This window comes from Saccharopolyspora elongata (genome assembly GCF_004348985.1).
GTDB lineage: Bacteria > Actinomycetota > Actinomycetes > Mycobacteriales > Pseudonocardiaceae > Saccharopolyspora > Saccharopolyspora elongata.
This window is the reverse complement of record NZ_SMKW01000026.1, coordinates 56,750-114,044: the sequence shown is the minus strand read 5'-3', so window position 1 is coordinate 114,044 and position 57,295 is coordinate 56,750. Positions and strand designations below refer to the sequence as shown.

General features: G+C 70.5%; 56 protein-coding genes and 1 pseudogene (2 of these 57 cut by a window edge). 18 read left to right on the top strand and 39 right to left on the bottom strand.

Annotated features, from left to right (window positions below; genetic code table 11):
* Positions 1-490: the end of a transglutaminase family protein gene (locus tag E1288_RS20535; RefSeq protein WP_207954452.1), read on the top strand. 1,760 nt of this gene lie to the left of the window's left edge; 490 of the gene's 2,250 nt are visible here — the last part of the coding sequence; its start codon lies off the left edge, out of view; the stop codon is at positions 488-490.
* 284 nt (positions 491-774) lie between these two features.
* Here the strand turns inward: E1288_RS20535 and E1288_RS20530 are convergent, their stop codons facing one another.
* A complete protein-coding gene (locus tag E1288_RS20530) occupies positions 775-1,194 on the bottom strand; it encodes a DUF3040 domain-containing protein (RefSeq protein ID WP_093261617.1) in 420 nt (139 codons plus the stop codon).
* Between the two features lie 230 nt (positions 1,195-1,424).
* Positions 1,425-2,156, bottom strand: coding sequence for a class I SAM-dependent methyltransferase (locus tag E1288_RS20525; protein ID WP_132487464.1), 732 nt, complete (start codon positions 2,154-2,156; stop codon positions 1,425-1,427).
* A gap of 163 nt (positions 2,157-2,319) precedes the next feature.
* Between E1288_RS20525 and E1288_RS20520 the strand changes: the two genes are divergently transcribed.
* The 3 genes from E1288_RS20520 to E1288_RS20510 are packed head-to-tail and all read left to right on the top strand — an operon-like array spanning position 2,320 to position 4,575.
* A complete protein-coding gene (locus tag E1288_RS20520) occupies positions 2,320-3,156 on the top strand; it encodes a ParA family protein (RefSeq protein ID WP_132487462.1) in 837 nt (278 codons plus the stop codon).
* Positions 3,153-3,788, top strand: a complete 636-nt coding sequence (locus E1288_RS20515; protein ID WP_132487460.1) for a LysE family translocator — start codon at positions 3,153-3,155, stop codon at positions 3,786-3,788. The genes E1288_RS20520 and E1288_RS20515 overlap by 4 nt, the downstream gene beginning before the upstream one ends.
* 7 nt (positions 3,789-3,795) lie before the next feature.
* On the top strand, positions 3,796-4,575 hold the full coding sequence (locus tag E1288_RS20510; protein WP_132487458.1) for an Fpg/Nei family DNA glycosylase: 780 nt from the start codon (positions 3,796-3,798) through the stop codon (positions 4,573-4,575).
* 265 nt (positions 4,576-4,840) lie between these two features.
* On the opposite strand, the gene E1288_RS20505 is transcribed toward E1288_RS20510, so the two are convergent.
* From E1288_RS20505 to rimO, 7 genes are all read right to left on the bottom strand, one after another.
* The gene (locus E1288_RS20505; protein ID WP_132487490.1) at positions 4,841-6,118 is read right to left on the bottom strand and encodes a uracil-xanthine permease family protein; all 1,278 of its coding nucleotides are present in this window, start codon (positions 6,116-6,118) and stop codon (positions 4,841-4,843) included.
* A 157-nt stretch (positions 6,119-6,275) separates the two neighbouring features.
* Positions 6,276-7,121 (bottom strand): phage shock envelope stress response protein PspM, encoded by an 846-nt coding sequence (pspM, locus tag E1288_RS20500; protein WP_132487456.1) that lies wholly within the window; start codon positions 7,119-7,121, stop codon positions 6,276-6,278.
* Between the two features lie 11 nt (positions 7,122-7,132).
* The gene (locus E1288_RS20495; RefSeq protein WP_132487454.1) at positions 7,133-7,969 is read right to left on the bottom strand and encodes a PspA/IM30 family protein; all 837 of its coding nucleotides are present in this window, start codon (positions 7,967-7,969) and stop codon (positions 7,133-7,135) included.
* A gap of 459 nt (positions 7,970-8,428) precedes the next feature.
* Positions 8,429-8,902 (bottom strand): helix-turn-helix domain-containing protein, encoded by a 474-nt coding sequence (locus E1288_RS20490; RefSeq protein ID WP_132487453.1) that lies wholly within the window; start codon positions 8,900-8,902, stop codon positions 8,429-8,431.
* Positions 8,903-9,072: 170 nt separating this feature from the next.
* Positions 9,073-9,564, bottom strand: coding sequence for a CinA family protein (locus E1288_RS20485; protein WP_132487452.1), 492 nt, complete (start codon positions 9,562-9,564; stop codon positions 9,073-9,075).
* Positions 9,561-10,190, bottom strand: coding sequence for a CDP-diacylglycerol--glycerol-3-phosphate 3-phosphatidyltransferase (pgsA, locus tag E1288_RS20480; protein WP_132487450.1), 630 nt, complete (start codon positions 10,188-10,190; stop codon positions 9,561-9,563). The genes E1288_RS20485 and pgsA overlap by 4 nt, the downstream gene beginning before the upstream one ends.
* Entirely contained in the window at positions 10,187-11,623 is a 1,437-nt protein-coding gene (gene rimO / locus E1288_RS20475) for a 30S ribosomal protein S12 methylthiotransferase RimO (protein ID WP_132487448.1), read from the bottom strand. Before rimO ends, pgsA begins: the two co-directional genes overlap by 4 nt.
* Before the next feature lie 127 nt (positions 11,624-11,750).
* Between rimO and E1288_RS20470 the strand changes: the two genes are divergently transcribed.
* The 4 genes from E1288_RS20470 to E1288_RS20455 all read left to right on the top strand — a co-directional run bounded on the left by E1288_RS20470 (position 11,751) and on the right by E1288_RS20455 (position 14,879).
* Positions 11,751-12,257 (top strand): amino-acid N-acetyltransferase, encoded by a 507-nt coding sequence (locus tag E1288_RS20470; RefSeq protein WP_132487446.1) that lies wholly within the window; start codon positions 11,751-11,753, stop codon positions 12,255-12,257.
* 51 nt (positions 12,258-12,308) lie between these two features.
* Positions 12,309-12,842 (top strand): amino-acid N-acetyltransferase, encoded by a 534-nt coding sequence (locus tag E1288_RS20465; protein ID WP_132487444.1) that lies wholly within the window; start codon positions 12,309-12,311, stop codon positions 12,840-12,842.
* A 121-nt stretch (positions 12,843-12,963) separates the two neighbouring features.
* A complete protein-coding gene (locus E1288_RS20460; protein WP_132487442.1) occupies positions 12,964-13,533 on the top strand; it encodes a phospholipase in 570 nt (189 codons plus the stop codon).
* Positions 13,534-13,664: 131 nt separating this feature from the next.
* Positions 13,665-14,879 carry an alpha-hydroxy acid oxidase gene (locus tag E1288_RS20455; protein ID WP_132487440.1) on the top strand — a complete coding sequence of 405 codons (1,215 nt, stop codon included), beginning with the start codon at positions 13,665-13,667 and terminating at the stop codon, positions 14,877-14,879.
* A 127-nt stretch (positions 14,880-15,006) separates the two neighbouring features.
* On the opposite strand, the gene E1288_RS20450 is transcribed toward E1288_RS20455, so the two are convergent.
* A complete protein-coding gene (locus E1288_RS20450) occupies positions 15,007-16,287 on the bottom strand; it encodes a sialidase family protein (RefSeq protein ID WP_132487438.1) in 1,281 nt (426 codons plus the stop codon).
* A gap of 218 nt (positions 16,288-16,505) precedes the next feature.
* Positions 16,506-19,001: an FtsK/SpoIIIE family DNA translocase gene (locus E1288_RS20445; RefSeq protein WP_207954451.1), complete on the bottom strand. Its 2,496-nt coding sequence runs from the start codon at positions 18,999-19,001 to the stop codon at positions 16,506-16,508.
* A gap of 119 nt (positions 19,002-19,120) precedes the next feature.
* Here E1288_RS20445 and E1288_RS20440 point away from each other — a divergent pair, with 119 nt between their 5' ends.
* Together E1288_RS20440 and E1288_RS20435 are read left to right on the top strand one after the other, a co-directional pair.
* Entirely contained in the window at positions 19,121-19,957 is an 837-nt protein-coding gene (locus E1288_RS20440; protein ID WP_235883689.1) for a lysophospholipid acyltransferase family protein, read from the top strand.
* A 235-nt stretch (positions 19,958-20,192) separates the two neighbouring features.
* Positions 20,193-21,773 carry an alpha/beta hydrolase gene (locus E1288_RS20435; protein WP_165968189.1) on the top strand — a complete coding sequence of 527 codons (1,581 nt, stop codon included), beginning with the start codon at positions 20,193-20,195 and terminating at the stop codon, positions 21,771-21,773.
* Between the two features lie 124 nt (positions 21,774-21,897).
* On the opposite strand, the gene E1288_RS20430 is transcribed toward E1288_RS20435, so the two are convergent.
* From E1288_RS20430 to thyX, 6 genes are all read right to left on the bottom strand, one after another.
* The gene (locus tag E1288_RS20430) at positions 21,898-22,137 is read right to left on the bottom strand and encodes a hypothetical protein (protein ID WP_235883688.1); all 240 of its coding nucleotides are present in this window, start codon (positions 22,135-22,137) and stop codon (positions 21,898-21,900) included.
* Positions 22,138-22,351: 214 nt separating this feature from the next.
* Positions 22,352-24,076, bottom strand: a complete 1,725-nt coding sequence (locus E1288_RS20425) for a ribonuclease J (RefSeq protein WP_132487436.1) — start codon at positions 24,074-24,076, stop codon at positions 22,352-22,354.
* Positions 24,077-24,083: 7 nt separating this feature from the next.
* Entirely contained in the window at positions 24,084-25,016 is a 933-nt protein-coding gene (gene dapA, locus E1288_RS20420) for a 4-hydroxy-tetrahydrodipicolinate synthase (protein ID WP_132487434.1), read from the bottom strand.
* Positions 25,017-25,164: 148 nt separating this feature from the next.
* Entirely contained in the window at positions 25,165-25,791 is a 627-nt protein-coding gene (locus E1288_RS20415) for a TIGR03085 family metal-binding protein (RefSeq protein WP_132487432.1), read from the bottom strand.
* A 44-nt stretch (positions 25,792-25,835) separates the two neighbouring features.
* Positions 25,836-27,281 carry a serine/threonine-protein kinase gene (locus E1288_RS20410; protein WP_132487430.1) on the bottom strand — a complete coding sequence of 482 codons (1,446 nt, stop codon included), beginning with the start codon at positions 27,279-27,281 and terminating at the stop codon, positions 25,836-25,838.
* Between the two features lie 247 nt (positions 27,282-27,528).
* A complete protein-coding gene (thyX, locus tag E1288_RS20405) occupies positions 27,529-28,281 on the bottom strand; it encodes an FAD-dependent thymidylate synthase (protein ID WP_132487428.1) in 753 nt (250 codons plus the stop codon).
* Positions 28,282-28,444: 163 nt separating this feature from the next.
* Between thyX and E1288_RS20400 the strand changes: the two genes are divergently transcribed.
* Both E1288_RS20400 and E1288_RS20395 read left to right on the top strand, forming a co-directional pair.
* Positions 28,445-29,008: a toxin-antitoxin system HicB family antitoxin gene (locus E1288_RS20400; RefSeq protein WP_132487426.1), complete on the top strand. Its 564-nt coding sequence runs from the start codon at positions 28,445-28,447 to the stop codon at positions 29,006-29,008.
* Positions 29,009-29,023: 15 nt separating this feature from the next.
* Complete coding sequence (locus E1288_RS20395; RefSeq protein ID WP_132487424.1) at positions 29,024-30,025, top strand: DUF4097 family beta strand repeat-containing protein; 1,002 nt, start codon at positions 29,024-29,026, stop codon at positions 30,023-30,025.
* A gap of 96 nt (positions 30,026-30,121) precedes the next feature.
* On the opposite strand, the gene E1288_RS20390 is transcribed toward E1288_RS20395, so the two are convergent.
* Entirely contained in the window at positions 30,122-30,814 is a 693-nt protein-coding gene (locus E1288_RS20390; protein ID WP_408013653.1) for an NADPH-dependent F420 reductase, read from the bottom strand.
* Positions 30,815-30,902: 88 nt separating this feature from the next.
* On the opposite strand from E1288_RS20390, the gene E1288_RS20385 reads away from it, so the two are divergent.
* Positions 30,903-31,298, top strand: a complete 396-nt coding sequence (locus E1288_RS20385) for a winged helix-turn-helix transcriptional regulator (protein WP_235883687.1) — start codon at positions 30,903-30,905, stop codon at positions 31,296-31,298.
* Positions 31,299-31,343: 45 nt separating this feature from the next.
* Here E1288_RS20385 and E1288_RS20380 read toward each other — a convergent pair whose 3' ends face one another.
* Entirely contained in the window at positions 31,344-32,561 is a 1,218-nt protein-coding gene (locus tag E1288_RS20380; RefSeq protein WP_132487420.1) for a winged helix-turn-helix domain-containing protein, read from the bottom strand.
* 151 nt (positions 32,562-32,712) lie between these two features.
* Here E1288_RS20380 and E1288_RS20375 point away from each other — a divergent pair, with 151 nt between their 5' ends.
* Positions 32,713-33,276, top strand: coding sequence for a GNAT family N-acetyltransferase (locus tag E1288_RS20375; protein WP_132487418.1), 564 nt, complete (start codon positions 32,713-32,715; stop codon positions 33,274-33,276).
* A gap of 82 nt (positions 33,277-33,358) precedes the next feature.
* Complete coding sequence (locus E1288_RS20370) at positions 33,359-33,850, top strand: YqaA family protein (RefSeq protein WP_235883686.1); 492 nt, start codon at positions 33,359-33,361, stop codon at positions 33,848-33,850.
* A gap of 125 nt (positions 33,851-33,975) precedes the next feature.
* Here the strand turns inward: E1288_RS20370 and E1288_RS20365 are convergent, their stop codons facing one another.
* The 5 genes from E1288_RS20365 to E1288_RS20345 form a co-directional block, all read right to left on the bottom strand.
* Positions 33,976-34,209, bottom strand: a complete 234-nt coding sequence (locus tag E1288_RS20365) for a hypothetical protein (protein WP_132487416.1) — start codon at positions 34,207-34,209, stop codon at positions 33,976-33,978.
* 34 nt (positions 34,210-34,243) lie between these two features.
* Positions 34,244-34,435: a hypothetical protein gene (locus E1288_RS20360; protein ID WP_132487414.1), complete on the bottom strand. Its 192-nt coding sequence runs from the start codon at positions 34,433-34,435 to the stop codon at positions 34,244-34,246.
* A gap of 45 nt (positions 34,436-34,480) precedes the next feature.
* On the bottom strand, positions 34,481-35,716 hold the full coding sequence (locus E1288_RS20355; RefSeq protein ID WP_132487412.1) for a YeeE/YedE family protein: 1,236 nt from the start codon (positions 35,714-35,716) through the stop codon (positions 34,481-34,483).
* Between the two features lie 19 nt (positions 35,717-35,735).
* Positions 35,736-37,391 (bottom strand): hypothetical protein, encoded by a 1,656-nt coding sequence (locus tag E1288_RS20350; protein WP_235883685.1) that lies wholly within the window; start codon positions 37,389-37,391, stop codon positions 35,736-35,738.
* Between the two features lie 114 nt (positions 37,392-37,505).
* Entirely contained in the window at positions 37,506-39,326 is a 1,821-nt protein-coding gene (locus E1288_RS20345; RefSeq protein ID WP_235883684.1) for a selenium-binding family protein, read from the bottom strand.
* Between the two features lie 623 nt (positions 39,327-39,949).
* Here E1288_RS20345 and E1288_RS20340 point away from each other — a divergent pair.
* Positions 39,950-40,305 (top strand): annotated as a pseudogene (locus tag E1288_RS20340) (LuxR C-terminal-related transcriptional regulator); the annotation flags it as partial.
* An 18-nt stretch (positions 40,306-40,323) separates the two neighbouring features.
* Here the strand turns inward: E1288_RS20340 and E1288_RS20335 are convergent.
* The 10 genes from E1288_RS20335 to truB form a co-directional block, all read right to left on the bottom strand.
* Positions 40,324-40,776 (bottom strand): hypothetical protein, encoded by a 453-nt coding sequence (locus tag E1288_RS20335; protein ID WP_132487474.1) that lies wholly within the window; start codon positions 40,774-40,776, stop codon positions 40,324-40,326.
* 15 nt (positions 40,777-40,791) lie between these two features.
* On the bottom strand, positions 40,792-41,538 hold the full coding sequence (gene dapB, locus E1288_RS20330) for a 4-hydroxy-tetrahydrodipicolinate reductase (protein WP_132487408.1): 747 nt from the start codon (positions 41,536-41,538) through the stop codon (positions 40,792-40,794).
* Positions 41,539-41,712: 174 nt separating this feature from the next.
* Positions 41,713-43,050 (bottom strand): M16 family metallopeptidase, encoded by a 1,338-nt coding sequence (locus tag E1288_RS20325; protein WP_132487406.1) that lies wholly within the window; start codon positions 43,048-43,050, stop codon positions 41,713-41,715.
* A 312-nt stretch (positions 43,051-43,362) separates the two neighbouring features.
* Positions 43,363-45,609, bottom strand: coding sequence for a polyribonucleotide nucleotidyltransferase (locus E1288_RS20320; RefSeq protein WP_132487404.1), 2,247 nt, complete (start codon positions 45,607-45,609; stop codon positions 43,363-43,365).
* Positions 45,610-45,860: 251 nt separating this feature from the next.
* Positions 45,861-46,130 carry a 30S ribosomal protein S15 gene (rpsO, locus tag E1288_RS20315; protein ID WP_093261676.1) on the bottom strand — a complete coding sequence of 90 codons (270 nt, stop codon included), beginning with the start codon at positions 46,128-46,130 and terminating at the stop codon, positions 45,861-45,863.
* 332 nt (positions 46,131-46,462) lie between these two features.
* Entirely contained in the window at positions 46,463-47,032 is a 570-nt protein-coding gene (locus E1288_RS20310) for a 2'-5' RNA ligase family protein (protein WP_132487402.1), read from the bottom strand.
* A 52-nt stretch (positions 47,033-47,084) separates the two neighbouring features.
* Entirely contained in the window at positions 47,085-47,573 is a 489-nt protein-coding gene (locus tag E1288_RS20305) for a helix-turn-helix domain-containing protein (RefSeq protein ID WP_132487400.1), read from the bottom strand.
* Positions 47,574-47,741: 168 nt separating this feature from the next.
* Entirely contained in the window at positions 47,742-48,728 is a 987-nt protein-coding gene (locus tag E1288_RS20300) for a bifunctional riboflavin kinase/FAD synthetase (protein WP_132487398.1), read from the bottom strand.
* A gap of 87 nt (positions 48,729-48,815) precedes the next feature.
* Positions 48,816-49,457, bottom strand: coding sequence for a DUF4232 domain-containing protein (locus E1288_RS20295; protein ID WP_132487396.1), 642 nt, complete (start codon positions 49,455-49,457; stop codon positions 48,816-48,818).
* Between the two features lie 129 nt (positions 49,458-49,586).
* Positions 49,587-50,495, bottom strand: coding sequence for a tRNA pseudouridine(55) synthase TruB (gene truB, locus E1288_RS20290; RefSeq protein WP_132487394.1), 909 nt, complete (start codon positions 50,493-50,495; stop codon positions 49,587-49,589).
* 72 nt (positions 50,496-50,567) lie between these two features.
* Between truB and def the strand changes: the two genes are divergently transcribed.
* Positions 50,568-51,065 (top strand): peptide deformylase, encoded by a 498-nt coding sequence (gene def, locus E1288_RS20285; protein WP_132487392.1) that lies wholly within the window; start codon positions 50,568-50,570, stop codon positions 51,063-51,065.
* 16 nt (positions 51,066-51,081) lie between these two features.
* Here def and E1288_RS20280 read toward each other — a convergent pair whose 3' ends face one another.
* Complete coding sequence (locus tag E1288_RS20280; RefSeq protein ID WP_132487382.1) at positions 51,082-52,410, bottom strand: MATE family efflux transporter; 1,329 nt, start codon at positions 52,408-52,410, stop codon at positions 51,082-51,084.
* A gap of 69 nt (positions 52,411-52,479) precedes the next feature.
* Here E1288_RS20280 and E1288_RS20275 point away from each other — a divergent pair, with 69 nt between their 5' ends.
* On the top strand, positions 52,480-53,007 hold the full coding sequence (locus E1288_RS20275) for a CGNR zinc finger domain-containing protein (RefSeq protein ID WP_132487380.1): 528 nt from the start codon (positions 52,480-52,482) through the stop codon (positions 53,005-53,007).
* A 179-nt stretch (positions 53,008-53,186) separates the two neighbouring features.
* On the opposite strand, the gene E1288_RS20270 is transcribed toward E1288_RS20275, so the two are convergent.
* From E1288_RS20270 to infB, 4 genes are all read right to left on the bottom strand, one after another.
* Positions 53,187-54,143 carry a DHH family phosphoesterase gene (locus E1288_RS20270; protein ID WP_235883691.1) on the bottom strand — a complete coding sequence of 319 codons (957 nt, stop codon included), beginning with the start codon at positions 54,141-54,143 and terminating at the stop codon, positions 53,187-53,189.
* Between the two features lie 164 nt (positions 54,144-54,307).
* A complete protein-coding gene (gene rbfA / locus E1288_RS20265; RefSeq protein WP_132487376.1) occupies positions 54,308-54,808 on the bottom strand; it encodes a 30S ribosome-binding factor RbfA in 501 nt (166 codons plus the stop codon).
* Between the two features lie 116 nt (positions 54,809-54,924).
* A complete protein-coding gene (locus tag E1288_RS20260) occupies positions 54,925-55,218 on the bottom strand; it encodes a DUF503 domain-containing protein (RefSeq protein WP_132487374.1) in 294 nt (97 codons plus the stop codon).
* 73 nt (positions 55,219-55,291) lie between these two features.
* A protein-coding gene (gene infB, locus E1288_RS20255) for a translation initiation factor IF-2 (RefSeq protein WP_132487372.1) crosses the window boundary here: on the bottom strand, positions 55,292-57,295 show its 3' portion. It continues 936 nt past the right edge of the window; only the last 2,004 of its 2,940 coding nucleotides appear in the window; its start codon lies beyond the right edge, outside the window; the stop codon is at positions 55,292-55,294.

Here is a 57,295-nt window from a genome sequence, read left to right as displayed (position 1 = left end):
CGCGGACGTCGGCACCCCCCGGGCACCGCGCGAGGCGGAGAGCTCGAACCCGTGGCCGGTCGTGATCGGCGTCCTGGTGCTGGGATCGGTGCTGCTCGCGGCGCCGGCCGTGGTGCGGGAGATCCGCCGGAGGCGACGGCTGCGCGCGGTCGCCGAAGGTGCGGAGGGCGCCGCGGGGATGGCGTGGCGGGAGGTGCTGGACGAGTTCCAGGACCGGGGAACGCGGCCGGCGGCCGCCGATACGGCGCGCCGGGTCGCGACGGGGCTGATCGAGCGCCACAGCCTGGACGAGTCCGGTGCCAAGGCGATGCGAGCGCTGGTGGTGGCGGTGGAGCGGGAGTGGTACGCACCACCGGGGCAGGAGCCGGAGGCGACGCTCCCGGAGACGCTGCGCGGCGTCCTGGACAGCCTCCGCCGCACGGCACCGCTGGACTGGCGCTCGCGCCTGTTCCCCCGCTCAGTCCTGGAACTCCGCCAGGCCAACCGCTGATCCGGACCAACGTGCAGCCCGACCGGGAACCTTTGCGCTACCGCAGCGCCCGTTCGGGAAGGCATCTGCCGCTGCCGTGACGAAGCCGGTGGCGCGGGGGTGGCGATTTCGCGCGAAATCGCCAACCGGCAGGCGTGGAGAACGGCGATTTCGCGCGAAATCACCGCGAATCCCAGTGCCTGGCCCGGGATCAGGTCACGGATGAAAGCGGGCGCATAGCGGAGATCGCCGCCGGTTCCGCTCAGTGGAGCAGAACCGACGGCGATCTCCGGGTCGATCAGCCGCTATTGATCGAAGCGTTTGCGGAAACGCTCCTCCATGCGCTGCGTGAAGGAGCTGCGTCCGGGCTTGCTGCGGTCTGCGCCCCGCTTCGGCCGACCACCACCGCCGTTCTCCAGTCCCGATTCGATGTCGTCCCCGCCACCGCGCAACGCGGACAGGACGATCACTGCTCCGCCGAACATCACGAGGAAGCCGACCACGCTCAACACGGGGATGTCGGCCGGCCTGAGGGCCGGGATCACCGCACCGATTACCAGCAGGGCCAACCCCAGGACGAAGACGGCGATGCCCTGCAGCCGCCGGCGTCTGGATGGGCGATGCAGCCGTCCTCCGCGCACGGTGGAGGCGAACTTGGGGTCCTCGGCGTAGAGCGCGCGCTCGATTTGTTCGAGCTGTCGCTGCTCGTGCTCGGAGAGTGGCATGACTCCTCCTCCGGCACAGGTCTCTCAGTGGCGCCGGAGACCCGGTGGACTCTTGCCCACACAGGCTGGGGACCGGCGAACGCTTGGGGGCGTCACCCCTGAGGATACGGTTCCCGGCACGCGAGTACTACCCGGTCCCGGCACCGGAACTGTGCGAGGTTGCCGACATCATCCCCTCGGGGCAGTGATCGATCCGCGCCCCGCCGCCACGCCTGGCGGAAACGGCGACGTCAGGCCGGTCGGCGCGCGATGGCGTGTAGGCGGGTCGCGATGTCGCGCAGCGGTGCTCGGCGTGCCGCCGCCCGCTCCAGCTCGGCCATCGTGTCGGCCGCCCGGGGGTTGTTGTCCAGCGCCGAGCCGGGCACCAGGTCGCTGAGCACGCCTTGGCCCTGGATGAGCTCCACGGCCAATCCGGCACCCGTCAGGGCCTCGCGCAGGCCGTCGGTGTCGAACCGACGCTGCAGGGTGTCCGATGCCTCGTCGAGCCGCCCGTTCGGGTCCTGGATCAGCTGCAACGCCTCGGCTAGCCGGCCGGCCAGCGCCCAGCCCAGGACCGCTGCGTACCGGTTGGCGGCCAGCACCGACACCGCGCCGCCGGGTGCGGTGGCCGCGGCCAGCGCCGCCACCGCCGCTTCGACGTCGTCGACGACCTCCAGAAGCCCGTGCGCCAGCACGAGATCGGCGCCGCCTTCCGGACTGAACGCCGCCAGCGCGTCGGTGTCGCCCTGCAGCGGGGTGATCTGGTCGGCCACCCCGGCGTCGACGGCCCGGCGCTGGAGCATCGCCAGCGCGTTCGGGCTCGGATCGACCACCGTCACCGAGCAGCCCGCGGAAGCCAACGGCACGGCCCACACGCCGCTACCGCCACCGACGTCGAGCACCCGCGGCGGGCGCCCGCCGCGTCGCCGCCGCGCAGCGTCGAGTTCGGCTTCCAGCACCTGGTGGACGGCGTCGGATCTCATGGTGAGCAGCGTAATGCGGGATCGCGGGCGGGTTTCACCGGAGTGCGGATCGGCGGATCCCTGGCGGCATTCCGCAGAACCCGTTCCGCCACCCGCACCACCGACGTTGATCAAGTTTCAGGGAGCAGTTCTGGGACGGTCCCCGGTTCCGTAGGCTACGACCGTGCAGACGGTGGCAGTGCTGAGTCTCAAGGGTGGCGTGGGCAAGACGACCGTGGTGCTCGGGCTTGCCTCGGCCGCCATGCGCCGCGGGGTTCGGACGTTGGTCGTCGACCTCGATCCGCAGTGCAACGCGACCGCGTGCCTGGAGCCGGAGGAGACCACCAAGGGTCTCAGCGACGTCCTGGCCGATCCGAGCCCGGAGGTGCTGCGGGCGGCGGTGACCGGCAGTTCCTGGGGCGAAGAGGTCGACGTCCTGGTCGGTTCCGAGGACGCCGAGAGCCACAACGGCCAGCACGGCGACGGCGAACACCTGTCCCGCCTCACCACGGCACTGTCCGAATTGGACGGCCTGATCGCCGACGGCGAGCTGCCGTACCAGCTGGTGCTGCTGGACTGCCCGCCGTCGCTGGGGCGGCTGACCCGCTCCGCGTTGATCGCCGCCGATCGCGCACTGCTGGTCACCGAGCCGACGATCTTCGCGGTCTCCGGCGTGCAGCGGGCGTTCGAGGCGGTGCAGGCCGAGCGCCAGTCGACCAACCCGGACTTGCAGCCGCTCGGCGTCATCGTCAACCGGGTTCGGCCGCGCTCCCACGAGCACCAGTTCCGCATCGACGAGCTGCGGGACATCTTCGGCCCGCTGGTGCTGCCGGTCGCGCTGCCCGATCGGCTGGCCGTGCAGCAGGCGCAAGGGGCGTGCATGCCGATCCACCAGTGGGGCACGCCGGGAGCGCGGGAGGTCGCGCTGGCGTTCAACCTGGTGCTGGCCCGCACGTTGCGAGCCGGCCGTCCGCGCCGAGCCGAACCGGAGGATGACGAGTTGCTGGACGATGCCGAATGACCACGACGTTGTTCCTGACGTTCGTCTTCGTCGCGCTGATCGGCGTCCTGACGCCCGGCCTGGACACGATGCTGATCCTGCGGCATTCGCTGCTCGGCGGGCGCCGCGTCGGGGTGGCGACGTTCCTCGGCATCAACCTCGGCTGCCTGATCTGGGGAACGGCGAGCATCGCGGGCCTGACCGCGCTGCTCACCGCCTCCCAGGTGGCCTACGACATAGTGCGGGTGGCGGGCGCCGCCTACCTGCTCTGGCTGGGCGGCTCGGCGCTGTGGAAGTCGTTGCCCCGCAACAGGGTCCAGCAGGCCGACGACGTCCCGGTCGAGCCGGTGGCGCTGACCGCTTTCGGCGCGCTGCGCTCCGGGATGGTCACGAACCTGCTCAACCCCAAGGTGGGTGTGTTCTACGTCAGCCTGCTGCCGCAGTTCCTGCCGCCCGGGGCGGCGGCGTTCGCCTGGGGCCCGCTGCTCGTGGCGACGCACATCTCCATCGGGCTGCTGTGGTCCACCGCGCTGGTGTGGCTCGCCGGCCGGGCCCGCGCGCTGTTCCAGCGGCAGCGGGTTCGCGCCTGGCTGGACCGGATCACCGCGACGGTGCTGATCGGCCTGGGCCTGAAGCTGGCAGCCGAGGGGTGAGCGAGCCCTGCCCGAAGGCGACACGGTCTTCCTCACCTGCCACCGGCTGCACGAGGCGCTGGCCGGGCAGGTCCTGACCCGTGGCGAACTGCGGCACCCTCGTCTGTCCACATTGGATCTCAATGGCCGGCGGGTGCGCGAGGTGCGCCCGGCGGGCAAACACCTGCTGATCCGCTTCGACGACGGCCACACCCTGCACAACCACCTGCGCATGGACGGCGCCTGGCACCTCTACTCCCCCGGCACCAGGTGGCGGCGGCCGGCGCACCAGGCCCGGGCTGTCCTGGGCACGGCCGACCGGGTGGCGGTCGGGTTCAACCTGCACGACCTCCGCTGGCTGCCGACCTCGGCGGAATCCGAGCTGATCGGGCACCTCGGGCCGGACCTGCTCGATCCGGCGTGGGACGACGGGCACGCGGCCGAGGCGATCCGGCGGCTTACCGCCGAGCCGGACCGGGAACTCGGCCGGGCACTGCTGGACCAGACCGTGATGGCCGGGGTCGGCAACATCTACAAGACGGAAGTGTGCTTCCTGCTGGGCCGCTCGCCGTGGACGCCCGTCGCGGAGATCGACGCGGCACGCGCGGTGCGGCTGTGCCGGGAACTGCTGCTGCGCAACGCCTGGCACCCCGAGCAGTCCACCACCAAGAGCCTGCGGCGCGGCACCCAGCACTGGGTCTACGACCGGCGCACCTGCCTGCGCTGCGGCGGCCCGGTCCGCCGCGGCACCCAGGGCGACGACGTCGAAGCGCGCGTCACCTACCACTGCCCCCGCTGCCAACCCTGACAGAGGGTGTTTCCAGGCTCGTTCTGCGTGGCGGTGCGGGTAGCGGAACCTCAGAGGCCTTCTCGCTGTGGGATCCCCGACTTACGTATGACCAAATACGCCGCATCGGGGCTGTCCTCGCGAGAAGACCCCTGAGAACCCGCGGCGGTGCGAGTTGCGAGGGTGGGCTAAGCGGCTGCGCCGCTTCAAAACCCGCCCTACCGCACCCCACACCACCGCATACAAAACAGCTTCTGCAGCGCCCAAGGATTCGCGGGTTAGGGCGTCAGCTTTCGGCGGTCGCGTCGCGGGCGTCGGCGAGGCTCCGCAGGATCGGGTAGACCAGCACGATGCCGACCGAGCCCCACACCAGGCCCGTGATCCGGAGCTCCCCCACCTGCAGCGTCAGGTTGCCGACACCGGCGATCACCGCGGTGCCCATCACCACCAGGTTCACCGGATCCGCGAAGTCCACCGCGGCGTCCAGCCAGATCCGCGCCCCGACCAGCGCCAGCAGCCCGAAGAGCACCAGCGTCGCGCCACCGAGCACACCGAGCGGAATCGTGTTGATCAGGGCGCCGAGCTTGGGCGAGAACGACAGCACGATCGCGCCCACCGCGGCGACCAGGCAGGCCGCCGTCGAGTACACCCGCGTCGCGGCCATCACCCCGATGTTCGCCGCGTAGCTGCTCAGCGCCGACCCGCCCGCCGAGCCGGCCAGCGTGGTGGCCAGGCCGCCGCTGATCAGCGCGTCCCCGACGTACGGGTCGAGGTCGCGGCCGCTCATCGCGGCGACCGCCTTGAGGTGCGCGACGTGCTCGGCGACCAGCACGATCACCAGCGGCAGCACGAACGGCATCACCGAGATGTGCGCCTGCGGGGCGATCAGCTGGGGCAGCCCGAACCAGGGCGCGGCGGCCAGCTCGTCGAGCCGCTCCGGGACGAGGTCCCCGGCCAGCACGGCGTAGACCCACCCGACCAGCACCCCGATCAGCACCGCGGCCCGCCCGGCCATGCCCCGGCTGAGGACCGTGAGCAGCACGATCGTGCCGAGCGTCAGCGCCGCGGGCACGCGCTGCTCGCTGAACCAGGACACCGACTGCGGCGCGAGGCTGAGCCCGATCATCAGCACGACCGCGCCCGTCACCACGGGCGGCATCGCGGACTCCAGCAACCGCACGCCCAGCGCCTTGACCGCCACGCCGACGGCCATCACCACCAGGCCGACCGCCACGATCCCGCCGAGCAGGGCGGCCGGGCTCGCACCGGCCTCGCCCGCGGCAGCGCCCAACGGCACCACGAAGGCCACCGACGCGCCGAGGTAGGTGGGCACCCGGTTCCGGGTGAGCAGCAGGAACAGCAGGGTGCCGACGCCGGAGAGCAGCAGCGTGGTCGTCAGCGGGAAGCCGGTCAGCAGCGGCACGAGCGTCGTGGTGCCGAACATCGCCAGGAGGTGCTGCAGCCCGAATCCGATGGTCAGCGGCCAGCTGAGCCGCTCCTCGGAGGCCACCACGGCATCGCGCACCAGGCGTCGACCGTTGCCGTGCACGGTCCACAACGCCACATCGTCCTCCCCCGAGCCGCCCGGTCGGGCGAGGCCCTGCCACGGCATGTGATGACAAAGGGAAGATTACTATTTCGCATCACACAATCAAGCCAACCGCTCGGCGGATCGACGAAAACGTCGACTACCAGCAGTGATATCGGCCCGGCGTGTCGCGTCAGTCCTGGCCGGATCGGCGCTGCGGGTCCGCGCTGGGCCCGTCCGGCCCGAAGATCTCCCGCAAACCGGCGGCGAGCCCGGCCAGCCGATCGGTGGCGTCCTGCATCAGGTACTTCTGCTCCGAAGCACCGCTGGCGGCCACGGCCCGCCCCGCGGCGGCGACCAGACCGCCGTAACCGTCGAGGCCCTCGTCCAGCTCCTCGCGCAACCGCTGCACATCAGCCCGCAACGCGGCCTTCTGCGTCTCCGGCGCGTGCGGAATCGCCGCCTCCACGGCAACGATCCGCTCCGCGACGCGCCGCAGCTCCGCCGCCGCGATGTCCGCGGTGGCCCGCGCGTCGGCTGCGGCGCTGCCCGCGCCCGCCGACGTCAGCTGCGCCAACGCATGACGCAGGCTCTGCTCCGCATCGCGCAACCGCTGCATCGGAACCCGCGCCTCCGAGCCCTGCGAGGGCAGCGCCGCGGGTTCCGGCTGCGGCTCGGGCAGCGGCGTCCGCATGAGCCGCCGGTACTTCAGTCCCACCTTGACCGCGCCCACACCGCTAATGACGGCGATGCCGCCGAGGCCCGTGGTGCTCGCGTACTGCAGCAACCATCCCATGTCGCCCAGCGCGGCCCACATCTCCGGCAGGGACGCCGAGGTGACCGCTCCGGCGCCGAACACGCCGGCCGAGGCCGCGCTGCCCACGGCCGTCCGCTTCGTCCGCTTGCGCTGCCGCAGCAGCCGGGCGCGCGGATCGCGCCAGTTGGCGAACTTGCGCCGCACCTCGGAGAGGACCGGGCCGCGCAACTGTTCCAGCGCGGCCTCGCCCAACTGCGCCAGTTCCTGCTTGCGGGACTTCACGCCTCGCTCGCTCAGGCTTGGCCGGCTTGCGGATTCTGCTGTTGCTGGGGCTGGGTCGCCGGCTCACCGGCAGCCTGCGAACCGCCGGTGATCTGCTGCTGCTGTCCGCCCGTCACCTGCTGCTGCCCGGTGCCCATCGAGGCGCGCAGCTGCGCGAGCCGGCTGGCGCCGGCGGCGTCGATGGACGCCTGCTGGACCTCCAGCATCCGGCCCTGCACGCTGTTCTGCGCCAGCTCCGCCTCGCCCAGCGCGGTGGTGTACCGGCGCTCGATCTTGTCCCGGACCTCTTCCAGCGAAGGCGTGTTGCCTGGCGCGGAGATCTCGGTCATCTGCCGCATCGACGAGGAGACCTGCTCCTGCATCTTGGCCTGCTCCAGCTGGCTGAGCAGCTTGGTGCGCTCAGCGATCTTCTGCTGCAGGATCTGCGCGTTGCGCTCCACCGCCTGCTTCGCCTGCTCGGCGGCGCCCAGCGACTGGTCGTGCAGCGTCTTGAGGTCTTCGACGCCCTGCTCCGCGGTGACCAGCTGGCTGGCCAGCTGGGTGGCGGTCTCCTCGTACCTCTGCGCGGTCGCCTCGTCGCCGTTGGCGCGCGCCTGGTCGGCCATCACCAACGCCTGCTTCGCCGACGCCTGCAGCTTCTCGACCTCGCCGAGCTGCCGGTTCAGCTTCATCTCCAGCTGGCGCTGGTTGCCGATCACGGAAGCGGCCTGCTGGGAGAGGCTCTGGTGCTGCTTCTGGGCTTCCTCGATGGCCTGCTGGATCTGCACTTTCGGGTCCGCGTGCTCATCGACCTTCGACGAGAACGCCGCCATGAAGTACTTCCAGGCCTTCACGAACGGGTTGGCCATCTCCTCCGCCTGCCTTCTTCTGTGCTCGGCTGCCCCATGCCGACACGACCGCACCGGGCGTGCCCGCTGGTTCCATCGTGTCAGGTAGTCGTGTCGGCTTCCACCAAACACGGTAGTTCTCCGGGATTTACCCGGAGCTACGACCCAAGATCGAACCAGAAAGCCGCCACCGCCCGGCCACCGGGCCCCGAAAACGGTCGTGAGTGCCGAAACGGGCATATACCCGCTCCGGCACTCACGAACACAGCCTCTCGGTTCTGTCTTTGAAGCGGCGCAGCCGCTTAGCCCACCTACGCAACCGGCACCGCCGCGGGTTCTCAGGCGTCTTCTCGCGAGGACAGCCCCGACGTGGTGAATTGGCATTCATGATGTCGGGGATCCCACAGCGAGAAGACGACCGTAATTCCCGCAGGGGGGCCGCCACCCGCACCGCCACGCAACGAGTTAAGGAAACAGTCATTACGCCGCCACCACGACGCCGCCTGGCTTGCGCACCGGGGCGCTGATCCGCTGGCTGAGCATGGGCTGCAGCCGGTCCGCGCAGGCGCGCGGTTCCGCGTCCGCGCTGGCTTCGGCGCCGGCCAGCTGCTGCTTGGCCAGTTCGGCGTCGGAGAGCTCGGTGCCGATCAGGCTGGGCACCAGGCGGCCGCCGTCGATCTCCGCCGACGTGGCCTGCTCCACGACCGACGGCACCACCAGCGTCTCGTCGAGGTCGCCGGCCACGGTGACCAGGAGTTCCGGCAGCGGCAGGTCCAGGGCGCCGCAGATCGAGGCGAGCAGCTCGCTGGACGCCTCCTTGCGGCCCCGTTCCACCTCGGAGAGATATCCGAGACTCACCCGGGCAGCGCGCGAAACGTCCCGCAAGGTCCGAGACTGTGCGGTCCGGGCGCGGCGCAGTCGTTCACCGACCGCCTCCCGCAACAATACGGTCATCGCGCGCCTCCCTTCCTTCGTCGCCTACCGCGTGCACCACGCGTGAACGCCACCTACGTTACTCATCCGAGGGCCCGAACGAGAACGATCGTCCACAAGTCCGCCGAGGGCGAACGCACGGTGACCGTTCCCGGGCGCGGCCTTCTGCCAGCGCACAGCGCCCCGTTGAATCAACGCAGCAGACCCGCGAAGTGTTCCAGCGCCACCCGAACGGCCGCAGCCCGCACGGCGTGCCGATCGCCGTCGAGGCGCACCGACCGCACCGTCGTGCCATCCGGCCCGGCGAACCCGAGGTGCACAGTGCCCGGCGCCACCCCGTCCTGCGGGTCGGGCCCGGCCACGCCGGTCAGCCCGATGCCCCAGTCCGCGCCGCAGCGCCGCCGGGCGCCGTCCGCGAGCATCTCCGCGACCCGCGGGTGCACCGCGCCGTGCGCCGCGAGCAGTTCGCGATCGACCCCGGCCAGCTCCGCCTTCAGATCGGTCGCGTAGACGATCAGCCCGCCGCGGACCACGTCGCTGGCCCCGGGCACGTCGGTCAGCACGGCGGACACCAGGCCGGCCGTCAACGATTCCGCGGTCGCGACCGTCTCGCCGCGCCGCCGCAATGCCTCGAGCAAGGCCGCGACCTGCGATAACGACAACCCGATCTGATCGACGATCACGCGCCGACCTTGGCCCGGCCGGCGGCGCGCAGCCGCACCGCGCGCACGACGTAGTCGAGCCCGGTCACGACCGTGGCGACCAGCGCCGCGCCCATCACGATCCAGCGCGGCACGTCGGCCCAGGCGCCGAGCGGCAGCAGGTAGAAGCCGATGGCGAGGGCCTGCAGCAGCGTCTTGACCTTGCCGCCGCGGCTGGCCGCGATGACGCCGTGCCGGATCACCCAGAACCGCAGCAGCGTGACGGCGACCTCGCGGCCGATGATCACCCAGGTGACCCACCAGCCGAGGTCTCCGAGGAGGCTCAGCCCGACCAGCGCGGCGCCGGTCAGCGCCTTGTCCGCGATGGGGTCGGCGACCTTGCCGAAGTCGGTGACCAGGCCGCGCTTGCGGGCCAGGTCGCCGTCGATGCGGTCGGTGATGGAGGCGATCGCGAACACCGCCGTGGCGATCCACCGCCACAGCGTGTCGTGCCCGTCCCCCCAGAACAGCGCGACGAGGAAGACCGGCACCAGCGCGAGCCGGGAAACGGTCAGGATGTTGGCGATGTTGACCAGCGGCACAGGTTCGGACCGCGCCCCGGTCGGGTTCGCCGCTGCGGAGTCGGACGTCGCGCCATCGGCCGTCATGGCTGCTCCCCGGACCTGTTCTGCGCGGGCGTGCTGTCGATCGGGCGCACCACGAGGTCCACGCCTTCGCTGTCCACCACCTGGCAGAGCAGCACATCACCCACGTTGACCTCTCCAGGATCGGTGACGAGGCATTCTCCGTCCACCTCCGGTCCCTGGTGCTCGGCGCGGCCGGCGCACTCCTCGTCGCTGACGCGCTCGACGAGGACCCGCACCTCGGTGCCGATGCGGTCCTCGGCGCGCTGCGCGATCAGCTCGTCGACGAGGTCGGAGAGCTTCTCGACGCGCTCGTCGACGACGTCCGGGTCGATCTTGCCGTCGAAGCCGGCGGCCTCGGTGCCGTCCTCGTCGGAGTAGCCGAACACGCCGATGGCGTCCAGCCGCGCCCGGGTGAGGAAGTCCTGCAGCTCGGCGAAGTCTTCCTCGGTCTCGCCGGGGAAGCCGACGATGACGTTGCTGCGGATGCCCGCCCCCGGGGCGAGCTCGCGGATCTGCTCGATGAGCGCCAGGAACGACTCGGTGGAGCCGAACCGGCGCATCCGGCGCAGCACCGACTCGCTGGAGTGCTGGAACGACAGGTCGAAGTACGGCGCGACACCGGGCGTGGTGGCGATGGCCCGCACCAGGCCGGGACGGGTCTCGGCGGGCTGCAGGTAGGACACCCGCACCCGGTCGACGCCGCCGATGGCGGCGAGCTTCGGCAGCAGCACCTCCAGCGCCCGCGCGTCGGCCATGTCCTTGCCGTAGGAGGTGGAGTTCTCGCTGACCAGGAACAGTTCCTTCGCGCCGTGCTCGGCCAGCCAGGCGGCCTCGCCCAGGATCTCCTCCGGCGGCCGGGACAGGAAGGAACCGCGGAACGACGGGATGGCGCAGAACGAGCAGCGCCGGTCGCAGCCCGACGCCAGCTTCAACGCGGCGACCGGCGAGTCGTCGAGCCGGCGGCGCGCCACCGCGCGGGCGGCCGGGACCCAGCCGTGCCCGGGCACCGAGACGTCCGCGGCCGCGGCGGGCCGGGCGACCGGGGTGATCGGCAGCATCTTGCGCCGGTCCCGCGGCTGGTGCGACTGGATGGCTTGCCCGGCGACGACGTCGTCGAGCCGGTCGGCGAGCTCGGCGTAGTGGTCGAAGCCGAGCACCGCGTCGGCCTCGGGCATGTGCTCGGCGAGCTCGGCGCCGTAGCGCTCGGCCATGCAGCCGACGGCGACGACCTTCGCGCCGGTGTCGGCGGCGGCGAGCAGCGTGTCGACGGAGTCCTTCTTCGCCGATTCGACGAAGCCGCAGGTGTTGACCACCACGACGTCGGCGTCGTCGGCGTCGACGAGCTCCCAGCCGCGACCGTGCAGGTTGCCGGCGAGTTCTTCCGAATCGACCTCGTTGCGGGCGCAACCGAGCGTGACCATGGCGACTCGGCGGTGACTTTGCTCGGTTGACATGCGAGGAGCGTAACGTCCCGACCGCCGCCCCCTGCGCACGAGCCCGTCGGGCGAAAACCCGGGCCGTGGTCAAGATTACGGACGCCATTCGACTATTCGAACCCACGACTGGTTAGGCTTGCCTAACATGACAGCTCTCGTCGAGGTGCGCCCGGCCCGAGTCCGCGACGCCCGCGCGATCAAGGCGTTGATCGACCACTACGCGGGAAAAGTGGTGCTGGGCAAGGAACTCGTCACGCTCTACGAGGACATCCAGGAGTTCTGGGTCGCCGAACAGGCAGGCCGGATCGTCGGCTGCGGCGCACTGCACGTGCTCTGGGAAGACCTCGCCGAGATCCGCACCGTCGCCGTCGATCCGATGGCCAAGGGCCGCGGCATCGGCCACGCGCTCGTCGCCAGCCTGGTCACCGCCGCCGGCGAGCTGGGCCTGTCCCGGATCTTCGTGCTGACCTTCGAGACCGAGTTCTTCGGCCGCCACGGCTTCCTGCCGATCGCGGACACCCCGGTCCCACCGGACGTCTACGACGAGATCCGCCGCTCGCCGGACGAAGGCGTGGCGCAGTTCCTGGACCTCACGCACGCGAAGCCGAACACCCTCGGCAACACGCGCATGCTGCTGCGGCTGGGCTCGTGACGCGCGGAGAATGCGCATGCCACGCCAGGATCGCGGCGCTACGATGCTCGCATGAATGACTATGCGTCATCGGCGATAACGATTCGACGGGCACGCATCGCCGACGTGCGGACGATCAAGTCCCTGGTCGACGCCTACGCGGGCGAAGTGCTGCTGGCCAAAGAACTCGTCACCCTCTACGAGGACATCCAGGAGTTCTGGGTCGCCGAGCGCGCCGAGCCGGACGGCACCGGCAGCGTCGTCGGCTGCGGCGCGCTGCACGTGCTCTGGGAAGACCTCGCCGAGATCCGCACGGTCGCGGTGGATCCGGCGGCGAAGGGCCACGGCATCGGCCACCGCCTCGTGCACCAGCTCGTCGACCTCGCGCGCGAGCTGGGCCTGTCCCGGGTGTTCGTGCTGACCTTCGAAACCGAGTTCTTCGGCCGCCACGGCTTCCGCACCATCGACGGCGCCCCGGTCAGCCCGGACGTCTACGAGGAGATGCGCCGCTCCGTCGACGCGGGTGTGGCGGAGTTCCTCGACCTCGCCAACATCAAACCGAACACGCTCGGTAACACCCGGATGCTCCTCGAACTCGACCGATAGCGCCCCGACCGGTCGAATTCGGGGTCATCGTTCTCGTGCCGGATGCCCGAACGTCCCGCGAACACCATCTGCAACAGCTATAACACGGGGAGTGATCCGTTCGGCTCCGAGGAGACCAGCCGTGGAACGTTCCCCTGCTCGCCGTGGCTTCTTCACCTGCGCCGCGGCAACCGGTGCGCTGTTGCTCACCGCCGGTACCGCGCACGCCGACCTCAGCCAGACCCAGCTGCGGGCGGTGACCGACGAGTACCTGTACGAGTTCTCCCTCGACGTATTCACCGAAACCCGCGCCGAACAGCCCCACGCGGATCAGCTCGACTGGTCCTCCGACGGCTGTTCGATGTCGCCGGACAAGCCGCTGGGCTACAAGTTCCGCACCAGCTGCGAGCGACACGACTTCGGCTACCGCAACTACAAGAGGCAGGACCGGTTCGGCGAGGACGACCGCAAGAAGGTCGACGACAACTTCAAGGCCGACATGTACTCGGTCTGCGGCAGCGACGTGGTCTGCAAGGGCACCGCGAACATCTACTACTACGCGGTGCGCGAGTTCGGCGCGACGAGCGGTTCGACCGCCGAAGCCGTCGAACTGGCGCAGGTCAAGCCGGTGCTCTCCGGCACCGGGTCGCTGCTGGAGTACCACGCGGTCAACGCCACGGGCGAGGTCGTGCGGCTCGGCGCGAACGGCTGAGCACCGAGCGCGATCGGCGGAGGGCGCGTCCGAGCGGGACGCGCCCTCCCCCGTATTCGCCGGGTTTTCCCACCGCCACGAAAAGGTAATGTGCCCTTCGCGCCCCGGCGCACGGCGAGAAGGGAACACGAATGGTCAAGCGGCAACTTCCGCGCTGGTCCGAACTGCGTCCGCTGCTGCGGGTCAAGCCCCCGCAGCTGAACACGACCGAGCGGCGCCTATCGGCCGCCCACTCGATCGCCGACCTGCGGGCCATCGCCCGCCGCCGGACGCCCCGCGCCGTGTTCGACTACACCGACGGCGCCGCCGAGGCCGAGATCAGCCTGCGCCGCGCCCGGCAGGCCTTCCGCAACGTCGAGTTCCGCCCCTCCGTGCTGCAGGACGTGTCCAAGGTGGACACCAGCAGGACGGTGCTCGGCAGCCACTCCGAGCTGCCGTTCTCCTTCGCCCCCACCGGTTTCACGCGCATGATGAACCACGAGGGCGAGCCCGCGGTGGCCCGCGTCGCGGACCGCGCGGGCATCCCCTATGCGCTGTCCACAATGGGCACCACCTCGATCGAGGACGTGGCCGCGGCTGCGCCGAACTCCCGCAAGTGGTTCCAGCTCTACCTCTGGCGCGACCGCGAGGCCAGCCGAGAACTGGTGCAGCGCGCCCAGGACGCCGGCTACGAAGCGCTGATGCTCACCGTCGACACGCCGGTCGGCGGCGCGCGCCTGCGCGACGCCCGCAACGGCCTGACGATCCCGCCGGAGCTGACGCTCAAGACCATCGCCGACGGCGCGATGCACCCGGCGTGGTGGTTCAACCTGCTCACCACCGAGCCGCTGTCGTTCGCCACCTTCAAGCACTGGTCCGGCACCGTGCAGGAACTGATCAACTCGATGTTCGACCCGTCGCTGAACCTCGCGGACCTGGAGTGGCTGCGGGAGCTGTGGCAGGGGCCGCTGATCGTCAAGGGCATCCAGAACGCCGACGACGCCCGGCGCGTGGTCGAGCGGGGTGCCAACGCGGTGGTGCTGTCCAACCACGGCGGGCGGCAGCTCGACCGGGCCCCGACGATGCTGGAACTGCTGCCGTCGGTCCGCGAGGCCATCGGCGGCCGGGCCGAGATCCTGCTGGACACCGGCATCGTCAGCGGAGCCGACATCGTCGCGGCGATCGCGCTCGGAGCGGACTCGTGCCTGATCGGCCGGGCCTACCTGTACGGCCTGATGGCGGGCGGCGAACGCGGCGTCCAGAAGACGGTGGACATCCTCCGCGCCGAGATCGTCCGGACCCTCCAACTGCTGGGAGTCCACGCGATCGACGACCTCAACACCACCCACGCCACACTCCGCCGCTGATCCCCCGCGATTTCCATGGAAATTGCGTACCGTCGGCGTGTCGAACCACGACACGCCGACGACTGTGGACAACTCCCGCAATTTCAATGGAAATCGGACCTCTGATTTCCATTGAAATCGCGTACCGTCAGCGGCCGGGGCGCGGGTCCAACGGCTTGACGTCGTGGCTGCTCGCCGTTCCGGCCGTCGCGTCGATCGGGCCCGTCGCGTGGAACGCCTCGCACGGTCCGCCGATGTACTTCTCGAAGTCCGTCGTGATGTGGATGAGCGACTTCCCGTCCGACGTCGGCAACACGGTCGGGCTGAAGTTGCGGCAGACGCTGCCCTTGTTGTAGCTGAGCTGCACCGGTGACGGGATCTCCCGCCATCCCCGTGCCAGGTCGGACGGGTTGTCGTTGACCATCAGCGTGCGCCCGTTGCCCGGCGCCCAACCGCCGTTGTCGCCGCCGAGCATCTGGTAGGCCAGCACCAGCCGGCCGTTCGGGCCGGGCCCCGGCGCCCACGCGATCGTCGGCGTGCCCAGCGGCTGCCCGCCGGTTTCCGACACGATTTCCGTGCCCAGGTCATACGGGTCGCCGAAATCCCAGCCGTCGGCCGAGGTCCGCATCCACACCGTGCAGATGTGCACCGGATCGTAGTTGCAGACCTCGTAGACCATCACATACGTGCCGTCCGGCAGCTGCCGGATCCCGGACATCCCGGGACGCACCGTGAACTTGTCGTTCTTCAGCGTTTCCCGCAGATCGGTCCAATTGCGACCGTCCGCGGAACGCACCTGGACCATCTTCTGGTCGTGCTTCGGATCGCCGTCGTCGGAATAGAACGCGACCAGATCGCCCTGCGCGGACACCGTGAACTCGGGCTCCCACACGCCCGGCCCGACCGGCGCCTGCACGATGGTCGACAGGAAGCTCCAGGTTCGCCCGTGGTCGTCGCTGCGCCACACCCGGATGCTGCTGTGCCGCTCCTCCGGGTCCGCGCCGACGCCGGCGGTGCCCGCCCACAGCAGGGTTCCGGCGGGCATGTCGCCGACCTGCCGCGGCAACTCGTACAACGTCGAGCAGCACATGCCCTTCGCGTCCGCGCCCTCCGGGTCGCGGATCTCGCCGATCTGCCGGAACGTCTCGCCGTCGTCGCGGCTTTCGTAGATGACCGCGAAACCGGCGCGGTCCACATAGGTCGTCATGCTGGCCAGCACGCGCCCGTCTGCCAGGCCGGAGTGCTGCAACCGCACCATTCGCGGATAGCTGCTGCCGCCGGTGCGCAACAGCTCACCCTTGTCCACATCGGACGGCGCCACATCCTGCCCACCGGCCGGGACACCAGCCGCGATCTGCTGAAATCCCACCACCAGCAGCAACGCGGCGAACAACACCGATAACCAGGCGCGGACTTTCCGGACGACCATGCGAGAGCCCTTCGAAATCGCGGCGGATAAACCGTCAGCGGGCGGGACACTATCGCAAGGAACCGGGAGATCAACCCTTCGAACAATTCCGTTCAGCGCAATCTGGGAAGCGCAAACGGAGCAGTACTAACCCGGCAGAACCGGCCGAGAAAATGCCGGTTAAAACGCGGATAACGGCAACGTCCCCGCATCCAGGAGATGCGGGGACGTTGCCGTTATCACTCGGCATCCGGTGGCGGCCCGCCGCGGATCGAGAACAGCGTGTTCTCCAGCTCGTCCGGTTTGACCAGCACCTCGCGCGCCTTCGAACCCTCCGACGGCCCGACGACGCCGCGCGATTCCAGCAGGTCCATGAGCCGGCCGGCCTTGGCGAACCCGACCCGCAGCTTGCGCTGCAACATCGAGGTGGAGCCGAACTGGCTGGTCACCACCAGTTCGGTGGCCTGCAGCAGGACGTCGAGGTCGTCACCGATGTCGGAGTCGACTTCCTTCTTCTCGCCCGCCTTCGCCGCCGTGACGCCGTCGGTGTACTCCGGGTCGGCCTGGTCCTTGGTGTACGAGACGATGCGGTGGATCTCGTCGTCACCGACGAACGAGCCCTGCACCCGGACCGGCCGGGACGCCCCCATCGGCAGGTACAGCGCATCGCCCATGCCGATCAGCTTCTCGGCACCCGGCTGGTCCAGGATGACCCGCGAATCGGTCAGCGACGACGTCGCGAACGCCAGCCGCGACGGCACGTTCGTCTTGATCAGGCCCGTCACCACGTCCACCGACGGGCGCTGGGTCGCCAGCACCAGATGGATGCCGGCGGCCCGCGCCTTCTGGGTGATCCGCACGATGGCGTCCTCGACGTCGCGCGGTGCGGTCATCATCAGGTCGGCGAGCTCGTCGACGATGGCCAGGATGTACGGGTACGGCCGGTACTCGCGTTCGCTGCCCAGCGGCGCGGTGATCTCGCCCGAGGAGACCTTCCGGTTGAAGTCGTCGATGTGGCGCACCCGGTTGGCCTGCATGTCCTGGTAGCGCTGCTCCATCTCCTCCACCAGCCAGGCCAGCGCGGCGGCGGCCTTCTTCGGCTGGGTGATGATGGGCGTGATCAGGTGCGGGATGCCCTCGTACGGCGTCAGCTCCACCATCTTCGGGTCGATCAGGATCATCCTGACCTCCTGCGGGGTGGCCCGCGCGAGCAGCGACACCAGCATCGAGTTGACGAAGCTGGACTTACCGGACCCGGTCGAGCCGGCCACCAGCAGGTGCGGCATCTTCGCCAGGTTCGCGGTGACCATGTGGCCTTCGATGTCCTTGCCCAGCCCCATCACCAGCGGGTGGCTGTCCTTGCCCGCCTCGGCGGAGCGCAGGACGTCGCCCAGCCGCACCATCTCCCGGTCGCTGTTGGGCACCTCGATGCCCACCGCGGACTTGCCCGGGATCGGCGCCAGCAGCCGGACGTTGTCGGTCGCGGCGGCGTAGGCGATGTTCTTGGTCAGCGCGGTGATCTTCTCGACCTTCACGCCGGGGCCGAGCTCGACCTCGTAGCGGGTCACGGTCGGCCCCCGGGTGAAGCCGGTGACCTGGGCGTCGATGTTGAACTGCTCCAGCACCGCGGTGATCGCCTCGATCATGGCGTCGTTGGCGCGGCTGCGGCTCTTCGGCGGGTCGCCGTCGGTGAGCACGTCCAGCGGCGGCAACTGGTAGTCGCCTTCGACGCTGCGGCTGATCTGCGGCTTGCTGCTCTTCTTCGGCTTCTCCTCGGCGGCTTCGGCGACCGGTTTGGCGGGCACCGCGGCGGCCTTCGCCTTGGCGGGCTTGGGCTGCTCTTCGGGCACGTCCTCCAGCGACAGCTGCCGGTCCTCGTCGGACATCGCCGCCTGGCGACGGCGGGACGGCCGACGCAGCTTGACCGAAGCGGGATCTGCCTCCAGATCCTTGGTGGCGGCAGCCGCCGGGCGGGCCGCCTCGGCCTCCTGCCCGAGACCGCGCAACCGGGCCGCCACCTCGCGCACCGGCGTGCCGGTGAGCACGAGCAGTCCGAACAGCCCGATCAGCACCAGCACCGGCGCCGCGACCCAGCCGGTGAGCCCTTGCGCGAGCGGGCCGCCGGCGACGAAGCCCAGGGCCCCGCCGGCGTTCGCCCACTTCTCGGGATCGAGCGGGGCGCCGGACACGATGTGCAGGACGCCGAGCGTGGTGAAGATCAGCAGCATCGCCCCGATCACCACGCGGGGCCGTGCCTCAGCGCTGGTCTCGGTACGCATCAGGAGCACGGCGGTGACCAGCAGCACGATCGGCAGCACCACGGCCGCCACGCCGATGACCGAGCGCAGCGCCCAGTCGAACCAGTGCCCGACCGGGCCGCCGGCCTGCCACCAGACGCCGGCGGCGGCGATCACCGCGGTCGCGAGGAAGATCAGCGCCAACCCGTCGCGCCGGTGCGCGGGGTCGAGTTCCTTGGTCTTGCCCACCGCCCGGACCACGCTCCCGACGCCGCGCGCGATGCTCCCGCCGCCCTTGGAACTCGTCCTGGCGGATCGCTTCGGTGCTGGTCTGCGGGGTGCGTGCGTCGATCCGGGGCGGGGCTTGGCGCTCCCGGTGCTCTTCCGCGTGGTGCCCGACCTGCCCGATCCGCCACTCCTGGCGGCGGAGCCGTTACTCTTGGTCGCGCTTTTGCCACGCGACGAGCCCCGTCCCCCGTTCGATGTCCGGCTCGCCATGCCCCACACGGTATCTCCACCCGCCTCGCGCGTCACACCAGCCACGGGAGATCGCAGCTCGGCCGTTTTTCGGGCAATACGCTCCAACCGGCGCAGCGCGCGTGAGATCCTCGACCATCATGGTCGCCCTACCTTCCAGTCCGAACGAGCCGACACGCCGAACCGACCGCGAGAAGCTGTTCCGCGACGCGCCGCTGCTGTGGCGCGCGCTGATGCGGGTCGACCGCGCGATCATCGGGCTGACCGGGCGTCTGGAGGTCACCGGCGACGTGCCGGATTCGGTGCGCGGCAAGCCGCTGCTGCTGGCCGCCAACCACATCGGCAACCTCGACGCGCTGGTGCTGATCGCGGCCTGCCGCACCCGCCGCCTCGCGCCGCGCTTCCTCGCCACCGGCGGGCTCTTCGACACGCCAGTGCTGGGCACGGTGCTCCGCACCTGCCGGCACGTCCGCGCCGACCGCGGCAAGAGCACCGCGGGCGAGGCGCTGGGCCGGGTGGTCACGGCGCTGACCAGCGATCACCACCCGGTGCTGATGTACCCGGAGGGCCGCATCACCCTCGAACCGGACATGTGGCCGGAGCGCGGGAAGACGGGCGCGGCCCGGATGGCGCTGGCCTCCGGCGCCACGGTGGTGCCGGTCAGCCAGTGGGGCGCCCACGAGGCGATGTGCTACGGCATGGTCCGCGTCGAGAAGACCGGCGACCTCTGGATCCTGTTCGCGTCGTGGCTGCGGGCCGTCCGCCGCCGACCGAAGCTGAAGGTCCACTTCGGAGCCCCGGTGGACCTCAGCGACCTGTCCGCGGACCGGGTCGGCGACGCGACCAGGGCCCGCGACCGCATCATGCGGTCCCTCGCAACCGGCATGGTGCCGCTGCGAGAGGGAGAACTCGGAGCGCCCCACCACTTCGACCCGACGCGCCCGGCCACCGACAAACCCAGCCCCTGGCGCCCGTGATCACGCCGCGCGATCTCCCCTAGCAGCCAGGTGCGCGATGTGGTGCGAAGTCCCGATCGCAATCCAGTCCTGAGACCTCTTGGCCACCACGTCACGGCCGCGCTCAGCGGGCCGGCGGCGGGAGCACACGGGTAGGCCAATTTTCGCCAACCATGGGGTCCGACCTCGACTGATCCCGTTAACTGTCCACACTGGTCGCCATTCGGGCGCACCAAACTGGACAGACGGGGCAAACATGAGAAAAGTCGTCACCGCTGCCATGGCAGCCGGTCTGCTGGTCGGTTTGTCGCCTGCCATCGGCTCGGCAACGGCCGCGCCCGGACCGGTCTTCCAACCCGCACCGGTCCAATGGGGCCAGTGCGAGGACCCGAACCTGCAGAAGGCCGGGGCGGAGTGCGGGATGGTCACCGCCCCGATGGACTACGCCGATCCGGCGGGCGAGCAGGTCTCGCTCGCGATCTCGCGGATCAAGCACACCGTGCCCGACGACCAGTACCAGGGCGTCATGCTGGTCAACCCGGGCGGCCCGGGCGGATCCGGGCTGACCCTGTCGATGCTCGGCGCGTACGTGCCGAAGGGCGCCGGCGCCGCCTACGACTGGATCGGGTTCGACCCGCGCGGGGTGGGTTCCAGCCGGCCCGCGCTCTCCTGCGACCCGAACTACTTCTCCTACAACCGCCCGCACTACGTGCCGACCGCCCCGGAGCTGGAGAAGGCCTGGCTCAACCGGTCCGAGGGCTACGCGCGGGCGTGCGGGAACAACGGCAAGCTGATCGAGCACATCAAGACCACGGATGTCGTCGAGGACATGGACAGCATCCGGAAGGCGCTGGGCGTCGAGCAGATCAACTACTACGGCTTCTCGTACGGCACCTACCTCGGCCAGGTCTACGGCACCCTGCACCCCGAGCGGATGCGCCGGGTCGTGATGGACGGCGTCGTGAACGTCGACGACGTCTGGTACGACGCGAACCTGAACCAGGACGTGGCCTTCGACCGCAACATCAAGATCTTCTTCGACTGGATCGCGAAGAACGACGCCACCTACCGCCTGGGCACCACCGGCGCCGACGTGGAGAAGCTCTACTACGAGCAGCTCGCCAAACTCGACCAGCAGCCGGCCGGTGACGTGATCGGCTCCGACGAGTGGACCGACCTGTTCCTGAACGCGGGCTACTCGCAGGCGACCTGGGACCGCCGCGCCAAGGCGTTCTCGGGCTGGGTGCGGGGCGGCGACTGGGAGTCGCTGAAGAAGATCTACGACGGCGCCAACCCGCCCGGCGACGACAACGGCTTCGCGGTCTACCTGGCGGTGCAGTGCACCGACGTGAAGTGGCCGCAGAGCTGGCAGCAGTGGCGCAAGGACAACTGGGAGGTGCACGCGAAGGCGCCGTTCGAGACGTGGGCCAACGCCTGGTACAACGCGCCGTGCCGCTCGTGGCCGGCGAAGCCGGGCAAGCCGGTCGAGGTCGACGGCAGCAAGGTGACCGACGCGCTGCTGATCAGCGAGGAACTGGACGCCGCGACCCCGTTCCCCGGCGCGCTGGAAGCCCGCAAGCGCTTCCCGAACGCCAGCCTGATCAGCCTGCCCGGCGGCACCACGCACTCGGGCTCGCTCGGCGGAAACGCCTGCCTGGACGACCAGATCGCCGACTACCTGGCCACCGGGAAGCTGCCGGCCCGCAAGCCGGGTGACGGTCCGGACACCACGTGCGAGCCGCTTCCGCAACCGACCCCGGAGGGCGTGGGCGCGCTGAAGGTCCGCCCGCAACAACCCGCGGTCCTGCAAGAAGCCCTGCAAGCCAGCTGGCACTGATAACCCGCCGAAGGGCCGGCCTCCACACGGAGACCGACCCTTCGGCGTCCGCGCCCGGCAACAAGCGAAGTGCCGGCCTCCGCGAGGGAGACCGGCACTTTGTCCTAGGTGACGAGGTCGTGCGTCAGTGGTCCAAGATCGGCGCGTTGACGCACTTGTTGATCTGCGGCGACCCGATCGGCGCCACGATTGCCAGGACACCGACGTTGTTGCCGCACAGCTGAATCGGCAACACGCTGACGTTGTTGTCGTTCAGCAGGTTGATCCCGTCGTTGTCGTAGCTGTCGGCGAACGCGGGGGAACCGATCGCCAGCATTGCGGCCGCGGCAGTGGCAGCGCCGAAGAGTCGAGCGGAAGTACGCACTTCAGACCCCAATCTCCCGTTGGTGATTCCTCCGGTCCAGGAGTCCGAATGCGCCCCGAACCGGCGAGACCCACCCTCGCAGTCGATCTCCAGGCAGGCCCGCCGTGTGCTCCCAACGGGTTCCGCAGATCACCCACTGGAGACCCCGGCCACCGACAGCGATCAAGAATAGTCGGCAAACCGGACCAATAAGTCACACGACCAGATGATCGGTTCAGGATCCGACGGGGAGCACGTTCGGCACGATCATCGGCCGCCGGCGGTAGGTCTCGGCCACCCACCGCCCGACCACCCGGCGCACCGCCTGGGCGATCCGGTGGGTGTCGGCGATGCCTTCCGCCTCGGTGCGGGCCAGCTCCATCTCGACCAGCGGCACCACGTCGTCCAGCGCCTTCGGATCGTCGGAGAAGCCGCGACCGGAGATCGTCGGGGACGACACCGCCCGGCCGGTCGACGCCTCCACCGCGACCGTGATCGCGATGAACCCGCCCTCGCCCAGCACCAGCCGGTCGGAGAGCGTGGACTCGCCCACGTCACCGACGGACAGGCCGTCGACGTAGACGTGCCCCACCTCGACCCGGCCGGCGATCGCGGCGATGCCGTCCACCAGGTCGACCACGACGCCGTCCTCGGCGATCACCACGCGATCCGCCGGCACCCCGGTCAGCCGCGCCAGCTCGGCGTTCGCCCGCAGGTGCCGCCACTCGCCGTGCACCGGCATGACGTTGCTCGGCCGCACCGCGTTGTAGAGGTACAGCAACTCGCCGGCCGAGGCGTGCCCCGACACGTGCACCTTCGCGTGGCCCTGGTGCACCACGTCGGCGCCCAGCCGGACCAGGCCGTTGACCACGCCGAACACCGCGGTCTCGTTGCCGGGAATCAGCGAGCTCGCCAGCACGACGGTGTCGCCGGCGCGGATGTGGATCTGCTTGTGCTCGCCGCGCGCCATCCGGGACAGCGCCGAAAGCGGCTCGCCCTGCGATCCGGTCGAGACGAACGCCACCAGGTGCTCGGGCATCGCCAGCGCCTCGTCGAGGTCCACCAGCAGCCCGTCCGGCACGCGCAGCATGCCCAGATCGTTCGCGATGCCCATGTTGCGCACCATCGAACGGCCGACGAAGCACACCTTGCGGCCGTGCGTCTCGGCCACGTCCAGCACCTGCTGCACGCGGTGCACGTGGCTGGCGAAGCACGCCACGATCACGCGCTGGGTGGCCTTGCCGATCACCCGGTCCAGCACCGGCCCGATCTCGCGTTCGGGCGTGACGAACCCGGGCACCTCGGCGTTGGTGGAGTCCACCAGGAACAGGTCCACGCCCTCGTCGCCGAGCCGGGAGAAGCCGGCGAGGTCGGTCAGCCGGTTGTCCAGCGGCAGCTGGTCGAGCTTGATGTCACCGGTGTGCAGCACGACCCCGGCCGGGGTCCGAATGGCGACCGCGAGCGCGTCCGGGATCGAGTGGTTGACCGCGAAGAACTCCAGCTCGAAGGCGCCGTGCTTGCTGCGCTGCCCCTCGGCAACCTCCACCAGCACCGGGTCCAGCCGGTGCTCGCGGCACTTGGCCGCCAGCAGGGCGAGGGTGAACTTCGACCCCACCACCGGCAGGTCCGGCCGCAGCCGCAGCAGGAACGGCACCGCCCCGATGTGGTCCTCGTGCCCGTGCGTGAGCACCAGCGCGTCGATGTCGTCCAGCCGGTTCTCGATCGCGGCGAAGTCCGGCAGGATCAGGTCCACGCCCGGCGCGTCGTCCTCGGGGAACAGCACACCGCAGTCAACGATCAGCAGCCGTTCCGCGTGCTCGAACACGGTCATGTTCCGGCCGACCTCGCCGATGCCGCCGAGCGCTACGACGCGCAGCCCACCGTCGGCCAGCGGGGGTGGTGGGGCCGACGATGTCGGCGTCACCGGGTGGTACTCGGTGGCTGTCGCCTTTGCGCTCAACGCTGGTTCACCTCTGTGCGGCGTCCGGATTGACCAGTACCAGGCCAGCATCCCACAGGTCGCTGGTGATCAATCGCACCTGCTCCTCGGTCGCCGCGGGCAGCGGCAGCCGCGGCTGACCGGTCTCGTAGCCGCACAACCGGAGCGCCGTCTTCGAGAAGATCACCCCACCGACGAAGTTCATCGACCGGTACACCGGCAGCAGTCCATTGTGGACCTCCCGGGCACCGGCGACGTCGCCAGCCTCGTAGGCGTCCAGCATCTTGCGCAGCCGGTCCCCCACCACGTGGCCGATCACGCTGACGAAGCCGACCGCGCCGACCGACAGCCAGGGCAGGTTCAGCGGGTCCTCGCCCGAGTAGTAGGCGAGGTCGGTGCTGGCCAGCACCTCGCTACCGGCCAGCAGGTCGTGCTTGGAGTCCTTGACCGCCTGGATCCGCGGGTGCTCGGCCAGCCGCTTCAGCGTGTCGACCTGGATCGGCACGATGGAGCGCGGCGGGATGTCGTAGAGCATCACCGGCAGCTCGGTGGCGTCGGCGACCGTCCAGAAGTGCTGGAACAGCCCCTCCTGCGGCGGACGCGAGTAGTACGGCGTCACGACCAGCAGGCCGTGCGCACCGGCGTGCTCCGCGGCGCGCGCGAGCTCGACCGAGTGCTCGGTGTTGTTGGTGCCGACGCCGGCCACCACGGTCGCGCGGTCGCCCACCGCCTCGACCACGGCGCGCAGCAGCTGCTGCTTCTCGTGATCGCTGGTCGTGGGGCTCTCGCCGGTGGTGCCGTTGACGACCAAGCCGTCGTTGCCGACGCTGTCGACCAGATACGTGGCGAGCTCCTGCGCCAGCGTAAGGTCGAGCTTTCCGTCTTCGTCGAACGGCGTGACCATGGCGGTCAGGACGCGGCCGAACGGGCGGCCCGGACTGGCAGTGGGGCAGACGGTCATGGCCCTGACGCTACCTGGTGAGTTCCCTGTTCAGAGCGGCCGGATCGACCTCAGAGCACATTCGGGAAACCCCGCGTCCGCAGGCCTGGGAACGCCGTGTTTCTTCCGGTCCGGCCGCCGTCGCGCGAGCGAGTTTCCGTCCCACGCGTCAAAAAGACCGGCGCAGATCCTCGACCGCGAGCACATCGGCCTCGTTGCCTTCGGACGTGACCTTCGCTGCACGACGGCTGAAGGCGTGCAGGATCAGCTCGCTGGGCTCGCCGACGAGGCGCACCGTGCGCGGACCGCGCTTGGCCGCGATCTCGGTGCCGTCCGGGCGCCGCAGCACCACGCCCACCGGGCTGCGCCCGTAGAACATCTTCGCGACGCGGGTCAGCGACTTCCACAGCGCTTCCTCGCGCTCCGGGTCGGAGGGGCGCGGCTGCCAATCCGGCTGGGCCCGCCGGACGTCCTCGTGGTGCACGAAGAACTCGGCGGCGTTGACCGCCTCGTCCACGCCGGAGAAGCCGAGCGGGTTCCACTTCGGCGGCCCCTGCCGGATCTGGTCGATCAACTCCGGCCAGGACAGCGCGCGCAGCTCGTTCTGGATGCGCTCGCTGCGATCGACGAGCGCCTTCACGAACTTGCCCGCCACCGCGTCCGGTCGCCGTTCGCGCACCACGAGATGCACCGCGAGGTCCTTGGTACTCCACCCGGCGCACAGCGTCGGCGCGTCCGGGCCGAGCCGCTCGAACAGGTCGCACAACTGCTGGCGCTCATCGCTGGCCACACCCATGCGCCCACTCTAGCCACCGCCGAGCCGCGGGGTGGCGCAGGAGATCACTTCGTCGCGGAAGTCTGCAGCTTGTCGCCGGACGCGCTGTAGAGGGCGCAGTAGATGCTCTGCGAGCCGGCCTTCCGGTCGCCTTCGGACTGGCGGTATGCGTTCCAGCTCTGTTCCGAGGGGACGAGCGTGACGTAGCGCAACGTGGTCTGCTTGCCCGGCGCGACGACCTTGTCCGAGGCGAAGTACATCGAGCAGTAGCCCTCGCCGTATGCGACCAGCGCGTCCTTGCCGGGGTAGGCCGTGTCGTAGCCGCTGGAGCTGAACGCGGAGCCCGACGCGTAGAACTCGAAGTCGTGCGGGTCGGAGCAGGACGTCGTGTTGTTGATGGGCTTGCCCGCGGTGATCTTCCCGGTGCCGCAGTCCTTGGCGTCCGGGTCGAAACCGGCGACGTCGCCGCCCTCGCCGAACACCAGGGTCGAATCCATCGCGGCCGGCGAACCTCCGCCGACCAGCGCGAACCGCCCGACCAGGAGCCCGGCGACGAACAGCACGACGGCGGCGACGGCCGCAGCGATCAGCCACGGGCCCTTGGAACGCTTCGGCTTCGACGCCCCCGGGGCGACCCGGGTGGGACTGCCGACCGGCAGGGTCTGGTCCGGGTTGCCGCCGTTGGCGGGAGCGCTGTCCAGCAGTGCCCGGATCTGCGGGCCGGTGAACCGTGCCCGCGGATCGGCGATCAGCAACCCGGTGATCACCGAGCCGATCATGCCGTGCGGGCCGGACAGGCGGGGCGGATCGTTGAGCACCGCGTGCAGCGTGGCGGCCGTCGTCTGCCGCTCGAACGGAATCCAGCCCTCGACCGCGAAGAACAGCGTCGCGCCCAGGGACCACAGGTCGCTGGCCGGCGAGGCGTCCGCGCCCTTGATCCGCTCCGGCGCCATGAACGATGGAGAGCCGACGATCGCGCCGCTGCTGGTCAGCCGCGGGTCGTCCAGGGTCTGGGCGATCCCGAAGTCGGCCAGCTTGACCCGGCCGTCGGCGACCATGATGTTGCTCGGCTTCACGTCGCGGTGCACGATCCCGGCCGCGTGCGCGGTCTCCAGCGCGGAGAGCACCTGGCGGGTCAGGTCCACGGCCTGCTCGGGGCGCAGCGGACCCCACTGCGCGACGTAGTCGCTGAGGGTGACCGCCTGCACGAGCTCCATCACGATGTACGTGACGCCGGACTCGGCCAGCACGTCGTGCACCGTGACCACCGCCGGGTCGTTCAGCCGTCCCGCGGTGCGCGCCTCGCGGAGCACCCGCTCCTCGAAGACCTGCCGCTCGGCCGGGGGCACGCCGTCGGGCAGGTGCAGTTCCTTGATCGCGACCTCGCGGCCGATGACCTGGTCCCAGGCACGCCAGACGATCCCCATGCCGCCGCGTCCGAGCTCTTGGACGACCTGGTACCGACCGCCGATCACCCGGGCCTGCTGCCCTGGCCCGACCTGCTCAACCACTGCGCCGTCCTCCACCGAAGTCCTCGCGCGCGACCACGCAGCGCAAACGTCCCGCCTCGCCGTTCATCCAATCAGATGAGCCGGATCGGTCCTTTGACTGTGCGGCGGACCGATCGGTTCCCTGCGAGGCCCCGCGATGAGGAGCCCGCAGGGGCGGGACCGCTGCCGGCTGCCCGGGATGCGCGGACGGCCGGCTCCCGAGGCGGGAGCCGGCCGTCCGATTCGCGAAAACCTGGGCGAACCCGGTTCAGCCCTCGGTGACGAACGGGCTGGACGCGATCTCGGTGCCGTCCTTCAGCGTGGTGATCTCGAAGTCGCTGAACACGTTCGGCACGGCCTTCTGCAGCTGCCGCAGGCACTCGATGGCCAGGGCGCGGATCTCGACGTCGGCCTGCTCGGAGGCGCGCATCGCCACGAAGTGCCGCCACGCCCGGTAGTTGCCGGTCACCACGATCCGCGTCTCGGTCGCGTTGGGCAGCACCGCGCGGGCCGCCTGCCGCGCCTGCTTGCGGCGCAGCGTCGCCTTCGGCTCGTCGGCGAACTTCTCCTCGAGCGCGGCGAGCAGCTCGGTGTAGGCAGCGACGCTCGCCTCGGTGGCCTGCACGAACTTCTCGTGCAGCTCCGGGTCCTCGGCGATGACGTCGGGCTCGACCATCGCGGCGTCGCGCTCCGGCACGTACCGCTGCGACAGCTGCGAGTAGGAGAAGTGCCGGTGCCGGATCAGCTCGTGGGTCAGCGAGCGCGACATCCCCGACAGGTAGAAGGACACGGAGCCGTGCTCCAGCACGGACAGGTGGCCGACCTCGAGGATGTGCTTCAGGTAGCCGGCGTTGGTGGCGGTGGCCGGGTTCGGCTTGCGCCACGACTGGTAGCACGCGCGACCGGCGAACTCCGCGAGCGCCTGCCCGCCGTCGGCGTCGGTCGACCAGGGCACGTCCTCCGGCGGGAAGAACTCGGTCTTGCCGATCAGCTGCACTTTCGGCCGCACGATCTCGGTCACGACGGGCGGGCCCCTTTCCTGCTCTGGACGGCGGTCGACGACTGCCGTTTGCGACTCCCCATGTGTGCATCGAGCGTAACCGGCGGTCCCGACAAGATCCCATGACGCCAGATGACACCATCAGGTCATTGCATGACGCCATCGATGAAGTCATAGTGGTGTCATGGATCTGAGCCCTTACATCGAGCAGCTTCGCGAGGACCTGAGCTCCGCCGCCTCCGCCGGGGACGACCAGACCCGGCAGACCGCGGCGGTGCTGTCCGGCGCGATCGAGCCGGCCGCACGGCTGGCGATCATGAACGCACTGTCCGACCTGGCAGCGGAGGTGACGACGCTGCTGGACGGCCAGGTCGTCGACATCCGCCTCGACGGCCGCGACGTCCGAGTGGTGGTCAGCGGCGACACCGCACCACCCACGGTGGAGGACGAGGCCGAGCCACCGCCACCCCCGCCGAGCCGCGACAGCGGTGACATCAGCCGCATCACGCTCCGCCTGATGGAGGAGATCAAGTCGCAGGCCGAACAGGCCGCGTCGAGCCAGGGCGTGTCGTTGAACACCTGGGTCGCGCAGGCGGTTCAGGGTGCGCTGCACACCGGGCGGCCGCGCGGCCCGTGGGACCACCCGCGGCACGGCCGCGGCCGACCATGGGGACCGCCCGGCGGCGGCCCGCGCGGGCGGTGGCGCGGCGAGCCCGGCTCGCGGGTGCGCGGCTGGGTCGAAGGCTGAGAGGAGGGGATCGCGATGACGAACGACGAGACAACGGGCGGCGGCCCGGCCGAGCCCTCCGACCGATCGGACGCGGAGGAGCGGTCGAGCGCCGAGGAGCGGTTGGCCGAGCTGGTGCGCAGCCAGGACTTCGACACCGCCGGGCCGATTCGCATCGACATCGGCAACAGCCTGGGGCCGGTCGTGATCGAGTTGGCCGAAACCGCGACGACCCACGTCGAGGTCCGGCACGATGCAGCTGCCAGCGGGCCGGACTGGCGCAGTGGCCTGACCGGGTTGCTGAGCTGGGTCACCGAGCAGTTCAGCGAGGCCGGCATCCGCACCGGTGGCGAGGCCGACCGCGGGCGCGGGGCGCAGGAGCCGATCTCCGAGGCCGTGCGGCGGACGCGGATCGACCTCACCGGCAACCGGCTCGCCGTCCGGACCCCGGCCAACGCCCCGCTGCGCAACGTCCCGCTGGCGGTCAAGGTTCGCGCCCCGCTGGACTCGGAGGTCGGGGTGCACTCCAGCTCCGGCGAGATCAGCGTGACCGGCACGGCCGGGCGGATCAACGTTCAGGCCGGTTCCGGCACGGTGTCGATCGAGCGGGCGTCGGATCGGGCCACGATCCGGTCCGGTTCCGGCCAGCTCCGGCTGGGCACGATGGCCGGCGGCGTGCATGCGCGCAGCGGCAGCGGCGACGTCGAGATCGCCGTGATCGAGACGGCGTCGTCGGTGGCCACCGGTAGCGGGAACGTGTGGCTCGGCACCGTGTCCGGTGACGTGCTGGTGCGTTCCGGCAGCGGCGACCTGACGGTCGCGGACGCGACCGCCGGGCAGGTCGAGCTGATCACGGGCTCCGGCGAGTTGCAGGTGTCCGTCCACCGCGGAACCTCCGCAGAGGTGGACCTCACCTCGTCCACCGGCACGGCGAGCAGCGACCTGGTGGTCTCCGAGGTACCTCCAGAGAAGGAACCGAAGCTGCAGATCTTCGGCCGCACAGGAACGGGGGATGCCGTGTTGACGACAGCCACGTGAAGCGTGGAAGGCCTGGTGTGAGCGCCGAACGGCGTCGATGGATCGGGCGCGCGACGACCGATCCATCGACGCGGCCGGGATCGTCGCCGCGGGTGGTCAGCCGCCGGTGCCGTACTTCTGCGGAGGCAGCATCGCCTGCGCATCGATGCCACGGAACCACAGGCCGATCATGAACGCGGTGGTGGCTTCCAGCAGCAACGCTCGTTCCAGCGGGCCTCCGTCGGCCGGTACGCAGCCGATGTCGGTCACGAGCGACCGAACGGTGGCGATCGCCTCGGCGTCGTCCCCGCACAGCGGAACGACCAGCGGTCGGCCGTCGAAAACCGGTGGCGTCGCCCGCCAGACGGATTCGTGGCAGGTGTTGAAGGCCTTGACGACGCGCGCCCCGACCGCCTGGCCGGCGATCCGTTCGGCCATCGAGGTTCCGGCGGGGAGGTCGAGGGTGAAGCGCCCGGGGACGACGGCGTTCGTGCAGTCGATCAACACCTTGCCCCGCAAGGTGCCGACCTCGGCTCCGGCGGCGGTGAGCACGTCGGCGACCGCCGAGTGCAGCACGGCGACGAGGACGACATCGCCGAACTCGGCGGCTTCCGCGAAGGTTCCGCTCCGCGCCGACGGCCCGAGCCGCTCCGCCAGTGCTCTTGCCTTGGCCGGGTCGCGACCGCTCACCATCACGTGATGACCGCCTCGCGTCCACTGTGTACCGAGTGCGTCGGCCATGCTGCCAGCGCCCAGAATCCCGATTCGCACAGGCCTCTTCTCACTTTCGTCCGAGTTCTCCGGTGGGATGCCGGTCCGACGCTAAGCGGCCCGATGGCTACCAATCGGTGTCTCACGGCCGAGCAGGATGGGGTTCCAAGCAGGTGAGGAGAGTCCCATGACCGAGATGCCCGAGGTGTTGCCCGCGCACAGCGAGTTCCTCGCCGACTGCAGGGCGCGGTTGGCGTTCGACCTGCTGTCCAACACGTGGAATCCGGTGGTCGTCTGGGCGCTCCGCAAGGGGCCGTTGCGTCCGATCGATCTGCGGCGGCAGATCGGTGGCATCCGCACCAAGGTGCTTTCCGAGACGCTGCGCCGGCTCCAGTACAACGGCCTGGTCGACCGGTGCACCTACCGGGAGGCTCCGCCCCGGGTCGAGTATCGACTGACCGAGCTGGGCGAGAGCCTGCTGGGCCCGATCGGGATGCTCGGCGAATGGGGATTCCGCCACGGCGACGAAGTCATGGCGGCGCAAGAAGAACACGACCGCGCGGACGGCACCTGCGCGAGCTGAACACAGGCCGTCCGCACGGTCACCGCTCTCGGCGGGCTTCCGCGATCAGCGGCTGGCTGCGCGGAGCGGCTTGGCCAGGTCTCCCCTGGCGCCGACCACGACGTCTTCGAGGCCGAGCCAGGACGCCATGTCGCGCAACGCGGCGGCCAGCTCCGGCACGACCTCGCCCGAATCGTGGCCGGTTTCGAGGAACGCGCCCGGTACCCGCAGCACACCGGCGGCGCGGTCGGCCTTCAGGTCGACGCGGGCCACCAGCTCACCGTTGAGGAGGAAGGGGAAAACGTAGTAGCCGAACTGCCGCTTGGGCTCGGGCACGTAGATCTCGATGCGGTATCGGAACTCGAAAAGCCGTTCGGCGCGGGAACGTTCCCAGATCAGCGGGTCGAACGGGCAGAGCAGCGCACGGCCGGCGACCTTCCTCGGGATGCGGGCCGCGGTGTAGCGGTATGCGGGCTGCCGCCAGCCCTGCACCACGACCGGCTCCAGCACGCCGTCCTCCACCAGCTCGGCCACGGCCTGCTGGGACTGTGCCGGCGAAAGCCGGTAGTAATCCCGCAGATCCGGTTCGGTGGCGACGCCGAGCGCGTGCGCGGACCGCTCCACCAGCGCGCGGATCGCCTCGTCGTCCTCCGGTTCGTGCGCGAGGACATCCGCTGGCAGCACGCGTTCGGGAAGGTCGTAGAGCCGCTCGAAGCCGCGTCGGGTGCCGGTGGTCAGCTCGCCCATCGCGAACAGCAGTTCGCAGGCCCGTTTCGTGTCGGTGCGGTTCCACCAGGGCCCCCTCCCCTGGCGTTCACCGCCGCCGAGCTCGCGTTCCAGGCCACCCGCGCCGATCGGCCCGAGTTCCTTCACCGCGGTCAGCACGTCGTCGATCAGCTGGGGCGAGCGTTCCAGCAGCTCGCGGCTGCGCCGTCGCCAAGCCCCGCCGTACTCCCGCATTCGCCACCGCAGCAGCGGCCAGTCCTCGATCGGGATCAGCGACGCTTCGTGCGCCCAGTACTCGACGAGCAGGCGTGGTTGCCTCGACCGGTGCGACCAGGCCGCCGCATCGAGGAGCTCGGCCGCGTAGCCGCCGAGCCGGCTGAACAGCGGCATGTAGTGGGCCCGGACGGCCACGTTGACGGAGTCGAGCTGCAGGAGCTTGGTGCGGGCCAGGGCGCGCTGCAGGTGCCGGCGCGTCACCTCGCCGCGCGGCTGCGGATCGGCGAATCCCTGGGCGGCCAAAGCGAGTCGGCGTGCGGTGTCGCGGCTCATGGTCTGCACCCGCCAGATCGTGCCAGCAACCCCCGACAATCCGATCACCAGCGGCCCGTTCTGCCGCGCCCCCGGGCCGGACTCACCCGGAACCGGAAGTCCCGGTACCGGTTGCAGGGCGGCCGGTCCGGTAGCCGGTCGGGCACGTTAGGTTGTCGCCATGGCCGATGCCGATGTGCGGGAAGCTGTGCCGTCCGATGCCGAGGAGATCGCTCGCATCCAGCTGACGACGTGGCGCACCGCCTTCACCGAGCTGCTGCCCGCGGCGGTGCTGGACGAGTTGGACAGCGCGGCGACCGAGCAGGAGTGGCGGCACGCCCTGACCGACGGTCCGGCCGCGGTGCTGGTCGCGACGGAAGGCCCGTGGATCGTGGGCTTCTGCGCGGCAGGCCCAGCCCCGGAGGCGGAAGTGGCGGCGGCCAACGGCACCCTGCCGGAGGATGCGGCCACGGTCGCGCTGGTCAGCGCACTGCTGGTGGAGCCGCGCTGGGGACGGCGCGGCCACGGCAGGCGGCTGCTCGGCGCGATGGTGGAGCGGCTCGCCGCGGGCGGGGCCACGCGGGGCATCACGTGGGTACCGGAGGCGAACACGGCGTCGATGGCCTTCTTCCGCAGTGCGGGCTGGGCTCCGGACGGTACGGTACGCACGTTGGACGCCGGCGGCCGTCCGCTGCGGGAATTGCGGTTGTCGGGTCCGATGGAATTGCAGTTCGAAGAACGGTGAACGCCGGTGCCGTGCTCGCTCGGGCACGCGCGGGGTTGCCGGCCACACCGCCTGCTGGGGTCCGAGCTCGCTGGGAGCGATCGTGCTGACCGTGATCGGTTTGCTGTCCACCGCCTTCGGAGTGTCGGTGGCCTCCGCGCTGCTCCCGTTGATCAGCGTCGAGCTGTTCGCGATCGGGCTGGTGCTCAAGGGCCCGGAGATCCCGTGGTGGCTGCTGGCGCTGGTCATCGCCGCCGGTCAGATCGCCGGAAAGCTGCTGCACTACTACGCGGCGCGCGGCTCGATCCGGCTGCCCCGGATGTTCCGGCGAAAGACCGAGCGGGAGCGGAAGGACAGCCGCTGGCGCGAGTGGATGGAGAAGTTCCGGGCGAACTGCCGTCGTCGGCCGGTGTGGACCGGCGCGGTGCTGCTGATCAGCGCGGCCGCGAGCCTGCCGCCGTTCGCCGCGATCGCGGTGATCGCGGGCTGGGCGAAGGTGCCGCTGACCACGTTCCTGGTCACGGGTTTCATCGGGCGCTTCATCCGCTTCGGTGCGCTGGCGATCGCGCCGGGTGTGGTCGTCGGCTGGCTGTGACCGGGCGGTCCCGGCGAGAAGCCTCCTGATCTGCAGGCGCGGGGCCGTGAGCCCGTTGGGCCGCTGCAGCGACCCGAAGGACTCACGGCCCCGTGACCCGGCGACGGCATCCCGAGCGTGGCGGCTCAGATCAGGCCGAGGCGCTTGGGGACGCCGCTGACCGAGTCGATCAGGCCGAAGACCGGCACGCCCAGCGGCGCGAAGGTCCACTTGTTGTTCAGGTCGCCGGTGTCGGGTTCGTCGACGACTGCCACGCCGTCCCCTTGCGGTGCCTCGGCGAGTGCCACCGGGCCGGCGCCAAGCAAGGTGACTCCGGCGAGCAACGAGGCGGCAACGGCACGTCCTGCGGTCCGCTTCATGTTCTTCCTCCTCAATTCGTCTTCGGGTCGTTCCTCAACCGCCGAGCACGTCGAAGACGGGCTGCAGCAGCTGGGTGGGCAACTGGACGGTGGGGCCGAGCACCGCGCCCAGGTCGACGCCGGGCAGCACCCAGATCGGCTCGGCCGTGGCGACGCCGCCGGTCAGCAGGCAGGCGGCCAGCGCGGTCGCGGTCGCCGCGGCGAACCTGCGGATGGATGTGGCCATGGTTCCTCCATTTCTCGGTGTTCCACGCGGTTTCCGCGCGGCAGATCAGCAGACGGAGTCGGACGGCTTGGGGTTGGTGAGCCCGAACAGCGGGCGCAGCGCGACGCCCGCGAAGGTGCCGATGAGGGCCATCGCGCCCCACAACCAGCCGTGCAGGCTGAACGAGGCCACGCCCGAGAAGTAGGCGCCGATGTTGCAGCCACCGGCGAGCCGGGCGCCGATTCCCATGACCACGCCGCCGAGCACGGCGCCGACCGCCAGCTTCCACGGGATCCTGCGGTGCAGGGTGAAGGCGCCGGCGAGGGCGGCGGCGATGAGCGCGCCGATCATGATTCCGAAGTCCATCACCGAAATCCGGTCGGTGAGCACGGAAGCCGAGAGCTTCGCGGCGTTCTCCGGCACGCTCCAGAACGGCGTGCCGGAGATGTCGATGCCGACCCAGCCGAGGATCTTGGCGCCCCACAAGCCGAACGCCGAGGTGATTCCCCAAGCGTGCCCGGACACGAACAGCGTCAGCGCGTTCAGCCCGGCTAACAGCAGCGCCCCGACCCACAACGGCCAGGAGCCGCGCAGCGCCCGCAGCACGCCTCGTTCGGTCGGCGGCTGTTCGATCGGCGGCGGTGTCCGGCGGCGTTCGATCAGCACCGATGCGCCGGCGATGGCACCGATGACCAGCAGCGAGATGACCAGCGCTCCGGCGTGACCAAACGGCGTGTCGGCGAGCGAAACGCTGGGTCCGGTGTTCTGCAGCAATTTGAACCAGTCGGCGGCGAAGGCGCTGGCGACCGAGCCGGCGATGAAGCCGCCGAGGGTGAACAGGATCGCGGTCTGCCCGCTGCCGACGGCGAACAGCGTCCCGGAGGCGCACGAGCCGCCGACCTGCATGCCCACGCCGAACAGGAACGCGCCCAGCACCACGCCGAGCCCGGCCGGCGCCACGGTGCCCTCCGGTGTTCCGGACAGGCTCGCGCCGCTGCCCAGCAGCACGGAGAACAGCAGGCACGCCACGCCCAGCATCAGCATGTGCGCCCGGATCGCCCGGCCTTGGCCGACGGTCACCAGCTGTCGCCACGCCGAGGTGAAGCCGAAGCGGGAATGGAACAGCACGAGCCCGAGCGCAAGGCCGATCGCGTAGAGCACCGTGAGCTTCCAGCCTGCGGCGTTGTTGACGGCGAAGCCGACCACGACGGCTACCGCGACACCGATCGCGACCACGCCGCGCTGCGCCGGTGGCGCCTGTACCGGTGGGACGACCGGACGCGATACGTCCACAACAGACATGAGCACTCCTGGTTCTGGGTCAGGACGGGAGGGGGCCGGAAATGGCGACGATGGTGCCCTGCGGGATCCATTGGCCCGCGGCGGAACTGCCGTGCGGGTGGTTGGCCATCCGCATCACGTCCACCTGGGCGGAGGCGTAGATCGCGACGTCGCCGGTGAGGTTCTCCTGACGCGCCGCCAGCCAGCGGCGGAATCCGGCGAGCGACGGGGGTTCGCCGCCGAATACGCCGGCCAGCGCCATGCCGTAGGTCAGCGAGCGCTCGTCGCGAGGGTCGAAGCGCAGCGGGATCGACGAGCCGGCCACGGCGTTCACGACGGGCCCGTGCAGCAGCCACGGGGCGAGGTGGACGCCGTAGATGTAGCCCGGTCCGCTGTTGCTGGATTCGAGGGCTTCTGCGGCGCGGGACCAGCCGGAGACGACGAGCAGCGCGCCGCCGGGATCGTCCCGGATCGCCAGTCCACGTTGCTGCGCTTGGGAAAGCACCGCGTCGGCGGCGGTTCGGGAGCGGGGCGACTCGTCGCTGATCACTGCGATCGACGGAACCCCGGCTGCGGCGAGGTAGCCAACCTGCTTGCGCAGCGCATCTTCGTCCTCTGTGGACAATGCTGCGGACGGGCAGCTGTCCAGCACCGACGGGGCGCCGGCGGCGATGCCGCCCAGCGCGGCGCTGGCGCATTCGGGCCCGTCCGCGGTGACGGCGTCCGGCAGCGCAGGGAGCTCGCCGGTGTCGACGTCCACCGTGCCCTGCTCCGCCCCTCGGCGCACCACGAAATCGCTGCGACCGCTGGTCAGTTCGACCTCGGCCCAGGTTCCCGTGCTGCCCGGTCGCGGCACGGCCCGCGAGATCCGGCCGCCGGATTCGACCACGACGTCCAGTCCCGCGCTCGCCGGGAAGTGCACCAGGTTTCGCCCCGGCCGGTGCGGGCTGACCAGCACCAGTGTCCCGGCGGCCGACGCGAGCCGTGGAATGCCGGGCACCGCCAGGTCATGCGGTTGCGGAATGCCGGGCAGGGCGGTCCACGCGACGACCGCGACCAGCACTCCCACCGCGCCCAGCCGGTAGACCCGGCGGACGTCGCGGAGTACCGCGGTCAGCACCAGAACTCCCAGTGACGCCACGACCAGCCCCACGAGCGCCAAGCCGTAGGCGCTGTCCACCAGCCGACGGTCGAGCAGACCCGACAACAGCAACTGGGCGAGCGCGGCCCCGGCCAGCGCCAATGCCGCGGTCAGCGCCACCGGGCCGGGCCGCAACCCGCCGTCGTCGCGCCAGGATCCGACGGCGAAGCCGAACCAGACCACGGCGACGGCGGCGAACACGGTGTCGAGGAAGAACGCGAGCGACGAATGCCCGAGCCCGGCCTCGGCGATCAGCAGCAGCGCCAGCGCGAACCCGAGGTAGGTCGCGGCGGCCCGCCACCGCAACGCGAGCGGCACCGCCAGCGCGAGGATCGCGTGCGCCACCGCGAAGCCGATGTTGATGTCGAGCACCGCCGCAGACCACCCGCTGGCCAGTGCGGCGATGCCGCCGGCCGTCCAGGCCAGCCGCGGCGGCACCGCCACCACGGCGCGCAGCAGGCCGACGCCCGCGACCACCGCGGTGCTGGTCAGCAGGAGAATCCGCAGCACCAAGGCCAGCAGATCCACACTGGACACCCCGGTGTGGGAGTGCATGTTCTCCATCAGCCACTCGCGTTCTCTCGCTCGGGTTCCGGCGATTTCGCGCGAAATCGCCTCCTGGGGAGGAGCCGTTCCGCGGGGGAACGGCTCCTCCACCGGGTGCGTGGTTTACTTCACGTCGCCGTCGGCGACCACGAACAACTCCGAGTGCGGTTTGGCGTTGCCGAACTCGCCGTGCGGCCAGGACCGCCGGTTGAAGTTCACGCCGACCTCACCAGTGACCTCGTCGCGGAACTCGTCGTCGACCGACACCGAGCCGTCCTCGCCCAGGCCCACGATGTTGACCTTGTGGTCGCCGTCCAGGCCGGATCGGGCCACGAAGTAGTTCGACACCGCGAGCCGCTGCGGCTGCTGGGTTTCCTGGTAGAAGCCGTCCGGGCCTAGCACGAAGTTGTCGTACGCGCCCCAGTGCGGGCCGGCGCCGGGCTTGCCGGGGTTGATCGGGGTGGCGCCGGCGAGCGTCGGGCAGTCGGCCTCGGCGCCGCCGTGCTCGGCCTCCTGCTTGGTGTCGATCGAGCACTTGTAGTCGTCGCCGGCTCCGACGAGCTTGGAGATGTCCAGCACGTAGACGCCGCCCGTGGTGCCCGGGTCGTCGGCCCCGAACGTGCCGGGCTGACGTCCCTGGATCGCCCGGTACAGGAACCGGTCGTCCGGGCTGGTCTGGATCCAGCCGCCGTTGGAGCTGCCGCCGTTGCGGTCGTTGGCCGCGTCGAAGCCGGGGCTGGCCGTGCCGTCGTCGAAGACCTGCCGCCAGTGCGGTTCGGCCGCGGTGATGTCCGGCGTGTAGAAGACCGCGCCGCCCTGCATGGTCTGGGCGAAGGCGCCCTTGTGACCGGGGAGGTTGGTGACGGTCGTCTCCATCACCGCGCGGCTTTCCTGGTGCAGCGGGTCGTTCGGATCGGCGCGGGGACCGTCCGGCAGGTACGACACCGCCTTCAGCTTCGGGTGGTTGCGGTCGGAGATGTCCCAGGTGCGCACGGTGGGCCGGCGCAGGTACGGCGACGGCGCCTTCACCGGGTCCAGGATGATGTTGCGCGGCTCGACGTAGTCTGCGGTCACCAGCGTGTTCAGGTCCTCGCGGGCCTGGATGCCGTGCGGGTTGGCGCAGGTCGGCTCGCCGAGCCTCGGCAGGTTGGCGCACAGCTTCTCGTTGTCGCCGCCGGGCGTGGCCGCCGGGGACTGCGAGAGCACCTTGGCGTTCTCGTCGAAGCGCACGACTTCACCGGGGCTGCCGGCGAAACCGTTGCCGATGTGCACCGAACCGTCGTCGTAGCGGTAGGGGCCGGGCGCGACCGGCCCGCCCATGTAGGTCGCGTACGCCGTGCCGTCCTTGAGCACCCAGTAGGCGTCGGGCACGGAGCCGCCGAGCGTTTGCGTCGGCAGGCTGATGCCCTTCAGCTTCACGTTGGGCAGGGCGGTCACGTCGAAGGCGTAGGTGGCGGCGCCGAAGAGCGCGCCCGCGTAGATGGTGTCGCCCTTGTGCCACACGTATTGCATGTGGTGCGACTCGTTCTCCACCAGCGGTCCGACGGTGATGGTATTGACGACCTGGCCGTATCCGGGCGATCCGGGGGTCGCGTCGATGACGGCGAGGAAGTCCGGACCGGGCAGGGCGTTCGAGACCTTGCCGGGGCCGCCGCTCAGCGATCCGGGCAGGTTCCGCACGTCCGGAACCACCGTGTCGGCGATGTTCTCGTCGCCGGCCCAGACCAGCAGCCATTCCTTGCGCTTGCCGTCGGATTGCGACTTCTCCAGCGCGCTCTTCACCAGGTGGTTGGTGACCGTGTAGTCCTTGCCGTCGGCGCCTTTGACCGATTGCGTCGACACTTCGACATCTGCGTAGGCATCTTGGACGGGTAGCGTGACCGCACCGACCGCCAGCAGCACGGCGGCCAGCCCGGTGGGCCATCTGCGAAAACGTATCTTCATTTGTGCTCCGAAAATCCGTGGAATCACCCGACTGAAGGCATGCCGGAACCCCACCGGCGGCACGTTCGGAAAACGCGCGCTAGAGGAGAAAGCGGCGATGCCGAAGGGAACACATCGGACCGGGGGAAACCTGCGTTGTCACGCCAGGCCCGGTTCCGCGAAAGGAGAGCCCTAGCCGGCGCAACAGAGCGCGCTGGCCTGCTGCACCAAATCGACATGCAGGCGAGCCACCAGAGTGGCGAACCTAGACATGGCTGAAATGATCGGGACTACCGGTGACGCTGTCAATGGCCCAACCACTTGGTGAGATCGCCGCACATCGTTACCCGGAAAAGCGCAGCACGCGCCCGCGTTCACCCGAAGAGCGGTAGAGGAGTTAACAATGTAACCCTACCTTGCGGCCGCCTCGAAACATTTCTTTCAGAAATCCCGAAAAGCCGCAGTCCGCGCGCCTGCACCCATTGTGCCTGAGGATCGCCCGCAATGCCGCCGCCGTTGCGGCGTGCAAAGAGGCGGTCCGCTTCGGACCGAGCACGGCCTAGTCGAGATGCGCACGGCGCGAGAGCTTCCAGGCCGACGACGTGAAAGCGCTGCCCGAATAGCTTCGGGCGCACCATGTTTCGCTCACCACGTTCGACACGGACGAGAACACCCTCGACGCGGTCCGCGCCGGGGCGGCGGGCTTCCTGCTGAAGGACACCGCGCCGGAGCAGATGCGCGAGGCGGTGCGGGTGGTGGCAGGCGGCGAGGCGCTGCTGTCGCCCGGGGTCACCCGCGGGCTGACCGAGCGGGAGCTCCAGGTGCTGGCCGAGGTCCGCGCCGGGTGTTCCAACGCCGAGATCGCCGAGCGGCCACCGCGCGAACCCACGTCGGTCGGCTGCTGTCCAAATTGGACGCGCGGGTCCGCTCGCAGCTCGTGGCGCTGGCCTACGGAACCGGGCTGATCACGCCGGGACGGTCCCGCGGCGGGGTCGAGTAGCGCCGGGCGAAAACCGCGTCACCGCGCGGATTCTTCGCGCTCCAGCTCGATCGCGCGGCGCATCGCCTTGCGGCCGCGGTTGCGATCGCCGGCCAGGTCGTAGGCCTGCGCCAGCGCGAACCAGCGGCGCCAATCCTGCGGCGCGGCTTCGAGTTCGGCCTGCTTCTCGTCGAAGTACGCGTCCGCCGCCTCCCGCTCGACGCGGCCGGAGGGCCGCCGGGGCAGGTGCGAGACGTCCGGCAGCGCGTCCTCGTCGTAGAGCCGCTGCGCGAGCCGCTCGGTGCTCGCGCCGAACCGCAGCTGGTCGACGACCAGCAGCGCGCCGAGCACCGGCAGCACGAAGACCGCCACCCCGAGGGCGATGAACACCGGCTGCCCGCTGGTGATCATGGTGACCGCGCGGCCACCCATGAGCACCAGGTACACCAGCAGCACGATCGCCACCACGAACGCGGACGTCCGCGGGGTCATCAGCTTGCGGGCCACTCAGATCCCCAGCAGCGCGTCGAGGCCGACGGTCAGGCCCGGCCGGGACCCGACCTCGCGGATCGACAGCAGCACCCCGGGCATGAAGGAGCGGCGGTCGTAGGAGTCGTGCCGGATGGTCAGCGTCTCGCCCTCGGTGCCGAACAGCACCTCCTGGTGCGCGACGAGCCCGGTCATCCGCACCGAGTGCACCCGCACGCCGTCGACGTCCGCGCCGCGGGCGCCGTCGAGCTCCTTGGTCGTCGCGTCCGGCACCTCGCCCAGGCTCGCCTCGGCGCGCGCCTGCGCGATCACCTGCGCGGTGCGCGCGGCGGTGCCCGACGGCGCGTCGGCCTTCTTCGGGTGGTGCAGCTCGACGATCTCCACGGATTCGAAGAACTTCGCGGCGAGCTCGGCGAACCGCATCGACAGCACCGCGCCGATCGCGAAGTTCGGCGCCACCAGCACGCCGACCTCCGGCCGGTCGGCCAGCCAGGAGCGGACGGTGTCCAGCTCCGGTGTGCCGAGCCCGCTGGTGCCGACCACCACGTGGATGCCGTGCTCGACGCAGAACCGGATGTTGTCGAGCACCGCGTCGGGATGGGTGAGGTCGACCGCGACCTGGGCGCCGCCGTCGAGCAACCCGGTGAGGCCGTCCTCGCGGTTGATCGCGGCGACCAGTTCGGTGTCGGGGGCCTCGCCGACGGCGCGAACCGCCTCGGATCCCATCCGCCCGCGGGCACCCAGCACGCCGACCTTGATGCTCACGTGACGACTACCTTTCCACGCCTACTCCAGTGCACCCCGAGTCTATGCAGCGCCGACACGCCCGAACCGGGCGGCACCCCGGCACCCGCCCGGGCGCCGGGGCGCAATTCCACGAGAAATCGACCCTCACCGGGGTGAGGGTCGATTTCTCGTGGGATTGGCACCGCCCCGAGGTCACACGCCGTCGGGCAGGTCCTCGGGCGAGTCGTACGGCCCGACGACGGCGGTGGTCAGCGGGCGGCGCAGCAGCTCGGCCGCGAGCTCCGCGACGTCGTCGACGGTGACCGCGTCGATGCGCTCCAGGGTCTCCTCGACCGTGAAGTGCCTGCCGTAGTTCAGCTCGATCTTGCCGATCCGGCTCATCCGGGACGCGCTGTCCTCGAGGCCGAGCACCAGGCCGCCGCGCAACTGCCCGCGCCCGCGCTCCACCTCGTCCGCGGTCAGCCCGTCGGCCGCGACGCCGGCGAGCACGCCGCGGATCACCGTCGCGACCTCGCCGAGCCGGTCCGGGGTACAGCCCGCGTACACCGAGAACGTCCCGGCATCGGAGTACGCCGTGGTGGCCGAGTAGACCGAGTAGGCCAGGCCCCGCCGCTCCCGCACCTCCTGGAACAGCCGCGAGCTCATGCCGCCGCCCAGCGCCGCGTTGAGCACGCCGAGCGCGAAGCGGCGGTCGTCGTAGCGGTCGAAGCCGCGGCAGCCCATCAGCAGATGGGCCTGCTCGGTGTCGTCGGTGTGCAGCGCCAGCGGCTTCTGCTTCGGCAGCCGCGCCCGCCCCGTGCGCGGCGGCGCGGGCAGCACGTCGCCGTCCAGCCGGTCGCCGAGCGCCTTGCGCAGCAGCCGCAGCACCCGGCCGTGGTCGACGTTGCCCGCGGCGGCGATGACCATCTTCGGCATCTCGTAGCTGCGCCGGTAGAAGCCGTTGACCCGGGCCCGGGTCATCTCGGTGATGGAGTCCTCGGTGCCCAGCACGGAACGGCCGAGCGGGTGGTCACCGAGCACCGCCGAGGTGAACAGCTCGTGCAGCAGGTCCTCGGGATCGTCGTCGCGCATCGCGATCTCCTCCAGGACCACGCTGCGCTCGACATCCACGTCGGACTTCGCGTTCAGCGCGTCGAAGACCACGTCGCAGAGCATGTCGATCGCCAGCGGCAGGTCGCGGTCGAGCACGTGCGCGTAGTAGCAGGTGTGCTCCTTGGCCGTGAAGGCGTTCAGCTCGCCGCCGACGGCGTCGATCTCCTGCGCGATGTCCACCGCCGTGCGCTTGGCGGTGCCCTTGAAGAGGAGGTGTTCCAGGTAGTGCGCGGCACCGGCCTGCGGGCGGCCCTCGTCGCGCGAACCCACCGCGACCCAGATGCCGACGGAGGCCGAGCGCACGCCGGGCACGGGCTCGGTGACCACCCGCAAGCCGCCCGGCAACACCGTCCGGCGCACGGCCGCGTCGCCGGTGCCGCCGAGGATTCGAGTGGTCCCGGGACGCTGCAGGTACCCGGCGCGTGTCTGCTTCTTCATGTCCCTTTAGAGAGTATTTCGAAATTGGTTTGCGTAGCGGTGCGGGTGGCGGGACCTCAGGCGCCTTCTCGCTGTGGGATCCCCGACTCATGAAGCCAATTCACCACGTCGGGGCTGTCCTCGCGAGAAGACCCCTGAGAACCCGCGGCGGTGTGAGTTGAGTCCCACACCACAAGCGGCTGCCGCCGCTTATCAAACACCAACCACCTTGGTCTCGTCGCGACATCGTGAGTTGACGACTCACAACCGTACGGCCCGCCCCGGAGTTCCGGGACGGGCCGCGTTGGACAGCGCGTCACGCGCGCCGATCGGTCACTGCGCCGGGGTCTCGGCCTCCGGCTTGGCCTCGCCCTCGGCCTTCTCCGCCTCGTCGTTGACCAGCACCAGGCTGATCTTGCCGCGGCTGTCGATGTCGGCGATCTCCACGCGCAGCTTGTCGCCGACGTTCACCACGTCCTCGACCTTGCCGATGCGCTTGCCGTTGCCCAGCTTGGAGATGTGCACTAGGCCGTCCTTGCCCGGCAGCAGCGAGACGAACGCGCCGAAGGCCGCGGTCTTGACCACGGTGCCCAGGAAGCGCTCGCCGACCTTCGGCAGCTGCGGGTTCGCGATGGCGTTGATCTTGTCGATCGCGGCCTCCGCGGACGGACCGTCGGCGGCACCGACGTAGATGGTGCCGTCGTCCTCGATGGTGATCTCCGCGCCGGTCTCCTCGGTGATCGAGTTGATCATCTTGCCCTTCGGGCCGATGACCTCGCCGATCTTGTCCACCGGGATGCTGATGGAGGTCACCCGCGGGGCGTGCGGGCTCATCTCGTCGGGCTTGCCGATCGCCTCGGCCATCACCTCGAGGATGGTGAACCGGGCGTCGCGGGCCTGGCCGAGCGCCTGGGCCAGCACCTCGGACGGGATGCCGTCCAGCTTGGTGTCCAGCTGCAGCGCGGTCACGAAGTCCTTCGTGCCGGCGACCTTGAAGTCCATGTCGCCGAAGGCGTCCTCGGCACCGAGGATGTCGGTCAGCGCCACGTAGTGGGTCTGACCGTCGACCTCGTCGGACACCAGGCCCATCGCGATGCCGGCCACCGGCGCCTTCAGCGGCACGCCCGCGTTCAGCAGCGACAGCGTCGAGGCGCACACCGAGCCCATCGAGGTGGACCCGTTGGAGCCCAGCGCCTCGGAGACCTGGCGGATCGCGTACGGGAACTCCTCGCGCGTCGGCAGCACCGGCATCAGCGCGCGCTCGGCCAGCGCGCCGTGGCCGATCTCGCGCCGCTTCGGGCTGCCGACCCGGCCGGTCTCACCAGTCGAGTAGGGCGGGAAGTTGTAGTGGTGCATGTACCGCTTCGTCGTGTCCGGGGACAACGAGTCGATGGTCTGCTCCAGGCGCAGCATGTTCAGCGTGGAGACACCCATGATCTGGGTCTCGCCGCGCTCGAACAGCGCCGAGCCGTGGGCCCGCGGGATCACGCCGACCTCCGCGGACAGGCTGCGGATGTCGGTCAGCGAGCGGCCGTCGATGCGGACCTGGTCGCGGATGATCCGCTGGCGCACCAGCTTCTTGGTCAGCGACCGGAAGGCGGCGCCGACCTCCTTCTCGCGGCCCTCGAACTGCTGGCCCTCGCCGGTGCCGACCTTCTCCAGCACCGCGGCCTTGATCTCGTCGAGCCGGCTCTCCCGCTCCTGCTTGCCGCCGATCTTCAGCGCCTCGGCGAGCTCACCGGAGACGGCCTGCTCGACGGCGGTGAAGGCGTCCTCGGCGTAGGCCGGGAACACCGGGAAGTCCTGGACCTCCTTGGCCGCAGCCTGCGCGAGCTGCTGCTGCGCCTGGCACAGGGTCCGGATGAAGGGCTTCGCGGCCTCTAGACCAGCGGCGACGACCTCTTCGGTCGGCGCCTGCGCACCCTCGGCGACCAGGTTGACAGTCTTCTCGGTGGCCTCGGCCTCGACCATCATGATCGCCACGTCGTCGCCGACGATGCGACCCGCGACGACCATGTCGAACACGGCCCGCTCGAGCTGCTCATGGGTCGGGAAGGCCACCCACTGGCCGTCGATCAAGGCCACTCGGGTGCCGCCGATCGGGCCGGAGAACGGCAGACCGGACAGCTGGGTGGATGCCGACGCGGCGTTGATCGCCAGCACGTCGTAGAGGTCGCCGGGCACCAGGCTCATCACGGTGACGACGACCTGGACCTCGTTGCGCAGACCGTCCACGAAGGACGGGCGCAGCGGCCGGTCGATCAGCCGGCAGGTGAGGATCGCGTCGGTGGACGGGCGACCCTCGCGGCGGAAGAACGAGCCGGGGATGCGGCCCGCGGCGTACATCCGCTCTTCGACGTCGACGGTCAGCGGGAAGAAGTCGAAGTGCTCCTTCGGCTGCTTGGACGCCGTGGTGGCGGACAGCAGCATGGTGTCGTCGTCGAGGTAGGCGACGACGCTGCCGGCGGCCTGCTTGGCCAGCCGGCCGGTCTCGAACCGGACGGTCCGGGTCCCGAACGCGCCGTTGTCCAGCACGGCGGTGGCCTCGTAGACGCCCTCGTCGATCTGGGGTTCAGTCAAGGTTGACTCCTCGGTTTCACGAGGCCCACGGCAGGAGCATCCGGATCGTGGTCCGACGAGGCCGGCCATCGATCGAAGCCCCCGGGAACGTCTGTTGCGACGACTTGCCCGGCAGCCACTACCGAGGACCGGCGGACGCCTGTCCGGTGCGTGCCACCGTGAGCGCTCTTCAGTTGCGACGGCGCGCGGGGCGCCGTCCGTTCTTCATGCACCGGGGGGAGCGGCCCATCGGCCGCTCCCCCCGGTGTTCGTCAACGACGCAGACCGAGTCGCTGGATCAGCGAACGGTAGCGTTCGATGTCCACCTTGGTCAGGTAGTTGAGCAGACGACGGCGGCGACCGACCATCAGCAGCAGACCACGACGCGAGTGGTGGTCGTGCTTGTGCTGCTTGAGGTGCTCGGTCAGCCCGACGATCCGCTTGGTCAGCAGGGCCACCTGGGCCTCCGGCGAACCGGTGTCGCCGTCCTTCAGGCCGTACTCGGCCAGGATCTGCTTCTTGTCTTCAGTGGACAACGCCACGAATTGACTCCTTCGATGTCCCGTGTCAGCGACGCCCGACCGATCGATCGGGTGGCGGGTCGACCCCAGGTCGACCGGACGCGGCCACCACGGACTGCAGCCGCTCCACATGCCAGGATAACAGGGAGAGCTGCTGCGACCGGGTCAAGGACCATTCCCGGAGCGGCTTGCGTAGCGGTGCGGGTACGCCGCCTCACTGTGGGATCCCCGACTCATGTATGTCCAATACACCACGCTGGGGCTGTCCTCGCGAGGACGACGTCTGAGAACCCGCGGCGGTGCAAGTTGAGTCCCACACCGCAAGCGGCTGCCGCCGCTTAAGAAACCAGGCGTCAACCCGGCGTCTCGCGCGTCACCGCCACCCGGTGCACGGTCCGGTACTCCCGACCGCCTTCCCGCAGGTCACTGCACACCACCGCGAGATCGCGCGGCCGCCACCACGGGCCGGTGTAGCCGGCGAACAGCCCCGGCAGCAGCTCGCGGTCGGCTCGCCCGGCGACCCACCTGGCGATGGTGAGGTGCGCGGTGTGACCGCGCGGATCGCCACCGGCCGCGCGAACCAGCTCGCGCAGCGCGGCGTCGTCGGAGCCGGTTTCCGGCTCGACGCCGACCCACAGCACGCCGCGGAACGTCCCGGCGCCGGCCAGCCGGAGGCGCGGCGACGACGGGTCGGTCTCCAGCAGCTCGGCTACGCGCTGGTCGAGCCGGCCGGTCACGCGCTGCTCGTCGGCGTCGTCGCCGTGGAAGCGAAGCGTCAGGTGCCAGCGCGACGGGTGTGTGAAGCGGAACTTGCGCAGGCCCGCGGTCGCCTCGGCCACCCGGTCCGGATGGAGCCGGTCTACCGCCGACGCCAGGTGCCGCACCGCCTCGTCCGACGGCCACAACGCGGTGAACAAACGCATACCCCAGTGTCCGCGCACTCCCCGGACGCCCGCGCGGCGGCTCCGCGGGAGCTCAGTCAAGGTCGCCGTTGGCGGCGCGGCGGAGCAGCTGCGCCAGCGCCGGGTAGCGGCCCTCCAGCAGCGACGCCGCCGCCGCCAGCTCGCCGGGCTTGGCCACCTCGCGCAGCACCGGCCAGGCGGCCTCCTCGCCGTTCGCCGAACCCACGACCGGCAGGTTGTCGCGGCCCACCGACGGGCGCGACTGGCGGACGTCCTCCAGCGCCTGCTTGATCGCGTCCTCGTCACCCGCGGCGACGCCGGGGATGAGCACCTTGCGCTCCAGCATCACCAGCCTGGCCAGCACCGACGGGTTGCCGATCTTGGCCCGGCGGCCGCTCATCACCTGGCTGAGCATCGGCGCGCTGATCCCGAGCACTTCCGCGAGCTGGGCCTGCGAGATGCGGAACGCAACGACCAGGCGGCGCACCCGGTCCCCCAGCGGCTCTCCGTACCACTGCCGCTGCAGTGCGAGGTTCCGCTGGACGTTGCTGTTCTCCGCCACCTTCGTTCCCCCCGTGTCGGCGCCGACCCGGCCGCGGGCGGCTGTTGATCCGGCCCTGAATACTGCCAGGTCACCGGCCGGGCGTGGCCGGGAATCCGAAAAGCGTTCCGACCGCGGTGCGCCGCGCGGCGGACGCGGCTGCCCCGTTCGGGGGTTCGGCATACCGCCTCACCCGCCCACGGCGAGGATCCGCCGGGTTTCGGCGACGTCCTGGTGCATCTGCTCGATCAGCGCTTCGACCGTGTCGTAGCGCTCCATCGACCGCAGTCGCTGCACGAAGTCCAGGTCGACGTGCTCGCCGTAGAAGTCGGCGTCGATGTCCAGCACGTACGCCTCGACGGTGCGCTCGGTGCCGGAGAACGTCGGGTTGCTGCCCACCGACACCGCCGCGGGCAGCGTCTCGCCCGGCTGCACCGAGCCGCGCCGGCGGTGCGTGAACCACGCGGCGTACACGCCGTCGGCGGGGATCGCCGCGTGCGGCGGGGTGGACAGGTTGGCGGTCGGGAAGCCGAGCTCCTTGCCGCCGCGCCCAGCGCCGCGCACCACGATGCCTTCCAGCCGGTGGTAGCGGCCCAGCGCGGAGGCGGCCGCCACGACGTCGCCGGCGTCGATGCAGGAGCGGATGTAGGTCGAGGAGAAGGTCACCGAGGGGCCCGCCGCGTCGTCGGCGCGCTCCACCGGCCCGGAGACCAGCGCGTCGGATTCGACCTCGAAGCCGAACCGCTCGCCGAGCTTGGCCAGCAGTTCGATGTTGCCCGCCGCCTTGTGGCCGAAGGTGAAGTTCTCGCCGACCACGATCTCCGCCGCGTGCAACCGCTCCACCAGCATCGCGTGCACGAACTCCTCGGCGGGCACGCGGGAGATCTCGCGGGTGAACGGCAGCACGCAGAAGACGTCGACCCCGAGCTGCTCGGCCAGTTCGGCGCGGCGCCGCAGCGTCGTCAACTGTGCCGGGTGACTACCCGGGCGCACCACCTCGGACGGGTGCGGGTCGAAGGTCATCAGCACGCACGGCACGCCGCGGCGGCGGGCCTGCCGCACCGCGTGCGCGATCAGCTGCTGATGTCCCCTGTGCACCCCGTCGAAGACGCCGATGGTGACCACGCACCGGCCCCAGCCACCGGGAATCTGCTCCAAACCACGCCAACGCTGCACGACCAGGAAGCCTACTGCGCCGCTATCCGATGGCCGGAACGCCACCGCCCGTGCCGCGGATCGCGCGGCACGGGCGGGCGGATCGCCTCAGTTCGTGTAGTCGCCGAACGGCTGGACCTGGAGCTCGTCGTTCTCGCAGATCCGCAGGGAGTTGTCGCGGCCCTGGTTGACCGGCACCTCGATGTCCTGGGAACCGGCGCGCGGCAGCCGCACCGAGAGCGCCCCCGGCATGTCGCACCCGCCGTCGGCACCGGAGGTCGTCCAGGTGATGTTGAAGCTGGCGAAACCGCCGTGCCCGTCCAGCCGCATCGACTGCGCGCCGTCGGCCGTCACCTGCTGGATCGCCACCGGCATGGTCGCGCCGCCCTCGGAGCCGCGCATCGCCTTGATCTCCGGGTACCCGTCGAGCACGCACGGGGTCATGTCGTTGCTGTTCTTGGTCACGCTGAACTGGCCGCTGCTCGGGCGCCCGTCGTAGTTCTCGGAGGTGACGAACTTCGCATCGAGGTCGGACGCCTCGCACGGCCGGTCGCCGGTGGCGTTCCCGCCCTGGTTCGAGCCGGCCGCATCGGTGGTCTCCTGCTGCGGACCGGCACTGGTCTCGACCGGCCTGCTCTCGGCCTGCGAACCACCGCCGGCCGTCTGCTGCGGTGCACCGCCTGCCGCACAGCCGCTCAGCGCCAACCCCGCCGCCACCACGACGGTCGCCCCGACTAATCGCTTGCGCATGCTGCTCCCAACGTCTGTCGTCACTGGATCGGACTAGCCGTGGGACGAGCGACTCCTCCCCCGGTTCCAAGGGCGTGACACCGGTCACCGAAATCGCCCGCGGCGCGGAGGGGGTTCGACCGGAATGCGTCAGTTCGCCGGAATGATCACCAGCACCGGCTTCGCGGTCCGGCCGCGGTCGCGGACCAGGGCCACCGCCCGGCCGTCCGGATCGAACATCCCGTAGGTCCCCTCGACGCCGGCCGCGGGCACGACCTGGCCGTGGGAGAGGGCGCGGGCGGTGTCGGCGTCCACGTTGCGGCGCGGGAAGGCGGTCTCGACCGCCTGGTCCAGGCCCATCGACAGCCCGGGCTCGGCCTCCAGCCGGTCCAGGGTGCGCGCCGTGGCCAGCCCGAACGGGCCGACCCGGGTCCGGCGCAGTTCCGAGAGGTGCCCGCCGACGCCGAGCCCGGCCCCGAGGTCGCGCGCCAGCGCGCGCACGTAGGTCCCCGACGAGCATTCGACGAGCACGTCGAGGTCGGTCGTGCGTTCCGTGCGGCGCAGCGCCAGCACGTCGAAGCGCGACACCGTGACCGGCCGGGCGGCCAGCTCGACGGTCTCGCCGTTGCGCACCATCTCGTAGGCGCGGCGGCCGTTGATCTTCACGGCGCTGACCGCGCTGGGCACCTGCTGGATGTCGCCGGTCAGCTCCGCGATCCCGGCCCGGACCGCCTCCTCGTCCACCCCGGAGGCGTCCGCTTCGGACACCACGTCGCCCTCGGCGTCGTCGGTGGTGGTGGCCGCGCCCAGCCGGATCGTCGCCAGGTACGCCTTGGTGTCCAGGGCGAGGTGGCCGAGCAGCTTGGTGGCCCGCTCCAGGCCCAGCACCAGCACCCCGGTGGCCATCGGGTCCAGCGTCCCGGCGTGCCCGACGCGGCGGGTGCCCATGATGCGGCGGACCCGCGACACGACGTCGTGCGAGGTCATCCCCGCCGGCTTGTCGATCACCAGCAGGCCGGGTGGAACGGTGGGACGCGTTTTGCGGGAGTGCTCGGACACGAGGAGACATCTTCCCCGACCCGGCGCGGCGCGCGTCGCTAGGGTGGCGGCGGAACTGCGAGGAGGTCAGGGGTGGCATTCCGACCGATCCGGCGCTTCGGCGACCCGGTGCTGCGCATGGCGGCCGAGCCGGTCACGGTCTTCGACCAGCGGCTGCGCTCGATCGTCGCGGACCTGCTGGACACCGTCGACGCGCCCGGGCACGCCGGGGTCGCCGCGCCGCAGATCGGCGTCGGGGTGCGGGCGTTCAGCTATCGCGTCGACGGCGAGATCGGGTACGTCGTCAACCCGGAGATCGTCGAACTCTCCGACGAGGTGCATGACGACGTGGAGGCGTGCCTGTCGCTGCCCGGGCTCGGGTTCGAAACCCGCCGCGCCCAGCACGCGGTGGTGCGCGGCGTGGACGCGGACAACGAGCCGGTCACGGTGTCGGGCAGCGGCCTGATGGCGCGCTGCCTCCAGCACGAGACGGACCACCTCGACGGCATGGTCTACATCCAGCGCCTCGACTCGGAGCGCCGCCGCGAGGCCTACCGCCAGGTCCGGGAGCAGTCCTGGTTCTGGCAGTGACCCGCGCGGCGGGGGATCACCCCGCGGTGGCTTCGGCCCGGGTGGCGCCGACGACGGCCCAGCGGCCGGAGCGGGCCCTCAGCAGCAGCGTGATCAGCCGCAGGACCATGAACAGGGTCAGCCCGGTCCAGATCCCCACCAGGCCCCAGCCGAACGCCAGCGACAACCAGATCAGCGGCAGGTAGCCGATGGCCGCGCTCAGCAACGTCGCGGTTCGCAGGTAGGCGGCATCACCGGCGCCGAGCAACACCCCGTCCAGCGCGAACACCACGCCCGCAACCGGCTGCATGAGCACGAAGAACCACCACGCGTGCGGGATCGCCGCCAGCACCGCGCCGTCCGTGGTGAACAACGTCGGCAGCGGGCCGGAGAGCACCGCGAACACCAACCCGAGCACGATGCCGAACCCCAGGCTGTACCAGGTGACCTGCCGGGCGATTCCCTTGGCGCGAGGCGCGGAACCGGCCCCGAGCGCCGCGCCGACCAACGACTGCGCCGCGATGGCCAACGAGTCGAGCACGAGCGCCAGGAACGCCCACAGCTGCCACACGACCTGGTGCGCCGCCGCGGCTTCCGCGCCGGTCCGCGCCGCCACGGACGTCGCCGACAGGAAGCACGCCTGGAACGCCAGCGTCCGCAGCACCAGGTCGCGGCCGAGCCCGAGCTGGGCTCGCATCTTCGCGAGCTCCGGCTTCAGCGGCACCCGCTCGACGAACAGCGCGCGCACGAACAGCGCGGCGGCGATCGTCTGGCCGATCAGGTTCGCGACCGCCGAACCCTCCAGACCCCAGCCGAAGGGGTAGACGAAAAGCGGGCACAGCACGGCGGAAACACCGTTGCCCACCAGCACGTACCGGAGCGGCCGCGCGGTGTCCTGCACGCCGCGCATCCAGCCGTTGCCGGCCATGGTGATCAGCACCATCGGCGCACCGCACAGCGCGATGCGCATCCAGATCGCGGCCGCATCGGCGATCGGCCCGGGGCCCGCCATCAGCTCCGCGATCGGAACGGCCAGCAGCTGCGCGAGCAGCATGAGAACGACGCCGACGATGACGCCCAGCCAGGTGGCCTGCACGCCCTCCGCGACGGCGTCCTTGCGGCGCCCGGCGCCGTGCAGCCGAGCGGTGCGCGCGGTGGTTCCGTAGCTCAGGAACGTCAGCTGGCTCGACACCAGGGTGAACAGCGTGCCGCCCAGCGCGAGCCCGGCGAGCGGCACCGCTCCGAGGTGACCGACCACGGCCGTGTCCACGAGCACGTACAGCGGTTCGGCGGCCAGCACGCCGAGCGCGGGCACCGCGAGCGCCAGCACTCGGCGCGGCGATACGCGCTCCCCCAGATCCGGCACCCTGTCTCCTTGTAAGCTGTGATCGGCGGATTCGCCCCTGACGGCCAAGGGTACTGGTAAGGACCACTGATGGACAACGCTGATTACGCCGCCGTTGCGCTGCGGATCGCAAACGCCGATCTGAGCAGCCTCGACGCGGTGCGCGCCGCGCTCCACGACGAGCCCTGGTGGGCCGACCGGCTCCACGCGAACGACCTGCCGCTCCTGCGCTCGGTGGGGGCCGGGCTGCGCCGGGCGCTGGACGCGATGGTGGCCGACGACGGCGAGACGGTGCTCGCCGAGATCAACGCCCTGCTGTCGGCGCACCCGCCCCGGCCCAGGCTTTCCGGGCACGGCAGCCACGACGGCACCCCGAACTGGCACGTCCACGTCGCCGGTCCGGACGCACCGGCGGTCGACGAAGTCGCTGCGGCGGCCGCGTGGGGCCTGGCGCAGGGCGTGGTCCAGCACGGCACGACGCGCTGGGGGCGCTGCGGGGCGGAGGGCTGCTACACCTACTTCCTGGACACGTCGACGAACCAGGCCAAGCGCTTCTGCAGCCCCCGCTGCGCGAACCGCATGCACGTCGCGGCCTTCCGAGCCCGCCGCCGAACCTGACGCCCAGCATCGTCCGCAATTTCAATGGAAATCAGAGGTCCGATTTCCATTGAAATTGCGGGAGTTGTCCACAGCCGTCGGCGTGTCGTGGTCCGACACGCCGATGTTCCGCAATTTCCATTGAAATCGAAGGTTCGATTTCAATGGAAATTGCGGAGGTACTCCGCCGCGAGCGGGCGTCAGTCCAGGAGCGGGGCCTCGTCGAGGGCCTTGCGCATCGCCGCGATGATCTCCTCCGCCGGGCCCTGCGCCGTGAAACCGGAGGCGAGCCGGTGCCCGCCACCGCCGCAGGCCGCCGCCGCGTGGCCGACGTCGACGCGGCTGTCCGAGCGCAACGACACCGACCAGTGATCCGGCGCGGTCTCCTTGAGCACCGCGGCGACCTCGGCCTCGCTCGTCGTGCGCACCACGTCGATGACGCTGTCCACGTCCTCGCTGCGCAGCCCGTCGGAATGGGCAAGCCGGACCGTCGCGTGCACGAACCCGAGGCCCTGCGCCGCGGTCGGCTCCAGCTGGGCCTCGCCCAGCACCACGGACAGCATGTTCATCCAGGCGAACGGATGCGTGTCCAGCAGTGGCCGCGTCGTCGCCTCCGGGTCGACCCCGGCCTCCAGCAGCCGCGCCGCCGCGCGGTGCGTCGACGCGCTGGCGCGCCGGAACGACCGGGTGTCGGTGACCAGGCCCGCGTAGAGGCACCGCGCGGTCGGCAGGTCGAGTTCCGCGCCGAGCTCGTCGAGCAGCCGGAGCACGATCATCACCGTCGCCTCGGCGTGCTCGTCGACGACGTGCAGCGTGCCGTAGCGGGTGTTCGACACGTGGTGATCGATCACGATGACGTCGCCGCCTGCGGCGATCGTCGCGTCGACCCGATCGGCGAGCTTGCCGAGCCGCTGCAGGCTCCCGGTGTCGCAGACGACGAGCACCGGCGGCGCGGCGGGCACCTCGTCCGCCGGCACCACCAGATCGTCGCCGTCCAGATCGCGCAGCGAGATCGGCGGCAGGTCCGGCATCCCGAAGGACACCCGGACCGCACACCCGCGCCGCCGCAACGCCCGGCCCAGCGCCAGCGCGCTGCCGAGCGCGTCCGCGTCCGGGTTGATGTGCGCGAACAACGTCACGTCCGAGGCCTCGGACAGCTTGCGAGCGGCCTCGGCTACGGCTTGCTCGACCGGATCGACGGCGACCGGTTGGCCGCCGCCGGTGCGGCCGCTATCGGGTTGCCCGCGCACAGGTTCACCTCCACGACATCGGTGGCCGTTCCGGCCGCCGACGTCCAACGCACCTGATGCTGAGCTGCGACTCAACCACTCTGTGGCCCACGACGCACATCGGCGTCGGAAAACGACCCCTCGTCGGCACCGTCGGTGGCGAACTCGTCATCGTCGGTGCTGGCTCGGTACGGATCGGCGTCGCCGGCCGGCGACGCTCCGGAGGCCAACCGGGCGACCTCCTCGTCGGCCTCCTTGGCCTTGGCGAGCAGTTCCTCCATCCGCCGCGCGTTGTCCGGCACGGTGTCCGCGACGAAGGTCAGCGTCGGGGTGAACCGGACGCCGGTCTGCTGCCCGACCCGGGAACGCAGCACCCCGGCCGCGCTCGCCAGCGCGGCCGCGGTGGAGGCGTAGTCGGCGTCGTCGCCGAACACGGTGTAGTAGACAGTGGCATCCCGCAGATCGGGGGTGACCCGCGCGTCGGTGACCGTCACCATCGCCAGCCGCGGGTCCTTCACCTCGTGCTCCAGCCCGGATGCCACGATCTGGGCGATGCGCTTGGCGAGTTTGCGGGCGCGCGCCGTATCAGCCACGGCGCACCTCCTTCGGGGAAAGTTCAGTTCGTCTGAAAAGCGGCGCTAGCCGCTTGCGGTGTGGGACTCGACTCGCGCCGCCGCGGGTTCTCGCGCAGAACGACCACGAAGAGTTCCTAGTCCTCCGGCCCGAGCATGCGCTGGCGGGCGGAGAGCAGTTCCAGTTCGGGGCGTGCAGCGACCAACCGCTCGCACGCTTCCAGCACTTCGCGCACGTGCGCGGCGTCGCCGGAGACGGCCGCGACGCCCAGCAGCGCGCGGCGGTGCAAGTCCTGGTTCCCGGCCTCGGCGACGGCAACCTCGAAGCGCCGCCGCAACTCGGCCACCACGGGCCGCACGACAGCGCGCTTCTGCTTCAGGGAGTGGACGTCGCCGAGGAGGACGTCCAGTTCGAGTACACCGACGTACATGGGTGTTCCTCACCGCGGGGGCGAACCGGCACGCAGGGGGCCGTCGAGTGACGACCCCCTGCGCAGCACCGGCTCAGTCGCGCGGCTTCTCGCGCATCTCGTAGGGCTCGATGACGTCGCCGACCTTGATGTCGTTGTACGACCCCAGGGTCAGACCGCACTCGAAGCCCTCGCGGACCTCGGTGGCGTCGTCCTTGAACCGCTTCAGCGAGTTGATGCTGAGGTTCTCGGCGACGACCACGTTGTCCCGCAGCAGGCGCGCCTTGGCGTTGCGCTTGATGATGCCTTCGGTGACCATGCAGCCCGCGATGGTGCCGATCCGGGAGGACTTGAAGACCTCGCGGATCTCGGCCCGGCCCAGCTCGACTTCCTCGTACTCGGGCTTAAGCATGCCCTTGAGGGCCTGCTCGATGTCCTCGATCGCCCGGTAGATCACCGAGTAGTACCGGATCTCCACGCCCTCGCGGTTGGCGACCTCGGCCGCCTTGCCCTCGGCCCGGACGTTGAAGCCCAGGACGATGGTGTTCTCCGCGGTGGCGAGGTTGATGTCCGACTCGTTGATGCCACCGACGCCGCGGTGGATCACCCGGAGCTCGACCTCTTCGCCGACCTCGATCTTCATCAGGGACTCTTCGAGCGCCTCGACGGTACCCGAGTTGTCACCCTTGATGATCAGGTTGAGCTGGTTGGTCTCCTTGAGCACCTTGTCCAGGTCCTCGAGGCTGACGCGCTTGCGCTTGGCCGCGTTCTGCGCCTCGCGGATGCGGGCCCCGCGGCGGTCGGCGATCTGCCGGGCGACCCGGTCCTCGTCGACCACCAGGAAGGTGTCGCCCGCGCCCGGCACCGACGTGAAACCGATGACCTGCACCGGCCGCGACGGCAGCGCCTCGGGGACGTCCTCGTCGTTCTCATTGATCATCCGGCGGACGCGACCGTAGGCGTCGCCGGCCACCACCGAGTCACCGACCCGCAGCGTGCCCCGCTGCACCAGCACCGTGGCCACCGGACCGCGACCGCGGTCCAGGTGGGCCTCGATCGCCACACCCTGGGCGGGCATGTGCGGGTTGGCCCGCAGATCCAGCGCCGCGTCCGCGGTGAGCAGGATCGCCTCGAGCAGGTTGTCGATGTTGGTGCCCTGCTTCGCCGAGATGTCGACGAACATGGTGTCGCCGCCGTACTCCTCGGCAACGAGGTTGTACTCGGTGAGCTGCTGGCGGATCTTCGCCGGGTTCGCACCCTCGACGTCGATCTTGTTCACCGCGACCACGATCGGCACACCGGCCGCCTGGGCGTGGTTGATCGCCTCCACCGTCTGCGGCATGACGCCGTCGTCGGCGGCCACCACCAGCACGGCGATGTCGGTCGACTTCGCACCGCGGGCACGCATGGCGGTGAACGCCTCGTGACCCGGGGTGTCGATGAACGTGATCGGCCGCTCGTTGCCTTCCAGCTCGGTGAGGACCTGGTAGGCACCGATGTGCTGGGTGATGCCACCGGCCTCGCCGGCCTGCACGTTCGTCTTCCGGATGGTGTCCAGCAGTCGCGTCTTACCGTGGTCGACGTGACCCATGACGGTCACCACCGGCGGGCGCGCCGCCAGCTCGTCCTCGGAGCTGCCCGGGTCGCCGTAGCTGATGTCGAACGACTGCAGCAGCTCCCGGTCCTCGTCCTCCGGACTGACCATCTCGATCTTGTAGTTCATCTCCTGGCCGAGGAGCTCCAGCACCTCGTCGGAGACGGACTGGGTCGCGGTGACCATCTCACCGAGGTGGAACATCGCCTGCACCAGCGAGGCCGGGTTGGCGTTGATCTTCTCGGCGAAGTCGGTCAGCGAAGCACCGCGGCGCAGGCGAACGGTCTCGCCGCTGCCGCGCGGGAGGCGGACGCCGCCGACCGACGGCGCCTGCATGTTCTCCATGTACTCCTGGCGCTTCTGCCGCTTCGACTTGCGACCGCGCTTCGCGGGCCCGCCGGGACGGCCGAACGCACCGGCAGCACCGCCGCGACCACCGGGACCGCCCGGACGGCCACCGCCGCCGGGACGACCGCGGAAGCCACCGCCGGCCGGGGCACCGCT

Bases quoted from the DNA above. Each gene is read 5' to 3' on its own strand.
- E1288_RS20445 (WP_207954451.1), bottom strand. From the start codon at position 19,001: ATGGCGAGCCGGACATCGAACGGGGGACGGGGCTCGTCGCGTGGCAAA.
- E1288_RS20365 (WP_132487416.1), bottom strand. From the start codon at position 34,209: ATGAAGCGGACCGCAGGACGTGCCGTTGCCGCCTCGTTGCTCGCCGGA.
- E1288_RS20375 (WP_132487418.1), top strand. From the start codon at position 32,713: ATGGCCGATGCCGATGTGCGGGAAGCTGTGCCGTCCGATGCCGAGGAG.
- E1288_RS20335 (WP_132487474.1), bottom strand. From the start codon at position 40,776: ATGACCCCGCGGACGTCCGCGTTCGTGGTGGCGATCGTGCTGCTGGTG.
- E1288_RS20350 (WP_235883685.1), bottom strand. From the start codon at position 37,391: ATGCACTCCCACACCGGGGTGTCCAGTGTGGATCTGCTGGCCTTGGTG.
- E1288_RS20310 (WP_132487402.1), bottom strand. From the start codon at position 47,032: ATGCGTTTGTTCACCGCGTTGTGGCCGTCGGACGAGGCGGTGCGGCAC.
- E1288_RS20385 (WP_235883687.1), top strand. From the start codon at position 30,903: ATGACCGAGATGCCCGAGGTGTTGCCCGCGCACAGCGAGTTCCTCGCC.
- dapA (WP_132487434.1), bottom strand. From the start codon at position 25,016: ATGACCGTCTGCCCCACTGCCAGTCCGGGCCGCCCGTTCGGCCGCGTC.
- E1288_RS20465 (WP_132487444.1), top strand. From the start codon at position 12,309: ATGAATGACTATGCGTCATCGGCGATAACGATTCGACGGGCACGCATC.
- E1288_RS20295 (WP_132487396.1), bottom strand. From the start codon at position 49,457: ATGCGCAAGCGATTAGTCGGGGCGACCGTCGTGGTGGCGGCGGGGTTG.
- pgsA (WP_132487450.1), bottom strand. From the start codon at position 10,190: ATGACGGCCGATGGCGCGACGTCCGACTCCGCAGCGGCGAACCCGACC.
- E1288_RS20470 (WP_132487446.1), top strand. From the start codon at position 11,751: ATGACAGCTCTCGTCGAGGTGCGCCCGGCCCGAGTCCGCGACGCCCGC.
- E1288_RS20490 (WP_132487453.1), bottom strand. From the start codon at position 8,902: ATGACCGTATTGTTGCGGGAGGCGGTCGGTGAACGACTGCGCCGCGCC.
- E1288_RS20525 (WP_132487464.1), bottom strand. From the start codon at position 2,156: ATGAGATCCGACGCCGTCCACCAGGTGCTGGAAGCCGAACTCGACGCT.
- E1288_RS20260 (WP_132487374.1), bottom strand. From the start codon at position 55,218: ATGTACGTCGGTGTACTCGAACTGGACGTCCTCCTCGGCGACGTCCAC.
- E1288_RS20530 (WP_093261617.1), bottom strand. From the start codon at position 1,194: ATGCCACTCTCCGAGCACGAGCAGCGACAGCTCGAACAAATCGAGCGC.
- rimO (WP_132487448.1), bottom strand. From the start codon at position 11,623: ATGTCAACCGAGCAAAGTCACCGCCGAGTCGCCATGGTCACGCTCGGT.
- E1288_RS20325 (WP_132487406.1), bottom strand. From the start codon at position 43,050: ATGAAGAAGCAGACACGCGCCGGGTACCTGCAGCGTCCCGGGACCACT.
- E1288_RS20395 (WP_132487424.1), top strand. From the start codon at position 29,024: ATGACGAACGACGAGACAACGGGCGGCGGCCCGGCCGAGCCCTCCGAC.
- E1288_RS20275 (WP_132487380.1), top strand. From the start codon at position 52,480: ATGGACAACGCTGATTACGCCGCCGTTGCGCTGCGGATCGCAAACGCC.
- E1288_RS20435 (WP_165968189.1), top strand. From the start codon at position 20,193: ATGAGAAAAGTCGTCACCGCTGCCATGGCAGCCGGTCTGCTGGTCGGT.
- E1288_RS20355 (WP_132487412.1), bottom strand. From the start codon at position 35,716: ATGTCTGTTGTGGACGTATCGCGTCCGGTCGTCCCACCGGTACAGGCG.
- E1288_RS20345 (WP_235883684.1), bottom strand. From the start codon at position 39,326: ATGAAGATACGTTTTCGCAGATGGCCCACCGGGCTGGCCGCCGTGCTG.
- E1288_RS20495 (WP_132487454.1), bottom strand. From the start codon at position 7,969: ATGGCCAACCCGTTCGTGAAGGCCTGGAAGTACTTCATGGCGGCGTTC.
- E1288_RS20455 (WP_132487440.1), top strand. From the start codon at position 13,665: ATGGTCAAGCGGCAACTTCCGCGCTGGTCCGAACTGCGTCCGCTGCTG.
- E1288_RS20515 (WP_132487460.1), top strand. From the start codon at position 3,153: ATGACCACGACGTTGTTCCTGACGTTCGTCTTCGTCGCGCTGATCGGC.
- E1288_RS20440 (WP_235883689.1), top strand. From the start codon at position 19,121: ATGGTCGCCCTACCTTCCAGTCCGAACGAGCCGACACGCCGAACCGAC.
- E1288_RS20450 (WP_132487438.1), bottom strand. From the start codon at position 16,287: ATGGTCGTCCGGAAAGTCCGCGCCTGGTTATCGGTGTTGTTCGCCGCG.
- E1288_RS20400 (WP_132487426.1), top strand. From the start codon at position 28,445: ATGGATCTGAGCCCTTACATCGAGCAGCTTCGCGAGGACCTGAGCTCC.
- E1288_RS20415 (WP_132487432.1), bottom strand. From the start codon at position 25,791: ATGGGTGTGGCCAGCGATGAGCGCCAGCAGTTGTGCGACCTGTTCGAG.
- E1288_RS20360 (WP_132487414.1), bottom strand. From the start codon at position 34,435: ATGGCCACATCCATCCGCAGGTTCGCCGCGGCGACCGCGACCGCGCTG.